This is a genomic window from Pseudomonas sp. KCJK9111 (assembly GCF_046231935.1).
Taxonomy (GTDB): Bacteria; Pseudomonadota; Gammaproteobacteria; order Pseudomonadales; family Pseudomonadaceae; genus Aquipseudomonas; species Aquipseudomonas parafulva_B.
The window spans coordinates 1-49,769 of sequence record NZ_JBJJMO010000029.1; the positions used below are offsets into that span (position 1 = coordinate 1).

Here is a 49,769-nt window from a genome sequence, read left to right on the forward strand (position 1 = left end):
AAGCCACCCTGGGTGTTGCGACGGATGACCGTAGGGTGTGTAAACAAGTTGCTGTTGCGACTGGCAGTGGTCAGCCCGATGGAGAACTGTTCGCTGCTGATCAACTCTTAACAATGAACATTTATACATGCCTTTCTCGCGAAATTGCAGCGCCAACAGCTGAGCTCCATACTGAACAACTACCTGGCTTGACTCACCTCCCAGTTCATTGGCGATACGGCCCTGGCAATAGTGATAAGTCCTGCGATTAACCTTCTGACTTAAATTATTCTGCACTTCGGCGATCCTCCTCGATACTCGTCTTGCTCTACAAATGATCGCACGGAGCTTCAGGGGCTGGCATTGATCCCTTGAGCTCCGAAGGCAAAAAACCCACCGAAGTCATCGGTAGTGCTGTTGGGCCAGATCTTCAGTTGGTCCACCGCGGCCTTGCCGCTCGCGGCGAGCATGCTCGTCGCATCAGCAGACGGTACCGCCCTCCCATGGAAGCGCTCCCTTATCATCCATGGCCTATTTATCCATTAGCAACACATTACCTCTACTGGCAAAAATGATAGGGGTCGCGCTGAGGCGGCCGGCATTGATGGCAGGGTGTGCACTACAGGGTTTTTGAGATGGGGCGGATCTCGAGCGCCGCCCGCGCGGCGCTTCGGGACAAGCCCGCACGCACATTTTTAGCGGTCGACTACTTCGTGCTGCTGGCGATAAACGCATTACGCCGGTCGGTTATCTGCTCAGGGAAAATGCCTTGGCGCCGGCAATACTCATCAATCTCCAGCTCCGAAAGCGCTGCAATTTCCATGATGACCGCCATCTTGGCTTCGGCTGACTAACTCTCAGCGGATTGGTTGGTATCGGACAATTGCGTTCCTCTGGCCGCAGCTTGCTTGCGCCAATAATGAAGCTACATATCACTGCAGCCTTCGCGCCGGGCGACCTCCGCCGCCGATAGGCTCAGAGGCGGGAGCATCATTTTAGCAGTGCGGCTTTACGTTCTTCGGATTAGAAAGGCATGACCACACTCTTGCCGCCCCCGGAATGCTTTTCTAAAAAGCGGGGGACACGATAACTATCCTGACATGGAGGGTCTTGTCAAAAAGTAAGCAAAAACCGCCTGCTCCTATCATCCGGCCCCTACGCTACGCCCCGGGGTTCCCTCGCTCCGGGCTTGCTCCCGGGAGGACCGCGCTGCAGGCCCCATCCTGGTGCCCAGCGCTCGGTCTCCTGAAGTCGCGACCTGTGGCGCCTGGACTACCGCGCTTAGAAGCAACAGCAGCGGCAGCGGCAGCGATAAAAGCCACTTTGGCTACTTGATCAATGCCTCCGATTCTAGCTGCGGCAAACGCCGCCCGTCCGGCAACATGATCTCAACCGTCGTCTCGGTAACCCGCCGCTCAGGCTGCACCGCCTGTTGCTGCGCTTTGCGCGCTTCAACCCTGCGCTCGATCATGCTGGGATACCGAGACGCCAACATCATAAGCGCAGCAACAAACAGGAACACCAAAAGTATCGCACCTGCATCACCCTGAGCGCGACGCGTCTTCATCCTTGAACCACCGTGCAAATCACTGCAAAACGCCCCCATCAACGATCCTTGAATTGCGCCTCACGCTTGGCGATGAACGCGGCCATGCCTTCTTTCTGATCTTCGGTAGAGAACGCCGCATGAAACACCCGCCGCTCGAACCGCACACCTTCGCTGAGGGTGACTTCGAAGGCGCGGTTAACGCTCTCCTTGACCATCATGCTGACCGGAATGGACTTGGCAGCGATGGTGGCGGCCACTTTCAGCGCCTCCTGCAACAGCTCGTCCTGCGGCACGACACGCGCCACCAGCCCTGAGCGCTCCGCTTCCTCAGCACCCATCAGGCGACCGGTCAGGCACAACTCCATGGCTTTGGCCTTGCCCACCGCACGGGTCAAGCGCTGCGTGCCTCCCATGCCCGGCAACACCCCAAGGTTGATTTCAGGCTGACCGAACTTGGCATTATCGCCAGCTAAAATGAAGTCGCACATCATCGCCAGCTCACAACCACCGCCCAGCGCAAACCCCGACACGGCGGCAATGATCGGCTTGCGCCGGTTGGCGATGCGGTCGGCATCGCTGAACAGGTCGTCCACGTAGATTTGCGGGTACTTGAGCTCAGCCATTTCTTTGATGTCAGCGCCAGCGGCAAACGCCTTCGCCGAACCTGTGAGCACCACGCAGCCAATGCCAGGGTCGCGCTCAAGCTGATCCAAGGCCTGGTTCAGTTCGCTGACAATCTGCGCGTTCAAGGCGTTGAGCGCCTGCGGGCGATTGAGCGTGATCAGGCCAACCTTGCCATGAATGTCCAACAGGATGGTTTCAAATGCCATGTGGTCTGCTCCTTCAAAGATTGCGCGCAATGACCATGCGCTGAATATCGCTGGTGCCTTCGTAAATTTGGCAAACCCGCACGTCGCGATAGATGCGCTCCAGCGGGAAGTCGCTCAGATAGCCATAACCGCCCAGGGTCTGCAAGGCGTGTGAGCACACCTTCTCTGCCATTTCCGAGGCAAAGAGCTTGGCCATGGACGCTTCCACCAACGCAGGTTGCCCCGCATCACGCAAGGCGGCAGCGTGCAACACCATCTGCCGAGCGACGGCGACCTGGGTTGCCATGTCCGCCAACCGGAAAGCCACGGCCTGATGCTCGATCAGCGGCTTGCCGAAACTCTGTCGCTCCTTGGCATAGTCACGGGCCACTTCGAAGGCGGCGCGCGCCATGCCTACCGACTGGGCCGCGATGCCGATGCGCCCGCCTTCAAGGTTGGCCAAGGCAATCTTGTAGCCCTCACCCTCCTCACCCAGTCGGTTGGCCACAGGCACGCGCACGTTGTCGAACACGATCTGACAGGTATCGGAAGCATGCTGGCCGAGCTTGTCCTCGACACGGGCCACCTGATAACCCGGTGCGTCGGTCGGCACGATAAACGCGCTGATGCCGCGCTTGCCGGCCTGCGGATCCGTCACGGCGAACACGATCACCACCCCGGCATTCTGGCCGGAGGTGATGAACTGCTTGCTGCCATTGAGCACGTAGTGCTCGCCCTCACGGCGCGCACGGGTTTTCAGGCTGCTGGCATCGGAGCCTGCCTGTGGCTCGGTCAGGGCGAATGCCCCGAGCATGACGCCGGTTGCCAGGGGCGTTAGAAACGCGCGCTTTTGTTGTTCAGAGCCAAACCGCAGAATAGGCACACACCCCACCGAGTTGTGCACGCTCATGATGGTCGAGCAGGCACCATCGCCGGCCGCGATCTCCTCCAGGGCCATGGCGTAGGCCACATAACCGGTGTCGCTTCCGCCCCACTGTTCAGGCACCAGCATGCCGAACAGGCCGAGCGCTGCCATTTCCTCGATGGCTTCGCGGGGAAACCGATGCTCCTTGTCCCACTGTTCGGCAAAAGGGCGCAGCCGCTCCTGGGCAAAGCTGCGCACGGCATCGGCGATCTGTTGTTGTTCTTCGTTGACCAGCATGGTTTACCTCACTCCAGGCATTCGACAGCCACGGCCGTGGCTTCACCACCGCCAATGCAGATGGCCGCCACCCCACGACGCAGGTTGTTCTGGCGCAGGGCGTGCAGCAGCGTGACCAGGATGCGCGCCCCTGAAGCGCCGATTGGGTGGCCCAGTGCGCAGGCGCCGCCATGGATGTTGACCTTGCCGTGGGGCAGGTCCAGATGTTTCATGGCTGCCAGGGTCACCACGGCGAACGCTTCATTGATTTCGAACAGGTCGACATCGGCAAGCGCCCAACCCGTGCGTTTGATCAGCTTGTCGATTGCACCGATAGGCGCGGTCGGGAACAGGGCCGGTGCATCGGCGAAGGCCGCATGGCCGTGGATAACGGCCATCGGTTTCAAACCTCGCTTGTGCGCCTCGGAGCGACGCATCAGCACGAGTGCCGCCGCGCCATCTGAGATGGAGCTGGCGTTGGCAGCCGTTACCGTACCGCCGTCTCGAAACGCCGGGCGCAATTGCGCGATCTTGTCCAGGCGCGCCTTGGGCGGCTGCTCGTCGTCCTTGACCAGACGGCGTTGCTTGCTTTCAGTCACCTCCACCGGGACGATTTCATCCGCAAAGCGACCATTGAGAATGGCCTGCTGGGCACGGGTAAGCGATGCGATGGCAAAATCGTCCTGGTCTTTACGACTGAAACCATTGGCCTGGGCACAGTCTTCGGCAAACGTGCCCATCAAGCGACCCTTGTCATAGGCGTCCTCAAGACCATCCATGAACATGTGGTCGATCACCTTGCCATGGCCCATGCGGTAACCGCCGCGGGCCTTGTCCAGCAGGTAAGGGGCGTTGCTCATGCTCTCCATGCCGCCGGCGACCACCACGTCGGCGCTGCCTGCCACCAGCAGGTCATGGGCAAGAATGGCAGCCTGCATGCCGGACCCACACATCTTGTTAAGCGTCGTACAGGTGGTGTGCTTACCCAGGCCAGCGCCCAGTGCAGCCTGACGCGCCGGCGCCTGGCCAAGGCCTGCTGGCAACACGCAACCGAACAGCACCTGATCGACGCTGTGCACCTGCACACCAGCGCGCTCAATCGCGGCGCCAATGGCCGCACTGCCCAACTGCACGGCAGAGAGGCTGCTAAGCTCGCCTTGCAACCCCCCCATCGGGGTGCGTACTGCGCTGACGATGACGATGGGATCTTCGCGGGTGTTCATGGGGGTTATCCTCACTTGGCTGCCATGCGCAAGGCACCGTCCAGACGGATGACCTCACCATTGAGCATGCTGTTCTCGATGATGTGGCGCGCCAGCGCCGCATACTCCTCTGGACGCCCAAGGCGCGGAGGAAAAGGCACGCCCGCTGCGAGCGAGTCACGAACCTCGGGCGTCATACCGGCCATCATCGGGGTTTCGAAAATGCCCGGCGCAATGGTCATTACGCGAATACCGTAGCGCGCCAGCTCGCGCGCGGCGGGCAACGTCAGGCTGGCAACGGCCCCTTTGGACGCTGCATAGGCACATTGCCCGATCTGGCCGTCGTAGGCCGCGACGGAAGCCGTGTTGATGATCACGCCCCGTTCGCCTCCGTCGTCCACCTCTCCCTCGGCCATGGCCTCGGCACATAACCTCAACAGGTTGAAGCTGCCTAACAGGTTGACATTGATGACACGGGCAAAACTGGCCAGGCCGTGCGGGCCTTGTTTTCCCAATACCTTTTCAGCGCCCACGATGCCTGCGCAGTTCACCAGACCGTGCAGGCTACCGAACGCTGCAAGTGCTGCCGATACGGCCGCCTTTGCAGCTGCTTCGTCACTGATGTCGGCCACGCTGAAACGCGCGCGCTCGCCCAGCTCGCGGGCTTTGGCTTGCACAGCGTCGCCGTTGAGGTCCACAAGCATGACCGACGCGCCTGCCTCGATCAGCATGTGCGCGGTGGCGGCGCCTAGACCGGAGGCAGCGCCGCTGACGATGAAGTGTTTGTTGGCTATTTGCATGGTCGGTTTCCTTTCAAGCGCTGGCCGTGGTGGCGAGCTGCGCGTGTTGTCGAGCTATTTCCTGATTGCGCAGGATGAAGCGCTGCAGCTTGCCGCTGGGGGTCTTCGGCAACTCGCTGACGAACTCGACTTCTCTGGGGTAGGCATGGGCGTATAGCCGCTGGCGAACGTGCTGGCGCAGTTGCTCCTCAAGTTCGGCGCCGGCGCCGTAACCCTTGGCCAGTACCACGAATGCCTTGATCACCTCGGTGCGCTCAGGATCAGGCTTGCCGATCACTGCAGCTTCAATAACGGCTGGGTGCTCGATCAATGCGCTTTCCACATCGAAAGGCCCAACCCGATACCCGGACGTGGTAATCACATCATCGCTGCGCCCGACGAAGCTGATGCTGCCATCGGGGTTCAGTTCGACGGTATCGCCGCTCAGGTAGTACTTGCCGACAAAGGCCTTGGTCGGCAACCCGTGGTAACCGGCGAACCAGCATAAGGGCGATTGTTCGCGATCCACCGCCAGGATACCCGGCTGACCGGCGGGTAGTTCGCGTCCCTGCTCATCGAGCACCACAATCCGATGCCCCGGTATGGCAAAACCTGCAGAACCTACGTGCACCGGGTGGGCCAGGCCGTGATGGTTACACAGCACCATGCCCAGCTCCGTCTGCCCGTAGTGATCATGAATGGTTACCCCGGCATGCTCGGCGAACCAGCGGATCACTTCCGGGTTCAAGGGCTCCCCTGCACTGCTCACCACGCGCAGGCGTCCTTTGACTGGGGTACTGAACTGCTCACCGGCTGCAATGAGCATGCGAAAGGCCGTTGGCGAGCCGGCCAGGTTGTTGATGCCCAGCTGGGTAATGACCTGCGTGCAGCTGTCGACACTGAAGGGGCCATTGTAGAAGGTGGTCGCGTGGCCCAATGAAAGCGGCCCGGTGACTGCGTAATACAAGCCATACGCCCACCCCGGATCAGCCAGGTTCCAGAACCTGTCCTCGGGGCGCAGATCGATGGCATCACGCATGTAGCCTTGGAACGCTACGATGGCCCGTAGCGGTACTTCAAGGGGTTTTGCAGGCCCGGTGGTTCCAGATGTGAACATCAACAGGAAGGGATCGTCACCTGTGAGCATGACCGGCTCGCAATCAGGCGAGGCGCTTTCAAGACACCGCTGGAAGTCCGGCTCGCCGTCGCGGGCATCGACTGTAATCGTGAGCGGGCAAGCTTTGACATCATCGAGCTTTGTCCGATTACTGCGGTCAGTGACCACAACACGGGCCTGCGACTGGTGCAGTCGGTGCTCGATCGCAGCAGGCCCGAAGGCGGTGAACAACGGCTGATAAACGGCACCCAGGCGCCAGGTGGCGAGAATGGTGATCAGCAGTTGCGGGGTGCGAGGCAACAGCCCCGCTACACGGTCGCCCACACTGACACCATGGGCACGCAGGACGCTGGCAAAGCGGGAGGCCAGCGCTTGCAGCCTATCGAAATTCAGCTGCTCGTAGTTGCCTTCACTGTCCAGCCAGTGCAGGGCCACCTTGTCGACGCCCGTGTGGCGATCACAACACTCGACACAGGCGTTAAGGGCCTGCAGCTCGCCCTGCAAGGCCGCCTGCGCGGCACCAAGGTAATGGAACGAGCGAGCGGCCTCGGCGTAGTCACGCATCGTCAGACTCCTGCTTTTTTATTGTTGGAGTGCACGGTTAAGTCCGGACGATGTTCGCGCCGCTAAGGCGTAACCACAATGGCCAAACCATTCATTGTGGATGATCGGTTTGGCCACAACGGCGGTTAGCCCAATCCCCGTTCGCGCCCCAACAGGAATTGCCGGGTCAATTCGAATACCAGCGACTGGTCCTGGGCGGCTTGTTCGGTGTCCAGGCTGTCGAGTTGAAGCTGATAATCCGAGGCATCCAACGTTGACTGCCGCGATGCCAAAGCGGATCGACGTTCGGCAAACTGGGTCTGCAGCGCTTCAAACACCTCCGGGTGCCGCCCATGGATGTACCTAGTCCAGAACACTCGCTGCGACAGGCTGGAAGATAGAGCGTCAGGCGTCATCGCCGCGTTTACCTCAAGGTAGGCATCCTCCAGTTGCCTGGCTGTCAGCTCGGCTGCGTCGCCATAAAGCATGCTCTTAGGCTGACACGGCAGGTTCAAACGCGCCCGCAGTTGTACGCGGTAAGCCAGGCTGAGCGCTGCCTGATCCACGCTTTCCCGCGCCGCAAGGCGTTGCAAGATATCCCGCCTGGCAATCTGCTCGAGCCGATCCAGGCGAAACAACTGTTGCCCTATACCCAACAGCTCATTGCCGCGCCCCGGCGAGACGTTACGCTCGGTGGTATCGATCAGCACCCTCAACTGAATCTCACTGAATCGATCGGCAACCGTGTTCACACAGGTCAGCGGCAGACGGGCCAAGCTATTGATGCTCTGGCGCAGCTGCAGGTTGTGATCGGCTGCTTGGAGTAAACCCCATACTCGCTCCGCCAGCTGATACGACGCAGTGCTGTAGTCGCCAGTATCTGCCAGAAGACCCAATAACCGCACCAGGCCGTGGCTGTCTGCATCTGTGGTCACACGTTGCCAAAGGGCCTGGCGGGTCTCGCGCAACCGTGGATCGCCTGCATCGAGCCAGAGATCGCAGGTTGCCTGGGGGTCAATCACACGCCGAAGTTCAGGAGGGTGGAAATGTTCGGCGATCGTATCCAGAGCAAACAAATGCTGCATTTGGACAATGCTCAGCCGATTTCGCTCCACCATGAAGCCTAGTCGACGGGCATGGGGCAGTCGCAGCATTTGCGCTGGAACAATACGCAAGACATTGTCACGCAGATCGACGCGCTCAATCATGTCGCATCGCTCAAGCCCCGCAGGCCACATGCTCAGCCTACAGTGACGCAAGTTGAGTTCGACAAGGCGCGTTAACGTGTCATGGGGCAGATCAAAAGCGCCCAGCGGGTTGTAACTGAGGTCCAGGTGCGTCAATTCCGGCAGGTGGGTCAGCGCGTTCAAGGCTTGATCGTTCAGCCGAATGTTGTTGCGTGCCAGACGCAGCGTTCTCAACTCAGCCAGATGGGAAATTTCAGCAGGCACGCCCAGCAGGGCGTTGTCGCTCAGATTCAACGCTCTCAGGCGGGTGAAACATGAAAGGAATCCAGTGGGCATGTGCGTGATCGGCACATCACGGATGACCAGCGCCCTTGTGAGCTCAAATTCGATACGGGCAGGCAACTCGGGCAGGCTGCTGACATTCACATTGACGATACTCAGCCGCTGACCTGCTGCCCCATCACCCAGCGATTCGCCGACCTGTCGCCAGGCGCGACGGATCTGATCAGCGACCTGCCGACGAGCCCGCTGGCGGACTGGGTTGCTTTCAAAATCTGTCCATCGTCCCAGGTGCCTTTCCAGGTCAGCATGGTCCTGCTCCAGTACCAGCAAAGCGTCATAGATGCACTCTGGACCTTCAAGCAATCGCGCCAGGCGGTCCTCGATCGCAGCATCGTCCAGCCCAGGGTACAGATTGCGCAGACGATCTCTCAGTATGCTGTGGGGGCTACGACGTCGGACCGGACGCCCACTGAGTGGGTAGCCTACGCGGCCGTCAGGCATACGCCGGCCTGGATTGAACCACCGAGCCTGTTCAGGCCAGCCAAGCAGATGCTCGACTTGGGCGTGAGTCTGGGGTAATTGCGCAATCAGCCGATCATGCAAGGTTGCGGCAGCGGTATCGCTATCTAGACCTAGCGCAGTGCGCTGGGCTGGCTCCAACAATGCGAGCAGGGTCTGGTAGAGGTTGTCCGACTCGGCGATCAAGGCACCATAGCCTGCACTTGTCTCTTCGATCGCCCGGAAACGCCCCTCCTTGTGCACGATCTTGACCAGATTAGCGTCCGGCGACTGGTCACCTACCGCCGCAATCCGGTGAGCGCCGGGGCCGTCTGTCCAGAGCTCGATGTGAAGGGTCGGCCATGTCTCCAATCGCTGTAGGAGGGCCAACACGAGTTCGCCCGCTTCATCGCAGTAGGCGTTAGGGAGGTACACACCACACATGGCTCGTGTCAACCTGGCAACACGCAGCAACGAAGCACCCTGGCGTAGGCAACGCAATGGCAGTTTTCCCATGCTCAGGGCAAGATCGCGCTCGGTTCGCCCTATGTCAGCGGCCAGAGCTTGGACATAACGCTCGGACAGACCCGGCATGTCTGATCTGATTACAGACGACAACGGGTCATCGAACATGGGTACCTGGCAGAGGTGCTTGAACATCAGCCCGCGTAAGCGACCTGCATCCTCAAGAAGGCGCTCATGCAGCTGCACCCACCCACCGCCGCCGATTTGTTCCAGGCACCACTGTATCAACGCTTCTTCGTTTCGCGGGCTTGCACCGGCTTGCAGGGTTGTGAAAAACCTGCTGACGCGCGCATCGGCTTCGAAACGCTCCAGGCTGTCGCGCAGACTGGCTGGAATGTCCCGCACCTCCACCAGTAAACCTCGTAGCGCCGCTACATCCATTCCGGCGGCCTGTATCACTCTGCTGGCCTGCTGCTGAGTGAGCGGTCTAGTCTGAGGCCAAAGATGTTCAAGCATGAGATCAGGCTGATCAGCTTCCAGTGGTCGACTGTCACTTAACCGCCAGCTTCGCTCGCCAAAATGTTCAAGGACAGGCCCGAAGCCTGTCGGACGCCGAGCATGACGCAAGCGCCATGGCTCATCAGGATCAGGCCGATGCGCCTGAAAATAACGTTTGCCACTACGGAAGAAAGCGCCCCCCCAGTCCCTGTACAGACCGTCGCTCCCCAGTTGCGGGTCCTCCGGCAAGCTGGCGTAGACCTTGAGGTCGTTGGCCCATAGCCGCGCCTTCCCATCGACCCCACGCACCGGTTCCAGCCCTTCTACAAAATCAGTGGCCGCATACCCCCTGGCCAGGATGTTGGCGCCGGCGCCGACAGCCGCAGTCACCGCTATCGTCTCGGCCACGCCAAGCATGTGCTCAAGGGCCTCATGCTGATGACCGTGATACCAGTCAGCTGCGCCCTCGAAGACTTCCGCAAGTATTTGCACTACCAATTGCCCAAGCAGCATTGCGCCTACAACAGGTATGAAAAAACCAGCCAGGTTAACCAGACTCCAGCCCAACGAGCGCCACTGCTTGCGTCGCGCTTCAGAGGCGTGTCGGTCCACCTGCGCGGTTGGCACCAACAACAGACGCGCGTCGTCTTTGATTCGCTGAACCTGCTGGTCGACCAGCCTTGAGAAAATATCCTCCGTTCCTGTGACGCCTTCAAGCGACAGGTCAGGCACGGGGTCGCTCAAGCGCTTGTTCAATGTATCGAGAAAGGGAGCGCGCACCTCCACGGAGACCAACTGACTGAAGTAAGCCCGGTAATTCTCCTTCTGCAGAGCGGTCGCGAGCACGGCGTTCATTTCCTGGATGGACGTGAAATGGCGCAATGCCTGGCCAGGATCGCTGGGCCTGTAGAGTATGCTCCCTCGATCCGCACCGTGCTCATCGCGCAACTGGACGAGCACGACATCGCACAGGGTATGCCCCAGCATGCTCAGCAAGCCTGGGTAGGCACGCAGCTCGCCGTGATCGACCTCATCGCTCGCCAAGCCCGCCAACGCAATCTGTTGCCCGGCCGTCAGATCGCCGCGCAGTGCTGCCACTTCGGTAGCTAACTCAAGCGCCGCTCGCTTGTCTGCAATCAGTGCGTTGCAGGTGTCGTCGGTGAACACCTGCGACAAGAGCTTCTGATAGCGCCCGCCAGCATCCAGGTCCCGGCATGCCTGCACCAGGGCATCGATGTCTGCGGTGAGCAAGCTGTCTTCACCTGTATTCACCAGACCAGTGCCCAGGTAGAAGCTAGCCTGCTTGTGAAAATTCTGCATCAGGCGCAAAACGGCAGGCTCTCTCAACTCAATCACCTCATCGACTGGGAGGCCGGTGCCTTGCGGGACTTTGAAATTGCGCCGCATCTCCCGCCACTGCAGCGCATCCAGGGCCGGGCTGCCCGGCAGATCTGCAACCAGCCTCTGCATATGCAACTCAGCAAAGCTTTGCAGTGGAATCAACCGCCGCGTAGAGGCGCGCACGCGTTCCTGGCTGGCCTGGTGCGCTTTGAAGCGGTCACGCAGCCGGTTGAGCTGGGCGGGAGAAGCGCGCTTGAGCCACTCAGGCAGGCGCGCGACTATGAAGTCATGGGTAGCGCTTGCGACCTTGGCAGAGGACGCATTGAAGCCGGAAGCAGTCGTGAGGGAAGCTGACATCATGTAGGTCCTGTCGATGCTGATTCAACCTGGACTGTGTGATGGGCGCTCAGCGAGTGGCAGACGGAAACCCAACCGAATCGACCTTCCCTGCACCCAGGACCAACGTTCGGTAGTGACCCGGATTGCAGCCAAACCACTTGCGGAAGGCCTTGTAGAACGAACTGCTGTCGGCAAAGCCCAAACGCGCTGCGATTTCCAGCATCCCAACCTGCTCCTGCGCCAACCAGCTGATAGCCAATTGGCGCCGCACGCTGTCCTTGAGGGCCTGATAGCTATGCCCCTCCTCTGCCAACCTGCGCCGCAGCGTAGAAGCCGACAGGCATAACCGGCGGGCGAGCCCATTCGCATCGGGCCACGACGCTGGGTCTTGCTCACTCAGCTCGCGTCGAATGCGTCGAGCGAGGCTGTCGGGATCACGATACTTGACCAGGATGTTGGCAGGCGCCTGGGCCAGAAAACGGTGCAGCTCGTCATCGCTGCGCCGGATGGGCTGATCGAAGCAATCGGCGGCCAGGATCATACGGGTGCGCGGCCGAGAGAACTGTAGGTTTTCCGAAAACATGACACGGTAGTCATCGCAGAATGCAGGTTCGGTACAGCGCAATTCGATGGCCAGAATCGGAATGCGACGCCCTGCCAGCCAACATGCCACACCATGGACGATCATCCAGAATGTGAAGTAGGTGAAGGCTCGTCGAGGCTCATCAGCGGGTTCGATGATGATGATCTCGGCCAGGCTTTGCTGGCGAATCAAGTGAGGCTGTAGGTGATCCAGGGTCAACGACAGGAAAGCCAGTGCGGTTTCGATGCCTGTCCCGACCGTTGGTTGTCCCCTGCTGGCACGGCAGAGAAATGCCAGGCTGCCGCCGCGTAGCCCGCGCGGGTCCATGGCAAAGAACTCATCGTTACAGCGCCGCGCCAGCAGGCGCCAGAGGCGGGCATAAGCAGTTGCCGGCACACGTGCACCTGGCAGCGTGAGCAGGTGCGGCTCGATGCCTGCCTTGCGCAGCACCAGAGGCGCGTCGCCTGCTTGGGGACAAGCCTGCAACAACGCCTCGCGTACCAGTTCGATGGAAATAGTGTCCTTGTCGCTCATTGGCGGCCCAGTTTGCTCGAATGCAGCCATCTTAGGACCACAGCGCCAAAACGCTAGCATTCGATCACTGCACGCCGACTCAGCCAGGTAACTGTTCATTCTCCCGGGCCAAGGCTTGGCGTGTGAGTTCAAGCGCCTTGGCCCTTACCGCCTCATCACAAGCCCTGGCAATCGCCCTGGCCTGAGTATCGTACTGGGCATCTGTCAGCCTCTCACGCCCTGCATAGAGCGCCTCCATCTGCTGCACGAACGGCTCGCGTACAAAATCAAAGGATGTGCGGTACTGGCGTTGCAGGTGATCGAACCAGAAGCCACGCTCACTGATGTCCATGGCCAGATCATCGCTGGCCTCGGCTGCGCGAACCGCTGCTTCGGCCGTTTTCAGGTGTTCCTCCGTGACCCCTGCAATCGTTCTGAACTGCATGGTGGTTGCCTGACCTGGCAATTCCAGTGTCCGCGCCAGCCCCACCCGGTAGGCAAGGCTGACTTCGATCTGATCCACCTCCTCGCCGCGGGTTTCGCGGCCGCTCATGTCTTGGCGGGCGTACGCCTCCACCCGGTCCAGGCGGAAGAAACGTCGCGCCAGACTCAATAGTTCACCCTCTGCGTGTTCTCCAGCGGCGGCCTCGACCGACGCGCTCAGCAGCCTGATCTCAAGCAAGCCGAAACTGGAGATGACACTGTCCACGCACGTACGAGGTTCACTGGCCAAGGCGAAGGTTTGTTCGCGCAGTGCGGTGTTACTCTCGATTGTGTCCAGCATTGCCCAGACCCGGGCCTCCAGATCGTCCCTGGCCAGACGAAAATCACTGGTGTCAGTGAGTTCGCCGATGAGTGTGAAGAAATCGCCGCTGCCGGACTCATCCACCAGACGGTTCCACTGGGCGGTACGCGACGCTCGTTGTGCTGGGTCCAGGCGCTCGACCCAACGGCTGAGGTGAAATGCGTCACCGTCGGCACTGAGCTCGCTGTCGGAGGTGCGACTGGCATCGACCCACAAGTCGCGGTACAGGGCAGGCAGCGGGTTACCCGCCAATGCCAACCTGTTTCGCCAATGGGTTCGCTGAGCCCGCACAGCCAAGGGCAGCTCGGCGATATGGTTGTCACGCAGGTCGACATACTCCAGCGAAACCGCCCGCTCGAGGTGAACCGGTACTTGCGTCAACCCTACCCCGCGCAGTCCCAATTGACGCAGACGGGGTAATCGGTCCATGGCAATCGTGAAGTTGCCGATGCTGTTGTCGCTCAGATCGAGCACACTCAGCCTCGGCATGCCCGCAAGCACTTCGAAACCAGCATTGTCCAGAGGCAGGCTGTTACGCGATACCGTCAGTTCCTGTAACTCATGCAACTGCGAGAGCGCAGCGGGGAGCCGCAGCAGGGCGTTGTTGTCCAAGTTCAGCGCCGTAATGCCATGAAAGGGCCTGAGAAAGCGCTCAGGCACATCGCCCAGTCGCATGTTGGCCAGAGCGACCTCGCTGACATGGCTGAAACCCTCCACCGCGCTCAAGTCGGGCAGCTCGCCGGTACCGATACCCGATAACGAAAGCAGCATGCCTGGGTCTCCATTTGCTTGCTGTCTGCCTGAGTGCCCTTGGAAGCGCCAGCAGCGCCTTAGCTGGTCCGATACTCTACGTCGAAGCGCCACATCGGCCGCATCGGCAGGCAGGGCAGTCCATTGCTCGAGCATCACGTCCAGACGCGAGTATTGGCCCTCAAGCTCCAGCAGATGAGTGAAGGGCGAACCAGGCTGGTCCTCGAGCACTTGAAGATACAGCTCGAGTTGTTGTGCGCTGAACCCTGGATACAGGCTGCGGATACGATCCTGAAGCGTACGCTCGGCCAGGTGGTTGGCGCTGCCGCGACCACTTAGCAAGTAGCCATAGCGATGGTCAGGCAGGCGGGCGGGTGCGCGGAAGGTCGGCCGGCTCACCTGCATGCCCATCAGTTCCTGCACAGCCTTTCTTTGAGCCGGGATGCGCGCCTGCAAGCCTGCCCGCAGCGCTTGCACGTCATCGGTTGCTGACCATCCCAAGCGGCTACGATCGGCTTCAGGTAGAAACTGCCAAAGCCGCTCGAGCAAGCCGCAGGCGCCGTCCGCGTCTTGTGCAACGGGTTTGCCACCCTCATAGACCGACATCTGCCCATGCTCCCACACCAGCACCTTCACACTGGCGGGATTGGTCACCGGGTATAGCTCTGCCAATACCCGCCCTGTGGGCGACGCTTCGCGAACCTGAACATTGTGGGCCATGGGCCATGCAGGTTCTTTTCGCAAAAGCCCGAAGACCAGCGACGGCAGATCAGGGTGATAGGCATTTTTAAGGTACAGGCCCTGTAATGCGCGACAGATACGGGCCTCCTGTAATGCCAGACGCGCGCTCTCGGCAAGCGCCAGATCAAGACGACCCTGCCCGAGCAAACGCTGACGCTGCTCGGCCGTGCCGTTGGCAATCACCTCTTCAGAATAGGCAGCGGGTAACCCTGGAAAATCACGCTGGATTACCGATACTTCGGGGCTTATGGCAAGTGTGTACGTCAAATGGTTCATCAGGCCCTCGCGCAAGCGAGGCGCTTGCGCGAGGATCGATGCAGATACTGAGGCCGGTGCGCGCTGTTGCTCGCTCAACTGATCGACGCACCATTGCAGCAGAGGGGGGTCGTTCTTGCCTTGGTGGCTCGCGAACGTGGCGAAGAAGTCTTCGATGCGCTTGTCGGCTTCAAACCGCTCCAATGTGTCGCGCAGACTTACGGGCAACGCCCTTAGCTCCGCGACTGCCCGGCGTAACTGGGCCTGGTCCACGTCGGCCACCTTGAGTACCTGAGTGACGCGCTGCGGATCCAGGTCGGAAGTAACGGGCCATAGATGGCCCAGCAAGGCTCGCTCGCCATGCCACAATTGCGGTCGCTGCCAGTTCAATCGCCAGCCATACTCACCGTTCCAATTCAACGCCGGCGCGAAGCCGGCTTTGCCATCCTGACGCACCAGGCGCCAGGGATTTGATTGATTTTTGCGGCTGACGGGGTAATAAACGCCCTCATGAAGCCACCAGTGACTATCACCGTGCTGGAAAAGACCCTTCTGACCTCGTACAGCATTGTGAGGCACGCCAAGTGCTCGGTAGTGTCTCAAGTCCTCTACCCAAAGCCGAGGGGCTTCATTATCCAGTTCGACTGGCACCATCTCGTCGACGAAGGCGCTGCGCCTGAAGCCCCGTGCAACTGCCGCACCGCCCGCCGCCGTCAGCGCGGTAACCGCTACCGTTTCGGCCACACCCAGTACATGCTCCAGCGCTTCATGCTGGTGGCCGCGTGACCAGTCATACACCGCTACGCCAATTTCACCCAGCACCTGGACCACGGTGGCAGCCAACATCATCGCGCCGAGTTGTGGAACAAACAACGCTGCCATCTGTGCCAGGTCCAGCCCCACCTGCTCAAGCGTCTGTAGCCGCTGAAGCCTTTGCAGCCGATCTACCTCTTCGACAGGCACCAGAAGAAAGCGGGCGTCCGCTTTGATGCGGGCCACTTGCAGCCCGGCCATCTCGGTAAACAGCGATACACCGGCGGTTTTGCCGGTTACTTCAAGATCGGGGGCTGCATCACTCAGACGCTTTTGCAGCACGGCCTTAAACGCTGCCCGGGCATCGGCCGCCACCAGCTTCAGTAGGTCGCTGGCATCCTCAGGCTTTTCGAACAGGTTCACCATGTGGGCCTTCAGGCTGTCCAGATCGCCAAACTTCTTCAACGGCCCATGGGGCAGGTAGAGCAGTACCCCTGCAGCCGGGTAAGCCAGGCCGCTCGCCCCACCGTCGGAAAGTTCGATCACCAGTGCGCCGATCAACGCATGCCCGAGCACATGAAGGTGCTTGACCATGACTGCCGGTTGCTTCGGATCAGGCGCCACCACCTCGCCGAAGGTGTGCTCTAGAGCAGCGACATCCACTTCGGTGATGTCGCCTCGCAGCCCTGCAACTTCAACGGCCAACGCGAGGCGTTTCCTAAAGCCATGGGCGAGGAGCGTGCAGGCGGCATCGTCAAAGTAGGTACCTAGGTAGGCTTGATAACGCTTGCCCGTGTCCACCAAGCGGCAGGCAGTGGCCAGGCTCGCACTGTTCACCAGCAGTGGGGCGGTGAAGGACATGCCATGAGCCCTTGAGATGATGCCGCTGCGGGCGTCGAAGCTCGATCCGGAGGGGAAATTCTGCATCAGGTGGGTCATTGCAGGGTGAAACGTGTAGTGATGATGCAGCGTCTCGCCCCCAAGCACGCTGTAGCTGTCCCAGCGCTCCCGCCAGAGCGCATGCGTCAGATCCACCTGCACACCCAGCTTCTGCGCTATCGTGGCACCCAACATCTGCTGTGCGTACAACTGCGGCGAGACCATGCTTTTGAACAGTGACGCCAGGCGCTGCTCAATATGGCGGTTTTCTTCCGCGCGCGTGCGCAGGGCTCGTATCTGCTCCAAGGAAGCCGCATGCAGCCATTCAGGCAAGTGCTGTGCAATGAAGCTGTCGGTATGGTTGGAAGGCGTAGTGAGGGCGGCCATCATCGGCTCCAGGTCAAAGGTTGCCGCGCACCTTTACCGAAACCTGCGAACCAAGACAGAGGGAACTCGACCACCTCATTGAGCCGGCCTGCTTTTTGTGCGAGGCCGGATGATGAAGGGCAGACCTGGCGGCCTGCCTCCGTTCAGCGAAAGCCAGCACTTGGCTTGCGGTTATCGCGGCAGCTGCACTTGAGGCTTGCTCGACGCAAAGATCGCCCAGCTGGAGATGAACAACGCGGCGATCAGCGGGCCAATGACGAAACCGTTGAGCCCGAACACCGACAGGCCGCCCAAGGTGGAGACCAGGATCAGGTAATCGGGCATGCGGGTATCCTTGCCGACCAGGATGGGCCTGAGCACGTTGTCGACAAGGCCGATCACCAGCACGCCGAACGCGGTCAGGATCACGCCCTGCAGGATTGCGCCGGTCATCAGGAAATAGATCGCCACAGGCCCCCAGACGATGCCTGCGCCAACGGCGGGCAGCAGCGAAAGGAAAGCCATCATCACCGCCCAGACCAGCGCGCTAGGGATCCCCAGGATCCAGAAAATCAAGCCGCCCAGCGCTCCTTGAGTGATGGCCACTAGCACGTTGCCCTTGACCGTGGCGCGCACTACACGCTTGAACTTCAACTGCAGGCGGCGCTTCTGGTGTTCAGGCAGCGGCACGGCCATGCGCACCTTGCGCACCACCTCGGCACCTTCACGCAGGAAGAAGAACAGCAGGTACATCATGATGCCGAAGCCCACCACGAAATCGAATGTGCCCTGGCCAAAGCTGAACGCCTGGGTAGCCAGGACCTGGCTGCCCTGGGAGGCCCAGGTGGTGATCTTGTCACGCAGGGCCTCCAGGTTGCCCATGCCCAGGTTATCCAGCGCGTTCTGGGCAAACGTTGGCAGCATGTCCTTGCCCCGCTCAACATACCCTGCGATGTCCAGCTGGCCACTCTGGATGCGTTGATAAAGCGTTGCCCCTTCCTGCACCAGCAGGCCGCTGATGATGATCACCGGCAATACCGCCACCAGTAAGCAGATCAGCGTGGTCACGGCAGCGGCCACGTTGCGGCGGCGCCCGAAGCGCATGAGCAGGTTGCGTTGCAACGGCGCGAACAGGATGCCCAGGATTACTGCCCAGAAGATGGCGCCGTAGTAAGGCAGCAAAATCCAGACGAAGGCAATGGTCACCAGTGCCAGGAGCACCGCCAGCGCCTTGTTCTGCAAAGCAGTTTCGTTCATTTCCGGTCCTCGGATGGGTTCTGGGGTATTAGTGCGTGGCGCTGGGGTAAAAGTGCCACCTGCCCCTTGATTCAGATCAATAAGGCCGAACTGCAAGCGGCTTAGCATCCGCGCCCTTTACCCGGTGTATTCATGACTTCTGTTGCCAAGCCCGAATTGCTGGCGCCTGCCGGCACGCTCCACACCATGCGCTATGCCTTCGCCTACGGTGCTGACGCGGTCTATGCCGGTCAGCCCCGCTACAGCCTGCGGGTGCGCAACAATGCTTTCGACCATGCCAATCTGGCGTTGGGCATCCAGGAGGCTCATGCGCTGGGCAAGCGCTTCTATGTGGTGGTCAACATCGCGCCTCACAATGCCAAGCTCAAGACCTTCCTCAAGGACCTGGCCCCTGTGATCGCCATGGCACCGGACGCGTTGATCATGTCCGACCCAGGCCTGATCATGCTGGTACGCCAGCACTATCCGCAGATGCCCGTGCATCTTTCTGTACAGGCCAACACGGTCAACTGGGCCAGCGTGCAGTTCTGGCAGCAGCAAGGCATCAGCCGCGTGATCCTGTCGCGGGAGCTGTCACTTGAAGAGATCGAGGAAATTGGTCAGCAAGTACCTGGCATGGAGCTGGAAGTCTTCGTGCATGGGGCGCTGTGCATGGCCTATTCAGGCCGCTGCCTGCTGTCGGGCTACCTGAACAAGCGTGATGCCAATCAGGGCACCTGTACCAACGCCTGCCGCTGGAAGTATGACGTCACGCCGGCGACCGAGAGCATCACCGGTGATATCGTGCACCACGTGCAGCCGACGCTGGGCCAGGGTGCGCCCACCGAACAGGTGTTCCTGTTGCAGGAAAGCGAGCGTCCCGGTACCGAAATGCCCGCGTTCGAAGACGAGCACGGCACCTACATCATGAACGCCAAGGACCTGCGGGCCATCCAGCATGTCGAGCGACTGGCGCGCATGGGTGTGCACTCGCTCAAGATCGAGGGCCGCACCAAGTCGCATTTCTATTGCGCACGGGCCGTGCAGTCCTACCGCAAGGCCATCGACGATGCGGCCAATGGGCAGCCTTTCGACCGCACTTTGATGGACAACCTCGAGTCCCTGGCCCAACGGGGCTACACCGAAGGCTTTTTGCGCCGTCATGTGCACGATGAGTACCAGAATTATCAGCGCGGCAGCTCGGTGTCCGAGCGCCAGCAGTTCGTGGGTGAACTGACCGGGCGGCGGGTAAATGGTTGGGCCGAGGTCAAGGTCAAGAACCGCTTCGCCCTGGGCGACCATCTGGAGCTGATGACACCCCGCGGCAACTACCACTTCGACCTGAATCAGTTGCACGACCGGCAGCAGCAGGCCATCGAAGTCGCACCCGGGGATGGCCATGTGGTGTACCTGCCAGTCCCTGAACAGGTGTCGTTGGCGTTCGGGCTGCTGATGCGCGACCTGCACAATGACCAGGCCACTGGCTGACGAAACTGTAATGCGCCGGTCAGCAAGTTGAAAGCCAGAGGGGGCGACCCTGCCGCCTTGCACGTTTGGACCAGGCCGTGCGCTATGCTGGCCGCAGGTCACACGTTTATAAGGAACTTGTCCATGCTGCGTTCAAATTGCCTGGCCCTTGGCCTGTTGACCTTCACCGCCCTTGCACAGGCCACCGACACCATCGACGTCTACCGCGACCCCAACTGTGGTTGCTGCAAAGCCTGGATCAGTCACCTCCAAGAGAACGGCTTTACCGTGAACGACCATGTCGAACCAGACATGAGCGCCGTCAAGCAACGCCTGCAAGTCCCGCCGCAGCATGCGTCGTGTCATACCGGGGTCATCGCGGGCAAGTTCGTCGAAGGCCATGTCCCCGCTACCCACGTGCGTGAACTGGTTAGCCGCAGTGACCTCAAGGGCATGGCCGTTCCAGGCATGCCAGCCGGTTCGCCGGGCATGGAAATGGGTGAGCGCAGGGATGCCTATCAGGTCATCGGTATCGACGCTCAGGGCAAGGACGCGGTGGTCGCCGATTACTGACCTGGCGCCGGTTTCACGGTTGGTAACACCTTGGGCCTCTATGGCCACTGCCCTGCTGCTACAGTCGAGTCTTCCTACTTGATCTGACATGGAGTGCCTCATGCTGCGTGCATCCGCCCTGGCCATGGTGTGCCTGGCCAGTAGCCCGGCCATTGCCGGCCAATCGCCTACCTACGGCGCCCAGCTCGAAGGGTTCGACTACCCGCATACGCTCAAGCACTTCGACTTCGAATCACAGCGCCAATCGCTGCAAATGGGTTACATGGACGTCCCGGCGTCGGGCAATGCCAACGGCCGCACGGTCGTGCTCATGCACGGCAAGAATTTTTGCGCAGCCACCTGGGAAACCAGCATCGATGCCTTGAGCAAGGCAGGCTACCGCGTTATTGCCCCAGACCAGATCGGTTTCTGCACATCCAGCAAACCTGCGCACTACCAGTACAGCTTCCAGCAACTGGCCAGCAATACCCATGCACTGCTCGAGCACTTGGGCGTGAAGCAGAGCATCGTGCTGGGGCATTCGACCGGGGGGATGCTAGCCACCCGCTACGCCTTGATGTACCCGCAGCAGGTCACGCGCCTGGCCATGGTCAACCCCATCGGCCTGGAGGACTGGAAGGCCCTGGGGGTGCCGTACCGCACCGTTGACCAGTGGTATGCCCGCGAACTCAAGCTCGATGCGGCCGGGGTACGTGATTATGAGCGCAAAACCTACTATGCCGGCCGCTGGAAACCGGAATATGAGCGCTGGGTGCAGATGCTGGTGGGCCTGAACCAGGGCCCAGGGCACGAGCGGGTGGCGTGGAACTCGGCCTTGATCTACGACATGATCTTCACCCAACCGGTTTATCACGAGTTCAAGGACCTGCAGATGCCAACCCTTTTGTTGATCGGTGACAAGGACACCACGGCAATCGGCAGTGACATCGCACCGCCGCAAGTCAAGGCCAGGCTGGGCAACTACGCCTTGCTCGGCCCGCAGGTGGCCAGGCTCATTCCCAAAGGCGAACTGATCACTTTCGAAGGCATGGGCCACGCGCCGCAGATCGAGGAACCCAAGCGTTTCAATCGCACACTGATCCAGTGGCTGGATCGCTAATCGTGCGTGGCTGCATCAGGCGAAGCGCTGCAGCTGCATTTCACGCAGCCGGCTGAGGGTGCGCTGGTAGGGGAAGGCGAGATACCCCTGCGTGTACAGCGCCTCGAGCGGCACCTGTGCCTCCAGGTACAGCGCCACACGGCGGTCGTAGCATTCATCGACCAAGGCGATGAAGCGGCGCACGGCATCATCCTTGGGCGAGAGTGCCGGCAAGTCGCGGTCGCCCGCTAGCACACGGGAGGCGCCGTCCTCCGTGCCGCGGGCGATACGCCCGGCCTGTTGCTGACCACTCAGCGCCGGTATGTCCGCGACCAGGATCGCCGCGAAACGGTCGCACAGCGCCATGAATTCCTGGGTAGCCATCGGTTGTTCGCACAACGCGTCGAAACGGCACCAGATGGCCTTCGCACTTCGGCGCATCACCTGCACCTGCCGACTGCCCAGCATGAGGGGCTGGTCGGTGCCTGGGTCGTCCGGGCTCAGTCGCTCGAAGACCGCGGCCAGGTGACTGCCCCGGTCGTCGGTGACCCAGTAGCGCTGGCACGGCAGGCCCGGGTGTTGCCGATGGTCTTGCTCACCCGCTACCGGCAGCACACGCATGTGCCGCTCGATGGCAGCGATGGCGGGCAGAAAACGTTCGCGGTTGAAGCCATCACGGTACAGTTGCCCTGGCGGCTGATTGGACGTGGCAACCACCGCCACACCCAGGTCGAACAGTACCTGGAACAAACGGCCGAGAATGATTGCGTCGGCAATGTCACTGACGAACAACTCATCGAAGCACAGCACGCGGATTTCGCTTCCTAGCTCCTCCGCCAGCGCCATAAGGGGATCCGGCGTGCCATTGAGCTGAAACAACCGGCGGTGCACCCAAGCCATGAAGTGGTGAAAATGCTGGCGGCGACTCGGCACGGTCAGGCAACGGTGAAACTGATCCATCAACCAGGTCTTGCCCCGCCCCACTGGCCCCCACAGGTAGAGGCCCTGGCTGGATCGTCCACGCTCGACAGCCTCGAAGCAGGCCTGCAGCGCCTCGATAGAGAGGCGCTGTGCGGGGTCAACGACAAAGCCCTGGGTTTCCAGGGCTTGCTGGTAGCGTTGCAAGGGATCGATGGTCATGGCGCATTGTACCTGTCGCCTCCTTGCCGACGACAGCGCGGCTTCAGTCGGGCCGCGCCAGGCCCACCTTCAGCAGCTCGCCATCCTTGGCATCGGTCAACACGTACAGGTAACCGTCCGGCCCTACCCGAACATCACGAATGCGCGCCTTCAAGTCGCCCAGCAGGCGCTCCTCGTGCACCACCTTGTCGCCCTTGAGCTGCAAGCGGATCAGCTCCTGTGTGGCCAACGCGCCGATGAACACGTTGTGATCCCATGCGGTGAACACGGGGCTGTCATAGAACGCCATGCCGCTGACACCGGGCGACTTCTCCCACACGTGGTGCGGATCGACCATGCCATCTACATGTTTACCCTTGGCCTCTGGTATGGGCAGCATCGAATAGTTGATGCCGTGGGTTGCGATGGGCCAACCGTAGTTCTTGCCCGGCTTCGGAATGTTGATTTCGTCACCGCCACGGGGGCCGTGTTCGTTGGTCCACAACGCGCCCGTCCAAGGATTCAACGCAGCGCCCTGCTGGTTACGGTGGCCAAACGACCAGATTTCGGGGCGCACGTTCTTCTGGCCATAGAATGGGTTGTCCTTGGGAACCTCGCCATCTGGCAGGATGCGCACGACCTTGCCCTGCAGCTTATCCAGGTCCTGAGCCGTCGAGCGCTGATTGTTCTCACCCAGGGCGATGAACAGATACCCGTTGCGGTCGAACACCAGGCGCGACCCAAAATGGTTGCCCTCCGACAGCTTGGGTTGCTGGCGGAAGATAACGGTGAAGTTTTCCAGGCGGGCGCGATCGGTCGACAGCTGGCCACGGCCCACAGCGGTCCCGGCCTTGCCGTCGCTGCCCTCCTCGGCATAGGACAGGTACACCGTACGGTCCTTGTCGAACTCGGGCGACAAGGCCACATCCAGCAAGCCGCCCTGGCCTTCGGCCCAGACTTTGGGCACGCCACTGATGGGCGGGCCTACCTTGCCCTCGGCATTGATCACGCGCAGGTTGCCGATGCGTTCGGTGACCAGCATGTCCTGGCCGCCAGGCAGGAACGCCAGCGCCCACGGCGTACGCAGACCGTTGGCCACGGTATCGACGGTAAGGGTGCCCTCTTCACTTTTGAACGTCTGCTGGGCAGCGGCATGGGCCAACAGCGGCGCTAATGCGGCAGCGGCCAGGGTAACCAGCCAGGTTGCTCGGGACATGCGAAGTTCCTTTGACAGATTCGGGGGGCTGGAGTCAGGGCACGCGCGGGTTGTCCCGCGGGGGCCGCGTAGGTTCCAGATTGGGCGTTTGCTGCTGACGGCGCAGGTTTTCACCATTGCCGATGCCGCGGTTCTCGACCGTCGGCGTGCGTGGCATGGGCTGGGTAGACGGGCCGCGCACAGGCGGCGTCGCCGGGACGCTGCCCTGACGGCTGTTGGGGTTGGCGCGTTGCACGGGGCTGTTGTAGGGGTTGTTGCCATTGGCGGCAACGTGCAGCCACGGCTGCGCGGTCGCATGGGTAGGTAACCAAACCGCCATACCTATTACCAACAACGGTAGTGTCAGTTTCATGCTTCACCTCCGTACGAAAACGCCTGGCCTGGTGGCTTTGATAGCCTACGGCCCAAAGGGTTCGGGTCAAAAGGCTTGGCGACGCTGCAGGTGATTCACGATGTTTCAACCAGCGCCCCTTGATCGGGGCGCCGGTGTTGCCTGAGCCGAGCGCAAAAGCCTTAGTACGCAAGGCTCCAGGTCAGCGTGTAGGTCCTGCCTCGCCCTTGGTAATCGTAGAGGTAGGCAGGCCCGTAGGTGGGCGAGTAGAACAGCGTCGCCCGCTGGCCCCACACCGTGCTGTACTGCTTGTCCAGCAAGTTCTGGATACCTGCGCTGAAGGTGCCGTAGCCGGTGTCCTGGCTGCCCAGTAGATCGAGCGTGGTATAGCCATCGATCTTGTGTTGGGCATCGTCCTTCAAGCTGAAGGCCCGATTGGCCTGCAACCGCGCACTGCGCCCGTCATCCTTCCAGCCAACGAACGCGGTGGCTTTGGACAAGGAAGCATAACGCGCATCACGCTTGCGCCACCCGCCGCCGTCTGCCTCTTCCTCGGAACGGGTAAGGTGCAGCGTGCCGCCGGCTTCCCAACCTCGGTCGAAGTGGCGGGTGAGTGCCCCTTCGAAGCCAAAGTCGCGACTTTTCTGGTCTTCGACGTCAATGGTGAGGGTTTGCGAATCCACATTGATGATCTTGTCCGACCAGATGTAGTACAGCGCGGCTTGAGCGTCCCACTGCACGTCGGCATAGCGCCAGCCTAACTCCACCTGGCGGCTCTTGATCCCGGCCAGCGGGTTGTCCCCGACACTAAGGCCGGGCTTGCCGTAGTACTTGGCCGGATCGGGCAGGTCAAAGCCTTCGCCGTAGTTGGCCCACAGCTGGTGGCCGTTCTTGAAGTCGTAGATCGCCCCCAGGTTGTAGAGATTGACCTGATAGTCGTTACTCCCACCTGGAACGCCCTTGTAGTCACCCACCTCCACATCCATCTGCTGGCGCCGGGCGCCGCCGGAGAACGTCAGGTTGTCGGTGGCGCGCCATTCAAGCTGGCCATACAACGAGACCCCATCGACCACATAACTGGGGTAGCGCGCAGCCTTGCTGGCCTTGTCCAGATCCAGCCCGCCGCTTTCGGAGGACACCCGCGCATCGAACACGGTCTGGTCAGCGTTGAAACGTTCGCGGTCAATGTCCACGCCATAGGTGAATTTCAGCGTGTCCCACTGCTTGGCGAACAGCCCTTTGAGGCTGGTGACCTCGAAGTTCTGCTGCGAGGCTGCAAAATACACACCGCGCGAGCCGGTCGGTGTACCACGGTTGTAGTACGGGAACGGGTAGAAGTTGTTGTTTTCCTTGCGGTAGGAAGCCTGCAGGTAGAAATCCTGGCCCAGCACATCATTGTGGTGGTAATTGGCATTGAGCAGCACGCGCCGGGTGCGCGGGTTCAGATCGGACGAGTACCCGCTGCGCAACTGGGCCTCTTCGAGGTCGGAGGGGCCATTGTAATTGAGGTTGGGAAACCAGATGCCGGTGCTGCCATGGTTGCCGGAATCATAGTACTGGGCCAGCAGGTCAAGGCTCTGTTGATCATCGAACTGCATGCCCAGGCTGCCAAGCAGGTCCAGGGTGCGGTTGTATTGCAGGTCGGTCTGGGTATTGTCGATGAAGATCTGATCGCCTGCTCCATCGTAGAACGCCTCGTTCTGCTCGCCGGACACACCAAGACGCGCATTGAACCGCTCGTTGCCGCCGCTGATCGACTGGGCGAAGCGGGTCGCCAGATCATCGCTGTTGTTGAAACCGCTGCTGGCACCCAGCTGAGTTTCGAAACGCGCAGGGCCCGCCTCGCCCTTTTTTGTCACGATGTTGATGATGCCCCCGGTCGCACCGCCCCCGTAGATGGCGCTGGCGCCGGACAGCACTTCGACGCGCTGCACGTTGAAAGGCGAGATACTGTCGAACTGGCGCGACAGGCCTCGCGAGCTGTTCTGGCTGACGCCATCGATCATCACCAGCACGCTGCGCCCACGCATGTTCTGCCCGTAGTTGGTGCGCCCCTCCGGCGCCAGGTCAAGGCCAGGCACCAGTTTGCCGATGGCTTCCTTGAGGCTTACGCCACTGTCGATCTGCTCGCGCAGTTGCTGCTGATCGACCACCCACACGGTGCCCGGAATCTCGCTGATGGCAGTACTGGTGCGCGAGGCCACGCTTACTTCAATCGGCTTGAGGTTGATGGCCTGCTGGGGGGTATCGTGCTTGCGCAGCGTCACCGTACGCGCATCGGTGAACTGCCAGCTCAAGCCGGTGCCTTCGAGCAACCGCTGCAAGGCTTGCTCGACACTGTAGGCGCCCTGCAGGCTCGGGCTGTGCAGGCCAGCCACGTCAGCGGTGGTGTACAGCAAATGCAGGCCGGCCTGATCGGCAAAGCGCGTCAAAGCCTGGTCCAGCGGCTGCACCGGGACATCCAGCTGTACCTGCGCGGTCTGCACATATCCCTGCTGTGTTGCAGCAGCGACGTGAGCGGGCAGCGCGCCGGCCAATACGGCCAACGCGCCGCACGACATCAACACAGGTGGCAGAAAACGGCAGCGGCTATTCGAGAGCGTGGGCATGAGAGGCACGAGAAAGCTTCCAGGCGAGTCGTGAATGGGAATGGTTTGCGGCTTAGCCCCACTACGACGATCCAGCCCACGAGAACTTGCAGTGCCGATGAAAAGTTTTTTCGGTAGGTTTCGACAGGGCCGCTTTGAAGATCAATACACCACGGCGAGCCACGGCAGGTAGGTGACTTTCAGGCCATACCGCTGTTCCAGGGTGCGCAGCATGGCATGCGGATCATCCAGGTCGAACACGCCACTGACCTCAAGACCCGCTAGCTGTTGATCCGACAACACGATACGCCCAAGGCGATAGCGCTCAAGCTCAGCCAGCACTTGGCCTAAAGGCTTGCCATTGAAGATCAACTTGCCCCGTTGCCAGGCCAGCTGCGCATCGGCATCGGCCGCTACGCTCAAGGCTTGAGCGCCCTGCCGCGCAGCACCCTGGCCAAGGACCACATGCCCGTCGCGCCGCACGCTGAACCTCGCCCCGGTGCCGTTTACCGGCAGCCCTGCCGTTTCGACCACGAAAGGACGGGCCTCGGCGGACGTCTCGAACAGCGCCTCGCCAGCCACTATCACCACCCGACGTGCGTGCGCGTCGAATTCCACCTTTATGGCACTGGCGCTGTTGAGGGTGACGCGGGTGCCATCGGGCAAGGTGAGCATGCGCCGCTCGCCGGTACCGGTGTGATAGTCGGACAACCATACAGGTGCCTGCTGCCACGCCAACCAACTGCCCAGCATCAACGCCATGCACGCCGCGACACCGGCTTTCTGCAGCCATCCCCGGCAGTGCCGCAGCGCCTGCCCGATGTACTTGGCCACCATGCTTTCGGACACGCCGAGCCTTTGCGCCACCTGCCTTTGCGTCAACCCTTCCACGCGATTGAGCAACAGCGCCTGGCGCGCTTTGGGGGGCAGTTGCAGCAGAGCCTGATCGAGAATCTGCAGGCGCTCGCTGGCCAGTAACGCCGCCTCCGGTGCCGGCGCGCCACAGGCCACGTGTACCATGCCCTCACTGTCGTCGTGGCAGGCGGCAAGGCGCTGGTCACGACGCAGGGCATCGATCGCAATGTTTCCCGCCACGCGAAAGATGAAGCTGCGCGGGTGCACCACCGGCACAGCGTGCGCATCGATCTGCGCAAGCCTCAAGTAGGTTTCGTGGGCAACGTCCGCAGCGCGCTGGCGGTCACGCATGCGCCGGGTCAGAAACTGCAACAAGTCGTCATAGTGTTCCTGGAAACTTGCCAGCAGGCCCGGCACGTGAGACGTCAGCATGGTTAGGCAACTACACAGTAAGAGAAATTATCGGGCGTTAATGAGAAACAGTATCTTTCATCTATACCGACACTTTCAACGCTGCCGAGCATTTGCCACACTGCCGGACGATTCTTTCCAAGGCCTTGCCCCATGACCCTTCGCCCTTTGCTCATCACCCGTCTGCTTACTGTCCTGCTGATGTCGGCGACCTTGGGCGCGTGCGCGCTGTTGCAACCCCGGGATCCGGTTTCGATCAGCGTGATCGGCTTGGAGCCCTTGCCTGGACAAGACCTGGAGTTGCGCATGGCGGTAAAGCTACGGGTGCAGAACCCCAATGAGGCGCCGATCGAGTACAACGGTATTGCAGTGAACCTGGAGGTCAACGGCCAGCCATTGGCAGCGGGCGTCAGCGACCAGGCCGGACAGATTGGCCGGTATGGCGAGGCGGTGGTCCAAGTGCCGGTGAGCATCACCGCATTTGCGTTTCTGCGCCAGGCCTATGGGCTAGGCAAGCTGAACGCGCTGCAAGGCCTGCCCTACACGCTGCGCGGCAAACTGGCCAGTGGCCCTTTCGGCACGGTGCGGTTCAGTGACAAAGGCACGCTGGACCTGCCCAAGGGCAGCGAGTGGTAAGACGGCGCGTGCACCCGCTCAACGAGCGGCGCTGGCAGCGGCCATGAGCTTGTTGACTTCGCTGCGCACCATGCTGGCGTATTCGGGCGGGGTCATGTTGTCCAGCTCATTGCGCACCCATTCGGCCCACTTGCCCTTGCGCCGAGGTTTTTCGGCGATAAGCCGGGCCGCCTCGCCCTTGGCCTTACCCAGGTTGGCCTGCCACATCTCGAACAGCCGGGCTTTCTCGGCCTCGATCTGTGCCCGTTCCTCATAGCTCATGTTGGCCAGATTGAAACTCATGAATCACCTGCCTGATGGAAATGATCGGTATCTTACACCAAGGCGCCAGCGCCCACTGCGAGGCAACTTTTCTGGCGCACGAGTATCCATTGTTCTAACGACCCGTCCAGGAGGAGCATGGCATGGCCCGTAAAAATGCCGCAGTACCCGACAGCGACCAGATCAAGGACCAGGTATTCAGCGAGCTGCAGGCGCTGATCGAGGAATCCGAGCGGTTGCTCAACGACAGCGCTGCGCTGGTTGGCGAAGAGGCCGAAACCCTGCGCACCCAGATCAGCCTCAAGCTGCGTCAGGCCCGGGAAGCGGCCGGTAACCTGCGTGACAAGGCAAAGCCCATGGTCGCGGCCACCCAAGACTACATTGGCGGCCACCCGTGGCAGACCGTGGCACTTTCAGCGGGCGTTGGCCTGGTGGTGGGCCTGCTGCTGGGCCGGCGCGACTGACACCCACCCTGCCGCCTGCTGTGCTCAGGCGGCCAGTGCCAGCGGTATACCGCTGTGAAAACGCAGCTCTTGATCCGGTGAGGCGATGAGTTCCGCTTCAGCGGCGCGTACCAGTTCAACCCGGCGCGCAATGTCCGCCTCATCGCCATAGTGGTGCGCCAACTTGAGGTAGCCCTGATAGTGGCGCGCTTCACTCTTGAGCAGGCCGTGATAGAAACGGCCCAGTTCTTCATCCAGGTGCGGCGCCAGGGCCGCGAAGCGTTCGCAGCTGCGTGCCTCGATGAATGCCCCCACCACCAGCGTATCTACCAGCTTGACCGGCTCGTGGGCACGCACCAGGCGACGCAGGCCCGAGGCGTAGCGACCCGCGGACACAGGGCGCAGGGGTACGCCTCGGCGCTTCATCAGCCGCAAGACCTGCTCGTGATGAACCAGCTCCTCGCGCGCCAGGCGCGACATCATGTTGATCAGGTCAACATGGGTGTTGTACTTGGCGATCAGGCTCAATGCCGTGCTGGCCGCCTTGAACTCGCAATTCTTATGGTCGATCAGCAGTGTTTCCTGATCGGCCAGCGCCGCCTCGATCCAGGCATCGGGTGTAGGGCAGCCCAGGAAGGCGTCGATTTCAGGGATCAGGGACATAAACGATACGACCATACAGAGACAGGCAGGGGCGGCGATTATAGCGGCGGCAGGCAACGGCGTCAGTGGCTATGCTTGATGTGCATCAAGCGTCAGCGCCACGCGCGCGGCCTATAGTCTGGCACCGCCCGCCCATCTCCAGGGAGTACACGCCCATGCAAGCCGTCCGCAGCATTCTCGTCGTCCTTGACCCTGAGCACGCCCACAGCCGGGCGCTGACGCGCGCCAAGCTGATCGCCAGCGTCACTGGCGCACGCCTGCACTTGTTGATGTGTGACAAGCGGCGCGATCACAGTGCGCTGTTGAGCCTGCTGGGCAAGCAGTTGCAGGAAGACGGCTTTGACCACGTCACCCATGAAGCGGCGTGGCGAGACAACCTGCATGACACCATCATCCACGTGCAGCAGCGCGAAGGCTGCGAGTTGGTGATCAAGGAGCATCGCCCCGACAATCCGCTGAAGAGGGCCCTGCTCACCCCTGCCGACTGGAAGCTGCTGCGCGCCTGCCCGTGCGCGGTGCTGATGGTCAAGAGCGAGCGGCCATGGACCGGCGGCAACGTGCTGGCGGCGGTGGATGTGGGCAACCAGGACGAAGACCACCAGCGCCTGCATGCCAGTATCGTCGACCACGGCTACGAGATTGCCAGGCTGGCCAAGGGGGCGCTGCATGTGATCAGCGCCCACCCATCGCCGATGCTGTCGGCGGCCGACCCTGTCTATCAACTGAGCGACACCATCGAACAGCGTTATCGCCAGGCGTGCGCGGCTTTCCAGGCACAGTACGGTATCGCCGACGATTGCCTGCACGTGGCCGAAGGCCCGGCCGATGTGCTGATTCCTCATACCGAAAAACAGCTGGATGCGGTGGTGACGGTGATCGGTACCGTGTGCCGCACAGGGCTTACCGGCGCGTTGATTGGCAATACCTGCGAGGTGGTACTCGATGCACTGGAGGGGGATGTACTGGTGTTGAAGAGTGAGGAGGCGATGACGCATCTGGTGAATTCGGCGCGGGGGTGAACCGCATGCAGTCCCCTGTATGAGCGGCCTGGTGCCGCGATGGGCCGCATAGCGGCCCCAGCAATGTGAGCTGCGAAGCTGGAAGCCTGGGGCCGCTGCGCAGCCCCATCGCGGCCGTTCCGGCGCCCGGCAAGGCCCTTCCAACAACGGCACCTCGCCAGCCGTGGACTGGATCCCAGCTAAGCCCTGTTAACCCAACGCCTCTTTCACCTTGGGATCCAACCCCTCCCCCGCATTAGCCTCGATCCATTCGCCCAACTGCCGGCGCATGACCGGCGTCCAGAAGTTGTGTAGATGCTGGCGAACGCCCTGCACAGCCAGGTCCCGATTCGGCTCGCTGTCGAAGTAGTGGGCAATCTGGTTGGCCATCTTCACCAAGCTGTCCTGGCTCATTGGCGCACCTCGGCTTTCTCGGCGGATCGGCGCTCCTGCAACAGCCGACGCTGTTCGTCGCTGAAATCCTGGTAACGCTTTTGCCACTCAGACGGCTGGAACACTTTGACCACCTCCACTGCCGTTACCTTGTATTCGGGGCAGTTGGTCGCCCAGTCGGAGTTGTCGGTGGTGATCACGTTCGCGCCCGACTCCGGGAAGTGGAAAGTGGTGTAAACGACGCCTGGCGCCACGCGGCTGCTGACCTTGGCGCGCAGCACGGTCTGCCCGGCACGGCTGCCGATACCGACCCAGTCACCGTCCTGGATGCCACGGCTTTCGGCATCGGTCGGATGGATCTCGAGGCGATCGGCATCGTGCCAGGCGACGTTGCCCGTGCGCCGGGTCTGGGCACCGACGTTGTACTGGCTGAGAATGCGCCCGGTGGTCAGCAGCAGCGGATAGCGGCTGTTGACCTTCTCGTCGGTCGGTACGTACCCGGTCAGCATGAACCGCCCCTTGCCCCTGACGAACTGATCGATGTGCATGGTGGGCGTGCCATCGGGCGCTGCATCGTTGCACGGCCACTGCAGGCTGCCGTGGCGCTCGATTTCGGCGTAGCTCACCCGGCGGAAGGTCGGCGTCAAGCGGGCGATCTCATCCATGATCTCGGAGGGGTGACGGTAATTCATCGGGTAGCCCAGCGCATTGGCCAATGCCACGGTCGCTTCCCAGTCGGCCTTGCCCGCCAGTGGCTCCATGACCTTGCGAACCCGCGAGATACGGCGCTCGGCGTTGGTGAACGTGCCGTCCTTTTCCAGGAACGAGCTACCCGGCAGGAACACATGGGCGAACTTGGCGGTTTCGTTGAGGAAAATGTCCTGCACCACCACGCACTCCATGGCCAGCAGGGCGGCGGTAACGTGCTGGGTGTTCGGATCGCTCTGGGCGATATCCTCGCCCTGGCAGTACAACGCCTTGAAGCTGCCATCGAGGGCCGCTTCGAACATGTTGGGGATGCGCAGGCCCGGATCAGGGTGCAGGGTCACACCCCAGGCCTGCTCGAACTCGGCCCGTACACCTTCGTTGGAAATGTGCCGGTAACCCGGCAGCTCGTGAGGGAACGAGCCCATGTCACAGGAACCCTGGACGTTGTTCTGCCCACGCAGCGGGTTGACCCCTACCCCTTCACGGCCAATGTTGCCAGTGGCCATGGCCAGGTTGGCAATGCCCATTACAGCGGTGCTGCCTTGGCTGTGCTCGGTCACGCCCAAGCCATAGTAGATGGCCGCGTTGCCGCCGGTGGCATACAACCGGGCCGCGGCGCGAATTTGCTGCGCTGCAACGCCACACACCTGGCCCAGCACTTCGGGGGCATTTTCCGGCAGGCTGACGAAGTCGCGCCAGCGGGCGAATTCTGCGGTTTCGCAGCGCTCGTCGATAAAGTCCTGGGCCAGTAGCCCCTCGGTCACGATCACATGGGCCAGGGCATTGAGCATGGCCACGTTGGTGCCGGGACGAAGTTGCAGGTGCAGCTCGGCCCGGGCATGGGGCGAATCCACCAGGTCGATGCGGCGAGGGTCGATCACGATCAGGCGAGCGCCTTCGCGCAGACGGCGCTTGAGCTGTGAACCGAACACCGGGTGCGCATCGGTCGGGTTGGCGCCGATAACCAGCACCACATCGGCCTTCATCACCGAATCGAAGCTCTGCGTACCGGCCGACTCGCCCAGCGTCTGTTTCAGGCCGTAGCCGGTGGGGGAATGGCAGACACGCGCGCAGGTGTCGACGTTGTTGTTGCCGAAGGCCGTGCGCACCAGCTTCTGAACCAGATAGGCCTCCTCGTTGGTGCAGCGGCTGGAGGTGATACCGCCAATGGAGTCCCGGCCATACTTGAGCTGGATGCGGCGCAACTCGCTGGCGGCGTAGGCCACCGCCTCGTCCCAGCTCACTTCCTGCCACGGATCTTCCAGGCGCTTGCGAATCATGGGTTTGGTGATGCGGTCCGGGTGCGTGGCGTAGCCCCAGGCGAAACGGCCCTTGACACAGGCATGGCCGTGGTTGGCCCCACCGTTCTTGTCCGGGACCATGCGCACCAGTTGGTCGCCCTTCATTTCGGCACGGAACGAGCAGCCAACCCCGCAATAGGCGCAAGTGGTGATCACCGCACGTTCCGGCTGGCCCAGTTGCACCAGGCTTTTCTCGGTCAGCGTCGCGGTCGGACAGGCCTGCACGCAGGCGCCGCACGACACGCACTCGGAGGTCAGGAAATTATCGCCGCCTGCCGCCGCCACCCGGGATTCGAAGCCACGTCCGGTGATGGTCAGGGCAAAGGTGCCCTGGATGTCCTCGCAGGCACGCACGCATCGGCTGCAGACGATGCACTTGCTGGGTTCGTAGTCGAAGTACGGGTTGGAAATGTCCTTCTTTTCGGCCAGATGGTTGGCACCGTCATAGCCGTAGCGCACCTCGCGCAGCCCCACCTGCCCGGCCACGGTCTGCAGTTCACAGTTGCCGTTGGCCGAACAGGTCAGGCAATCGAGGGGGTGATCGGAGATGTACAGTTCCATCACGTTACGGCGCAAGCCCGCCAGGCGCGGCGTTTCGGTGCGCACGACCATGCCTTCGGTGACCGGCGTGGTGCAGGAGGCCGGGTAACCGCGCATGCCCTCGATTTCCACCATGCACATGCGGCAGGAGCCGAAGGCTTCGAGGCTATCGGTGGCGCACAGCTTTGGAATGGTCGTGCCAAGCATGGCGGCTGCACGCATCACCGAGGTACCAGCAGGAACGCTGATCGCGCGGCCGTCGATGTTCAGGCTGACCTGCACTTCGCTGTCACGGGCTGGCGTGCCCAGGTCGGTTTGCGGATCGAAGATATGGATCATTGCGCGGCCTCCGCTTGGGTCAGCCCGAAATCGGCAGGGAAATACTTGAGGGCGCTGGCGACCGGGTAAGCGGTCATGCCGCCCATGGCGCACAGCGAGCCGTATTGCATGGTGTCGCACAAATCGCGAAGCAGCAGTGCCTGGTCATGGCGCTCGGTGATGTCATCGCTGGCAATCAGCCGGTCCACCACCTCCATGCCACGGGTCGAGCCGATACGGCACGGGGTGCACTTGCCGCAGGACTCCTCGGCACAGAACTGCAAGGCGAAGCGGGCCATGCTGGCCATGTTCAAGGTGTCGTCGGCCACCACCACACCGCCGTGGCCGAGCATGGCGCCCACGGCCGCGAAGGCCTCGTAGTCCAGCGGCGTGTCGAAATGGCTGGGGGGCACCCAGGCGCCCAACGGCCCACCCACTTGGGCGGCCTTCAGCGGCCGGCCACTGGCCGTGCCGCCGCCGTAGCCCTCCACCAGTTCACGCAGCGTCAAGCCGAAGGCGCGCTCCACCAGGCCGCCGTGGCGAACATTGCCGGCCAGCTGGAACGGCATGGTGCCCAGCGAGCGGCCCATGCCGAAATCGCGGTAGAACGGTGCTCCCTTGGCCAGGATGACAGGCACCGAGGCCAGGGTCAGCACGTTGTGCACCAAGGTCGGCAGGCCGAACAGGCCTTCCAGCGCCGGGAGCGGCGGCTTGGCGCGAACAATGCCGCGCTTGCCTTCGATGGATTCGAGCAGCGCGGTTTCTTCACCGCAAATGTAGGCACCTGCGCCCACGCGCACTTCGAGGTCGAACGCCTTGCCGCTACCGGCCACATTGGTACCCAGGTAGCCTGCCTGACGTGCGATGACGAATGCCTGGTCGAGTGTGGCGATGGCGTCCGGGTACTCCGAGCGCACATAGATGTAGCCCTTGTCGGCACCCACCGCCAGGCCAGCGATGATCATGCCCTCGATCAGCAGGTACGGGTCGCCTTCCATCAACATGCGGTCGGCGAAGGTGCCGGAGTCGCCTTCGTCGGCGTTGCATACCACGTACTTCTGGGCAGGCTTGGCGTCGCGCACGGTGCGCCACTTGATGCCGGCAGGAAACGCAGCCCCGCCACGACCACGCAGGCCGGATTCGAGCACGGCAGCCACCACCTCGGCGCCGTCCATGGCAACGGCCGCTTCCAAGCCGGCAAAGCCGCCATGGGCGCGGTAATCATCCAAGGACAAGGGGCGGGTAATGCCAGCACGCGCGAACAGCAGGCGCTGCTGGGTCTTGAGGTAAGGCATGTCTTCCACAGGCCCCACCGCCAGCGGATGGTTTGCCTGCCCACCGATCATGGCGTCCAGCAGGCCGGGTACATCCTGCGGCGTCACCGGCCCGAAACCCTGCCGGCCCTGCCCGCTGTCGCACTCGAGCAGCGGCTCGAGCCAATAGAGGCCACGGGAACTGGTGCGCCGAATGTCCAGCTGCACATTGCGCCGCTCGGCCTCGCGCTGCAACGCCTCGACCACCTGGTCTGCGCCGACGGCTCGGGCCACCGAATCGCGGGGGACATGGACCTTCAACATGTGGCGCCCTCCCGGCAACCCTTGACCAACTCGCGTAGCCGCTCGGGCGTGAGCCGGGCGTGCACCTGACCGTCCAGTTCAAGGGCTGGCGAACAGGCACAGGCACCCAGGCAATAGACCGGGCGCAGGCTGATGGCACCGTCGGCGCTGGTGCCGTGGTCATCGAGCGCCAATTGCTCGCGCAGCTGCGCGGCCAGGGCCTCGGCGCCACGGCTCTGGCACGACTCGGCCCGGCACAGGCGCAGGGTGTGCCGGGCTGGCGCGGCAGTGCGGAAATCATGATAGAAGCTGATGACGCCCTGGACCTCGGCCCGGCTCAGGTTGAGTGCGTGGGCGACCTCGCCGACGGCGGCATCGGGAATGTAGCCGACAGCATGCTGGATGGCGTGCAGTATCGGTAGCAGCGCACCAGGCGTTTCTTGGTGATCGGCCACGATACGTTGGACAGCGGGCAGGTGGAGCATTTGATCAGGCATACAGCGGACCTCGGCATCACGGCCCGCCCCTGTTGTTGTATTGGCGGGTTCCGGCGTGTTCTGCTGCGGCGCGCCAGCCACGTCACGGTTGCGTGGAGCAGGCGGCCTCCTTGCCATCGTCCATGCGTCTGCGCGCGGGTCCAATGGCATCCTGCAAGCATGGCACTTGCTGCACCGGAAGGTTGCGCGCGAACGACCAGGCGCATTCTGAAACCGACGTCCCACGGCTTTACGGGCTGATCGATCTTCGGGCTCGCCAGCACGCGCTTGTGCCCCCTGACGGTCAAGGACGTGCGAAAACCGCTTCCCAGGCACCTGCCACCGACACGTGTGGCCAGAACCGGCTCGACTCCCCTTGGCGCTAGGTTTAAGCTGGCGCCTTTTCGTACGCATGGAATCGCGTTTGTCTAGCACATACCAGGGAAGCTGCCTTTGCGCGGCAATCGGTTATGAACTGCTCGGCCCGCCCAAGGCCGTGAGCCACTGTCATTGCAGCCAGTGCCGCAAAGGCCACGGCGCTGCCTATGCCTCATACGGCAGTGTGCCGCGTGAGGCGCTGCGTATGCTGCGCGGCGCTGACCAGCTTGCGGCCTATGCCTCGTCCCCCACGGTGCTACGGCAATTCTGTGCAGCCTGCGGCTCGAGCCTGTTCTGGTCACGCAATGCAGGCCGATACGCCGATTGGATCTCAATCGCCCTTGGCACGCTCGATACCCCCTTCGTACCCACACGTGATACCCACCTGCATCTCGACGCCGCGGCGCCCTGGCACCTGCCATCAACCCTGCCGAACGAGATCGACCCACTGAAAAGGAAGCCCAATGCGTAAACTCAAACTCGCCCTCGCCGCCCTGCCGTTCTTCGTCATCGCCGGTTGTGGCAACGACGCCCTGGAAGGCACCTACGAGCAAACCACGACCGTGATGGGTATCCAGAGCCCGAAACAGACGTGGGAGTTTTCCAAGGACTACATCATCACCAACGGCAACAAGCTGAAGGTGGATGAATGGGAGCGCAAGGATGACATGGTCACCGCGCGCAACAAGGATGGCATGGCGTTGATCAACGTACGCGTGCTCGACGGCGGCAAGCGTCTGGAGGCCGTCGGCGGTAGCGACATGGCCAAGAACGTCTTCGTGCGCGTCGACTAAAAGCCCTCGCGCCGCCCACCGCAGGTAAGTGCACCACTGCGGTGGGCGGGGCATGACACGCTACAGACCGTCTCCGCCCGGTTCAGAGCTTGAAGGTGCTGACCATGTCGTTGAACGAGATGGCCAGGCGGGACAGTTCCTGGCTGGATGCGCTGGTTTGATGCGCACCGGCCGAGGTCTGGGTCGACAAGTCCTGGATGTTGATCAGGTTGCGGTCTACCTCGCGGGCCACATTGGCCTGTTCTTCGGACGCCGTGGCGATCAGCAGGTTGCGGTCGTTGATCTGGGCGATGTTCCGGGCGATCCGCTCCAGCGATTCCCCAGTCGCCTGGGCCAAGGCCTGGGTGCTGTCGGCCAGGTTTCGGCTGTTGCCCATGGCCTTGACCGCATCGTCGGCACGGGCCTGAACGCCTGTGATCATGGCTTCGATCTCGCCCGTTGAGGCCTGGGTACGCGCCGCCAATGCCCGCACTTCGTCTGCCACCACCGCAAAGCCTCGGCCCTGCTCGCCAGCCCGCGCCGCCTCGATGGCCGCGTTGAGCGCCAGCAGATTGGTCTGTTCGGCAATGCCGCGGATCACATCGACCACCTTGGCGATGTCGCGCACGCTACCGGCCAACTCCCCAACGATGACCGTGGACTGTCCGATTTCGCTGTTCACGCTGGTTATGGCCTGCACGGCTTCGCGCGCCTGGTCACGGCCACTGGCCGCTTCCTCGGACGTCTGCCGGGAGGCTTCGGAGGTGGAGGTGGCGTTGCGTGCTACCTCCTCGACCGCCGCACTCATTTGCGTGACGGCCGTGGCGGCGAGCTGGATTTCATCATTCTGGCGCGTGAGCCCGCGGGTGCTCTCATCGGTGACGGCGTTGAGCTCTTCTGCCGCGGAGGCGAGCTGATCCGCTGCGTTGGCGATTTGCTCCAGGGTGCGCTTGAGGCCTTGCTGCATGACCCCCAGGGCGTTTAGCAGTTGGCCGGTCTCGTCGGCGTGACCTGTCGCCACGGGTTTGCTCAGGTCGCCGCCTGCAATGCGCTCGGCCGTATTGACCGCCAGCGCGATCGGTTTGCTGATGACACGGCTGATGAACATACCCAGCAAAATGGCGGCCACGAACGCCGCACCGATACCCAGGTACAGGTTGAGTTTGGCCATCGCCTCGTTGTGTTTTGCAGCTCGCGCACCTTCATCGATCTGCCGGTTATTGGACTCGACCATTGTGGTCAATTCGTCGAGCACGGTACGAAATGCCTGGTGCAATTCGCCGGCCATCAATTGCCTGGCTTCGGCCAAGTCGCCTCGTGCGATGGTGGCTACCGTCCGATCCATGATGGCCTGGTAGGCTGGCCAGTCCTTTTCCATGCGATCGCCAGCAAGGCGTTCATCATCGGCCAGAGGCGTGGCTCGATAGATTGCGAAAGCCTGCTCGCTGCTCTGCCGGTTTTCTTTCATGGACGCAAGAATGGCAGCGCGTTCAGCTTCGGGCGCATTGATTGCGGTAGCCGCTACAAGCCGGTAAAGGTCGCGGCTCTGGGCAATGGCACTGAAACGCGCCTCTGCAACTTGTGCCACTGACACGAGGTTGTTGGAAAACACCAGCTGCAAGCTGGACGAGAGCGAGCCGATTCCTTGGCTACCGACAACTCCTACACTCAAGGTGATCAGTGCGCACAGCGCGAAAGCGAGGTACAGCTTGACCGACAACCTGGCATCGTAGAACCAATTCATGAGTTAAACCCTGGAACGAAGTGAGAGAAAAACCAACTGTCAGCCGCGCATCATGTCGGCCGCCTGCTCGGTGGCCTCCGTCGTGCGCGTGGCCAACTTGCGTACTTCATCGGCCACCACCGCAAACCCCCTGCCTGCCTCCCCGGCACGTGCTGCCTCGATAGCGGCATTGAGCGCCAGCAGGTTGGTCTGGCTGGCAATGCTCTGGATGGTGCCGACGATCTGGGTAAGCTTGGTGATGTTGGATTCCAGGGTGCGCTGGTGCGCAGCTTCGGTCTCACGCATGGCAGACTGTTGATGCTCCCGGTCCACGTCCACCAACGCCCCGACCACACGTAACGGCGCGCCGTAGGAATCGCGCTTGGTCTGGCCACGGGCGCGGAACCAGCGGTACTCCCCGCTTTTCATTTTCAATCGGTACTTGATGTCGAACGGCGTCTTGCCCGTACGGTCGTTCAGGTGCGCCTGGAAGGCTTCCAGGCTGTAGGCCTTGTCCTCCGGGTGCAGGCGTGAGGCCCAGCTGTCCAACACGTCCGGGAATTCCTCGACGGTTTCGAAGCCCAGCAAACGGCGGAACTGCGGCGACCACCAGAAGCGGTTGCGCGGGTTGACCGGGTCACCTGCCACCACTTCCATATCCCACAGGCCTTCGCTGGACGCACGATTGACCAGGTCGAATCGGGTTTCCGAGGCGCGCGCATTGGCGTCGGCCTCGGCCAGCATCAACCGGGCGTTTTCCAGCTCGCGCTCAAGCTCGGCAATACGGCCTTCACGCTCAGCGGCATGCAACTCACGCGAGGTCCATTCACGTTGCACGTCTGTCCAACTGGCGGCAGTGCGGCCACCGTCAGTGTGTGTTTGCGGGAGGGAGGCAGCCAGCTGCGTGAGCGCCTGGCGCTCGCCGCGGTTACGAAAAAGATGAAGCATGGGTCGGTACTCGGAGGAAGACGAAAAAGACCAATCCCTGGCTTCGTTACCGGCTCACGCATGGCCATCGCAGGATGCGAGCGCTGCTGCCTGACCGGTAGTGCGAACTACGACAGCGGCGCAACGACAAAGGTTGCGCGGCAATGACATCATTACGATATCAATTATGGGAGGGAGTCGGGCAAGCCCGCGCCGGCCCCGCCAATCTGAGCTGAGAAGCTCAAATCCCGTCGCCGCCCGCGATGCACGCCTGCGCCGCATCCCCCAACATCTCTGCTGCCAACACCCGGAACCGTCGAGTCAGCACGTTCTCAGGCCGGTCGGATGAAAGGAGCAGATACGTGTAGAACCGCAACTGCGGGGTAAACGGCCGTATGTCGATGCCGGTGTGCAAGTACTCTGCCGCCACCAGCGGACTGACCACGCTCACCCCCAACCCTAGCCCGACCAGTGAGCACACAGTAGCGGCATGGGTGGCGTCCAGGTTGAGCACCCGCGGGTCATCCTCGGCGAACAGCCGGTCGAGCCGCGTGCGGGAGCCGTCGGTATGCGACAGCGAAATGAATTCTTCGCCCTTGAGGTCAGCAGGCGTCACGGCCTGCAAGGCACCGAGCCGGTGGCCCTTGGGGAAGATGCACACGCCAGGCACATCGCAGATGATCTGGGACTGCACGCCCGGCATGTCCTCGGCCACATAGGACACCAGGCACACATCGCAGAACCGGGTCGCGGCCCAGTGCGCCACGTTTGGCGAGTCGTTGGTGTGGATGGAAATATGAACGTGCGGGTTCTGCTGGCGAAAGCGCTGGATGATCTTTGGCAGCAGACCATGGGTCAGGGAGGGCACCGCGCCGATACGCAATTGCCCGGTACCTCCGCGCTTGAGGTGCTCGGCGGAGGTTTCCAGGCTGTGCAGCCCGATGAAGGCGCGCTCTACGTCGGCGAAAAACTGCGCGCCCTCATCGGTTGGCAGCAGACGCCCCCCTACCCGTTCAAACAACTTGAACCCATTGGCCCGTTCCAGTTGCGCGATCAGCCGGCTGACATTGGGCTGGGAGGTATGCAGCGCCTGCGCCGCTGCTGTCATGGAGCCGCTGAGCATGACCGCGCGGAAGGTTTCGATCTGCTTGAAATTGATGGCCATATCATTTCTGCATGACGGGTTGATGTATTGTCATTTGATTGCATGACGCGCAGATTTTATAACTACAACCACATCGACGTCTGCTCCGATGCAGCGCGATACCCCCGAGCGCATACCGGCAACAACACACATAACACCGGTGCTCCAGCGTCACTTCAGCTCTGCCCTTGTACTCACGCATCGCCCCCGCACAGTGGCGCGGTGCAGCCCGGTAATCAGGAGGCATCATGTCGTTCTCGTATAAGAAACTAAGCGCTGCACTGGCCCTGACGTGCGTGTCGTTGGCGGCGGTACCCACCGTTCAGGCCGCCGACCTGCCCGCCGTCCCCGCAGCCATCAGGGAGGCGGACCACCTGCGCGCTGGCGTGCGCTGCGACCAGCCACCGTATGGCTACCAGGACAACAAGGGTGAATTCGCCGGCGTCGAGGTCGAGATGGCCAAGCAGATTTCGCTATGGGCCCTAGGCTCGAAGGACAAGGTCAGCTTCACCTGCGTGACCGCCGAAAACCGTGTGCCGCAGCTGCTGGGGCGCAAGGTGGACTTGCTGATCGCCACCCTGGGCGTCACCCCGGAACGCCAACGGGTGATCGATTTCACCACGCCCTACCGGTGGGGCGCCAGTGACGTGGTGGTAAAGAAGGACAGCCCGGCCCGCACGATTGCCGACCTCAAGGGCAAGACCCTCGCCACGCTCAAAGGGTCGGTGCAGGCCAAATGGTTCGAAGACCACATGCCCGACGTCAAGACCCTGCGCATGAACAGCGCCGCCGATGCCTTGCAAGCCTTTCGCCAGGGCCGCGCCGACGCCTACACCCACGATGCCGCCACCCTCGTGGTAGTCGCCGACAACGACCAGGATGCCCGCCTGATAGGCCAACCGTTCCAGATCTCCGATGCCGCCATCGGCGTGCGCAAGAACGAAGCGCAGTGGCGCGACTTCCTGAGCGCGGCGGTATTGCGCATGCGCGAGGAACACCTGTTCCGAGACTGGGTGCAGCAGTTCGTACCCGAAAACATCCAAAGCTACTACATCAGCGTCTTCGAGCAGGCCAAGCCTGCCGAAGCGCTTTGATCGGCCGCCATCATGGAGTTCGACGTCCATTATCTGGTCGAGCAATGGCCTGCCCTGCTCGACGGTGTGCTGATGACACTGCGCATCACAGCCCTGGCCATCCTCTGCTCGCTGCTGATCGGGGTGCTGGGCGGGGCGGTGCGCGTCATGAAGATCCCGGTGCTGTCCCAGGCAGTGGCGCTGTACGTGGAGCTGATCCGCAACACGCCAATCCTGGTGCAGTTGTTCTTCATCTTCTATGGCCTGCCGGCCATTGGGCTTGGGTTGTCGCTGTTCTGGTCGGGGGTGGTGTGCCTGTCGCTGTGGGCCGGTGCGTACCAGATCGAGAACATCCGCGGCGGGCTGGCCACGGTGGAACGTGGTATGCGCGAGGCGAGCCTGGCACTGAGCCTCAAGCCCGTGCAGTACTTTGCCCTGATCGCCATGCCCATCGCCTTTCGCACCAGCCTGCCGGCGATGCTCAACACCGCGATCTCACTGCTGAAGAACTCTTCCTACCTACAGGCCATCGGCCTTGCGGAATTGACCTTCGTCGCAGTGGACCGCATCGCCACGGACTTTCGCGCCATCGAGATGTTCACGGCCATCTGCGTCATGTACCTGGTGCTGGTGGGGGTGCTCGCGTTGATGACTGCGCGGCTGTCCGCCCACCTGCAACGCCCTTTCCGGCAGTGAGGCGACCATGAATTTCCTACTCGAAAACTGGAGCTTCGTGTGCAAAGGGTTGTTGATGACCCTGTACCTGGCATTGGTGGTGCTGCTGTTCACCACGCTGATCTCGGCCGTGCTCGGCGTGCTGGCCACGGTCAAGAACCGCCTGTTGGGGTGGACGATCCATGGCTACGTGGAGCTGTTTCGCTCCATTCCGCTGATCGTCAACGTGTTCTTCATCTTCTTCGGTGCGCCGATGTTCGGTGTGGACCTGAGCCCTTTCGCCGCCGTTACCGTGGGCCTGACCTTGTGGGGAAGCGCCAACGGCATCGAGATCGTGCGTGGCGGGCTGGAGTCGGTGTCCAGGCATCAGTGGAAAAGTGCCTGGGCCCTGGGCCTGCGCCCCTGGCAGATCTACCTGCATGTGGTTGTGCCGCAGTCGATGAAAGCCATCCTGCCGGCCTATACCGGGTTGCTGACGATCCTGGTGCAAGCCACGTCCCTGGGCGCCCTTGTGGGTGTGGGGGAGTTTCTCAAGGTCGGTCAGATCATCATCGAGCGGGAAACCGTCATGACCGGCGTGAGCCCCGCCTTCGCGGTCTACGGCGTGGTGCTGTTGGTGTACTTCGTCATCTGTTCGGCGCTGACCTGGCTCAGCCGTTATCTCGAACGTCGTCTGGGTCGTCCGGCGGCACGTACTTCCACTGAAGAGGTTCCAGCATGCAAGCATCCAAAGTCAGTCGGCGCCTGAAGGAAAGCACCGCGCCGCAAGTGAACGAGTACATCTACCGCCCGCGCCTGGAAGGCTTTGCCAGCGGCTTCGCGAACCTGGGTAACGTCAACAAGGCGCACATCCTGATGCTGGCCGAACAAGGCCTGATCCGCGGCGAACATGCCAGCGTGCTGGCCAAGGGTGTGCTGGACATGGAGCAGGCAGGCCCGGATGCGGTCGAGCTGGATCCTTCGCGCGAGGACGCCTACTTCAACTACGAGGCCCACCTGATCGAGCAGATCGGCGCCGACATTGGCGGGCGCCTGCACACCGGTCGCAGCCGCAACGACATCCTGGCCACCCTCGACCGCCTGCGCTGCCGCGACCTGCTGATGGCCCTGATCGATGAGTTGGCAACGGTACGCGCCACGGCCCTTGACTGCGCCGAGCGGTACGCCGAAGTGGTGATGCCTGGCTACACGCACCTTCAGCCGGCGCAGCCGATCACCTACGGCTATTACCTGAGTGCGGTGGAACAGGCCCTGGAGCGCGACAGCAAACGCCTGACCCAGACCTTGGAATCGATGAACCAGTGCCCGCTTGGAGCAGCCGCCTTCGCCGGCACGCCGTTCGACATCGACCGCGCCCGCACCGCCGAGCTGCTGGGCTTCGACGGCTACCTGGACAATGCCCTGGATGCCATAGGCTCGCGGGATTTTCTGCTCGAAAGCCTGTCGCACCTGAGCAACCTGGCGGTGTTCTGGAGCCGCGTGGCGCAGGACTACTTCGTGTGGAGTACTCATGAGTTCAACCTCATCGACTTCCCCGACAGCGTCGCTGCCACTTCCAGCATCATGCCGCAAAAGAAGAACCCCACCGTGCTGGAGTACCTCAAGGGCCGCAGTGGCCATATCGTCGGCCTGCTGATGGGTGCGAGCGTGACCATCAAGGGCACCAATTTTTCCCATACCGGCGACGGCAATCGCGAAGGGACACGGGGCTTCTGGGAGGCTGCCGAAGAAAGCCTGCGCTGCCTGAAACTGCTGGACCTGGTGCTGCGCACCGCCACCCCCAACAGTGACGTGGCGGCACGCCGCGCCGGTGAGGATTTTTCCACCGCCACCGGCTTGGCCGACCTGATGGTGCGCGAGGTCGACCTGTCGTTCCGCGAAGCCCACCATGTGGTCGGGGGCGTGGTGCGCATGGCCATGGACCAGGGCCTGCCGGCCAATCGGATAACCACCCAGATGATCGACGCCTGCGCCCTGGAGCAGCTGAACCATGCCCTGCACCTACCCGAGCAGAAGGTGCGTGATTGCCTGGACCCGGCCAGCAACGTGCAGGGCCGCAGCTCTGCCGGCGGCCCCTCGCTTGGGTCCTTGATGCCAAGCCTGGCCCGCGCCAGCAAGCGCCTGAGCGCAGAGCGTACGGCCAACCAGCAGCGCCGCGAGCGCATGAGCGCGGCCGATCTCAACCTGCAAGCCCTGACCCGGGCACAGGCGGGCCTATGAGCACAATCCTGACGGTTCGCGACCTGCATAAAAGTTTCGGCCCCCATGAAGTGGTCAAGGGCGTCGACATGGACGTGCGCCAAGGCGAGGTGGTGGTCATCATCGGCCCCAGCGGCTCGGGCAAGTCCACCTTCATCCGCTGCCTGAACAGCCTGGAACCGCCCTCCAAGGGCACCGTGGTGGTTGGCGATGGCGATCAGGCGCGTGCGGCAGACCGCAAGGCCTTGGCCCGGCTACGCGAGGACGTGGGCATGGTGTTCCAGGACTACACGCTGTTCCCGCACATGACGGTGCTGGCCAACATGATGCTCGCCCCGGTCAAGCTCAGGCGCGCAACCAAGGCGCAAGCCCAGGCCCACGCCCTGGCCTTGCTCGAGCGCGTCGGCCTGCGGCACAAGGCCGGGCATTACCCGGCCGAGCTGTCCGGCGGCCAGCAGCAGCGGGTGGCGATCGTTCGCGCTTTGGCGATGAAACCCAAGTTGATGCTGTTCGACGAGCCCACCTCTGCGCTGGACCCGGAAACCGTCGGCGACGTGCTCAATGTCATGAAGGGCCTGGCGGCCGAGGGCATGACCATGATCGTCGTCACCCACGAAATGGGCTTCGCCCGCGAAGTGGCCGACCGCGTGGTGTTCTTCGACGCCGGCAAGGTCATCGAGACCGGGCCGCCATCCCAGCTCTTCAGCGCGCCGAAAGAGGCTCGCACCCGGCAGTTTCTGCAAAGCGTCCTGCACTGAACGAACAGCGTGTTCAACCCTTCTTCCCGCAGCCAGCGCCCGCTTGCACCGGCCAAGCGTGTCTGCGCGCCAGCCAGGAGTATTTCAGATGAACGAAGCGACCCCATCCCTGGATACACCGGGCATCCAACCCATGATCCAGATGGAGAACGTCAACAAGTGGTACGGCAACTTCCATGTGCTCAAGAACATCAACCTCAGCGTGCAGCCAGGTGAGCGCATCGTGCTGTGCGGCCCGTCCGGCTCAGGCAAGTCGACCACCATTCGCTGCCTGAACCGCCTCGAAGAACACCAGCAGGGCCGCATCGTGGTCGAGGGCGTCGAGCTGACCCACGACGCGAGGCAAGTCGAGACCATCCGCCGCGAAATCGGCATGGTGTTCCAGCACTTCAATCTGTTTCCGCATTTGACCATCCTGCAGAACTGCACCCTGGCGCCCATGTGGGCGCGCAAGATGCCGCGCCACGAAGCGCAAGCCTTGGCGATGCATTACCTGGAGCGGGTGCGTATTCCTGAACAGGCACACAAGTACCCCGGCCAACTGTCCGGCGGCCAGCAGCAGCGCGTGGCGATTGCCCGGGCGCTGTGCATGAAACCCAAGATCATGCTGTTTGACGAACCCACCTCGGCACTGGACCCGGAAATGGTCAAGGAGGTGCTCGACACCATGGTCAGCCTGGCCGAGGACGGGATGACCATGGTGTGCGTGACCCATGAAATGGGCTTCGCCAGGACCGTGGCGCACCGGGTGGTGTTCATGGACCAGGGCGAGGTGGTCGAGCAGGCCGCACCGGCGGTGTTTTTCGAGCGCCCTCAGAGTGAGCGAGGGCGGTTGTTCTTGAGTCAGGTGTTGCATTGAACAGGGGCGCCCCTTGGGCGCCGACTGTGCAGCAAACGGGAATATCAGCGACGACCCGCTCTGGCTTTCAGCGATTGGACCGAGCCGCGCATTTCCCGCAGGCATGCCCCGCACGTATTGGATGTTGGAGCAGCTTAACCTGCTGCTTCCACGTTTTTGAATACTGCCTCTACTTCACTTTCCAGTTGATTGATCGCGCCGAGGTACTCGATCAATTCCGCCGCCCGGCTGCCGCGCAGCCCGGCCGTGGTCATTTCCCCATCGACCACGTAGCTGTACACGCCACTGACCGCGAACGCCTTCAAACTTCCAATGTGCCGGGCCTGATCCGCCAGCGTCCCCTTGAACACCTGCCCCTCGAAAAACCGGCGCCGGGCTACAGGGTTTCCGAAGGCGACTTCCATGATTACCAGTTCGGCACGCGCTGGCGTGGCCGTGTGCGCCACATCTGGCGCCGGTGGGTGATTTCCATCGTTCTGGAACGGGGCGCACAGGTGTAGTTGCACTTTCAATACCGAGGCATCCTGCGCCAGGGTCGGCGCGAGTTTGTCGCGCACATACGTTTGCAGATCTTCAAGGCTTTGTCGCGGGCTCATGTGCACATGAATCCGGTCGGAATGATCGAGCCCATTGAGGCGCTCGTCCGCCAGCCGATTCACCACCATCATCGATCCCTGGGGCAAATCGTACGCGAGCGTTTCGTCGAACATGTTCTGCTCGTCCGAAAACAGTAGCGGGCTGGCTTGCTTGAAGCGTTCCTGCTGATCGGCGGACTTGAAGCCGATCTCTACACCGCCATCGAGTTCGTAGTCTGCGATCTCTCCCACGCCCTCGGCCAATGGCCAGAGGTGCGCGTCCTGAGTGCGCGAGAAGTGGTGCTGGATGTACAAGCCCAGCCCTGGCAGCCGTGAGCACAACGGGCCGTGCACGTCGCGCCAGTAGTGGGCGAAGATCGCGTGAGGGACACGTTCGCGTCTTTTGACGGTGGTGTAGCTGTTGAGGGTGATCGTCATGGCTTGACCTTGTTGAGCTTGCGGGATGTTTAGAGTCAGAGCCGCCTGTGGGGATGGCGTTCAGTCAAGCTCGTCGTGACTTGGCAAGAGGTAATTTGGCTTAACAGATCGAGAGGTTTCCCGGCCGAGAGGTGCAGTCAACAGGGACTTACGGAGTAGCAGACCTGATAGAATTCACGTTTTTGCGCTTGATCGTGGTCTGAGCACTAGACTTGGCTAACTGGGGCCCCTCTGTGAGGGGACGGCAGTGACCTGTCAGCCAAAAGCGCTAGACACTAGTAACCGAGAGATTTTCGAGTGCGCCCCCGAAACGCCAGAAAACGCGGCCAGCCCAATGGATACGGTAAGTGAGACGTTTTCTATTGCCCCCCATGATGGATTGGGCAAGTTTTCCCTACAGGGCCATGTATACGCCGCGTTCAGCAGCAAGCTTCATGGCTGGTACCATTTTTGTACCATCCATGTAGCGCCTTCTTCTCGAAAAGTTGAAAGAACCGATCACCTCACATTGCGAGGTAACGGGCACTACATCAAAGGCCCGCTCCTGAGAGCCTCACGCGTTGTAGGTCGCAGTCGAAAGATCGTGAAGCCGCCCTCAACACCACGAACCTCGTCTCATAGCGTGTCGTAGAATCGATCCTCACGAGGCGTGACGACCAGCACGATGGATCATCTGGCCGGCATTCCACCTGAAATTCCGTACGACTTATCTCAGCGGCAGGAAAACCAATACAGATGGGCCAAGAGGCACCACTACTCTCAAGACTTTTTGACACAAAGTGAGTTAGGCAAACCGCCAACAAAATTCTGATGTGCGGCTGCGACAACGTCATTCAGTTTCTGAGTACTCATGTCAATCTCAACTGTCCCTGCGCAAAAGAGGCTATCTTCACTGCCTGCTGAATAGCTACTGGGACGATAATCATCCCTCGCCATTTGTCTTTCACAGCATATCTTGGATAGTTGAGTACAGAGGATGTTAACAGTTGGAATCAGACGCAATGCCGAACTAACAATTTCTGGATTGGGGTTATTAAATTTAACCCGCCCATTCGAAAAAATAATGGACTCCGGCTTCACGACCCCCAACAAATCAGTCGTAAAAGAATCCGCCGCCCCTTCACCTGGCAATCCGCCATGGTGAGGAAAAACCAAATACTTAGCGTTCACATCAACTGAATGCCTGAGTATCTGATCTAAAGCAATTCGATCCATATCCCCTGTGAGCAGAGCTAGCGGCTCACCTTTAAACATAACTCGAAGCACGATACTTACAGAGTTACTAGTTAACTTACGACTATCTTTCGGGAGCGTTTGCCCCGGCCCTGACAATACCATCGCAGGCGACGGGGAAACAACCTGCAGATGGAGATCATCTGTAACTTCACACCACTGATATGGGCTACAGGAACTTATCCCATACTCAACCAACAACTGATCATTACGCATCTGGTCATCTATTAAATACCGCACATCTTCCCAGAGCATTGAAGTTTTGATCGAATCAGGATTAATGATTAGCTTTTTTACTGAATATTTAGGGTTAGATAGAAGAGTTATCAAGCCAGCCAAATGATCAGCATCGGTATGCGAGATAACAACCAAGTCAAGCTGAGTCAGATCCGCTTGATCCAGAAAGCGTTGAAGGTGGGTTTTTCCGGCAGTATCGATAACCACAACCCTACCGGCGTCTGCCAACACCGCCG

39 protein-coding genes and 2 pseudogenes are annotated in these 49,769 nt (G+C 61.6%); 14 read left to right on the forward strand and 27 right to left on the reverse strand.

Features of this window, described 5'->3' with window-relative positions:
- Positions 1-1,306: 1,306 nt before the first annotated feature.
- The 10 genes from ACK59L_RS11810 to ACK59L_RS11855 form a co-directional block, all read right to left on the reverse strand.
- The gene (locus ACK59L_RS11810) at positions 1,307-1,546 is read right to left on the reverse strand and encodes a hypothetical protein (RefSeq protein WP_409273753.1); all 240 of its coding nucleotides are present in this window, start codon (positions 1,544-1,546) and stop codon (positions 1,307-1,309) included.
- A gap of 38 nt (positions 1,547-1,584) precedes the next feature.
- Positions 1,585-2,358 carry an enoyl-CoA hydratase gene (locus ACK59L_RS11815; protein WP_058605646.1) on the reverse strand — a complete coding sequence of 258 codons (774 nt, stop codon included), beginning with the start codon at positions 2,356-2,358 and terminating at the stop codon, positions 1,585-1,587.
- A gap of 13 nt (positions 2,359-2,371) precedes the next feature.
- On the reverse strand, positions 2,372-3,499 hold the full coding sequence (locus tag ACK59L_RS11820) for an acyl-CoA dehydrogenase (protein ID WP_100851210.1): 1,128 nt from the start codon (positions 3,497-3,499) through the stop codon (positions 2,372-2,374).
- Positions 3,500-3,507: 8 nt separating this feature from the next.
- Positions 3,508-4,701 carry an acetyl-CoA C-acyltransferase gene (locus tag ACK59L_RS11825; protein WP_409273756.1) on the reverse strand — a complete coding sequence of 398 codons (1,194 nt, stop codon included), beginning with the start codon at positions 4,699-4,701 and terminating at the stop codon, positions 3,508-3,510.
- 11 nt (positions 4,702-4,712) lie between these two features.
- Entirely contained in the window at positions 4,713-5,480 is a 768-nt protein-coding gene (locus tag ACK59L_RS11830) for an SDR family NAD(P)-dependent oxidoreductase (RefSeq protein ID WP_409273758.1), read from the reverse strand.
- Positions 5,481-5,493: 13 nt separating this feature from the next.
- Positions 5,494-7,140, reverse strand: a complete 1,647-nt coding sequence (locus ACK59L_RS11835; RefSeq protein ID WP_196136483.1) for an AMP-binding protein — start codon at positions 7,138-7,140, stop codon at positions 5,494-5,496.
- A gap of 125 nt (positions 7,141-7,265) precedes the next feature.
- Positions 7,266-11,747 carry an NEL-type E3 ubiquitin ligase domain-containing protein gene (locus ACK59L_RS11840; RefSeq protein WP_409273760.1) on the reverse strand — a complete coding sequence of 1,494 codons (4,482 nt, stop codon included), beginning with the start codon at positions 11,745-11,747 and terminating at the stop codon, positions 7,266-7,268.
- Positions 11,748-11,796: 49 nt separating this feature from the next.
- Positions 11,797-12,846: an AraC family transcriptional regulator gene (locus ACK59L_RS11845; RefSeq protein WP_409273762.1), complete on the reverse strand. Its 1,050-nt coding sequence runs from the start codon at positions 12,844-12,846 to the stop codon at positions 11,797-11,799.
- Between the two features lie 79 nt (positions 12,847-12,925).
- Positions 12,926-17,395 (reverse strand): NEL-type E3 ubiquitin ligase domain-containing protein, encoded by a 4,470-nt coding sequence (locus tag ACK59L_RS11850; RefSeq protein WP_409273764.1) that lies wholly within the window; start codon positions 17,393-17,395, stop codon positions 12,926-12,928.
- Positions 17,396-17,566: 171 nt separating this feature from the next.
- The gene (locus ACK59L_RS11855) at positions 17,567-18,631 is read right to left on the reverse strand and encodes an AI-2E family transporter (RefSeq protein WP_027914987.1); all 1,065 of its coding nucleotides are present in this window, start codon (positions 18,629-18,631) and stop codon (positions 17,567-17,569) included.
- 132 nt (positions 18,632-18,763) lie between these two features.
- On the opposite strand from ACK59L_RS11855, the gene yegQ reads away from it, so the two are divergent.
- From yegQ to ACK59L_RS11870, 3 genes are all read left to right on the forward strand, one after another.
- Positions 18,764-20,098: a tRNA 5-hydroxyuridine modification protein YegQ gene (gene yegQ / locus ACK59L_RS11860; protein ID WP_409273767.1), complete on the forward strand. Its 1,335-nt coding sequence runs from the start codon at positions 18,764-18,766 to the stop codon at positions 20,096-20,098.
- Positions 20,099-20,221: 123 nt separating this feature from the next.
- Positions 20,222-20,650 (forward strand): DUF411 domain-containing protein, encoded by a 429-nt coding sequence (locus ACK59L_RS11865; RefSeq protein ID WP_409273769.1) that lies wholly within the window; start codon positions 20,222-20,224, stop codon positions 20,648-20,650.
- A 100-nt stretch (positions 20,651-20,750) separates the two neighbouring features.
- Positions 20,751-21,749: an alpha/beta fold hydrolase gene (locus ACK59L_RS11870; RefSeq protein ID WP_409273771.1), complete on the forward strand. Its 999-nt coding sequence runs from the start codon at positions 20,751-20,753 to the stop codon at positions 21,747-21,749.
- Positions 21,750-21,764: 15 nt separating this feature from the next.
- Here the strand turns inward: ACK59L_RS11870 and zapE are convergent, their stop codons facing one another.
- From zapE to ACK59L_RS11895, 5 genes are all read right to left on the reverse strand, one after another.
- Entirely contained in the window at positions 21,765-22,868 is a 1,104-nt protein-coding gene (gene zapE, locus ACK59L_RS11875) for a cell division protein ZapE (protein ID WP_409273773.1), read from the reverse strand.
- A gap of 43 nt (positions 22,869-22,911) precedes the next feature.
- Complete coding sequence (locus ACK59L_RS11880) at positions 22,912-24,063, reverse strand: PQQ-dependent sugar dehydrogenase (protein WP_409273776.1); 1,152 nt, start codon at positions 24,061-24,063, stop codon at positions 22,912-22,914.
- 34 nt (positions 24,064-24,097) lie between these two features.
- Positions 24,098-24,415, reverse strand: a complete 318-nt coding sequence (locus tag ACK59L_RS11885; protein ID WP_409273778.1) for a hypothetical protein — start codon at positions 24,413-24,415, stop codon at positions 24,098-24,100.
- 161 nt (positions 24,416-24,576) lie between these two features.
- A complete protein-coding gene (locus ACK59L_RS11890) occupies positions 24,577-27,003 on the reverse strand; it encodes a TonB-dependent receptor (RefSeq protein ID WP_409273780.1) in 2,427 nt (808 codons plus the stop codon).
- Between the two features lie 141 nt (positions 27,004-27,144).
- A complete protein-coding gene (locus ACK59L_RS11895) occupies positions 27,145-28,269 on the reverse strand; it encodes a sigma-70 family RNA polymerase sigma factor (protein WP_409273781.1) in 1,125 nt (374 codons plus the stop codon).
- A 132-nt stretch (positions 28,270-28,401) separates the two neighbouring features.
- Here ACK59L_RS11895 and ACK59L_RS11900 point away from each other — a divergent pair, with 132 nt between their 5' ends.
- Complete coding sequence (locus tag ACK59L_RS11900; RefSeq protein WP_409273783.1) at positions 28,402-28,884, forward strand: LEA type 2 family protein; 483 nt, start codon at positions 28,402-28,404, stop codon at positions 28,882-28,884.
- A gap of 18 nt (positions 28,885-28,902) precedes the next feature.
- Here the strand turns inward: ACK59L_RS11900 and ACK59L_RS11905 are convergent, their stop codons facing one another.
- Positions 28,903-29,166: a hypothetical protein gene (locus tag ACK59L_RS11905; protein ID WP_058605664.1), complete on the reverse strand. Its 264-nt coding sequence runs from the start codon at positions 29,164-29,166 to the stop codon at positions 28,903-28,905.
- A gap of 122 nt (positions 29,167-29,288) precedes the next feature.
- Here ACK59L_RS11905 and ACK59L_RS11910 point away from each other — a divergent pair, with 122 nt between their 5' ends.
- Positions 29,289-29,609, forward strand: a complete 321-nt coding sequence (locus ACK59L_RS11910; RefSeq protein ID WP_027914998.1) for a YqjD family protein — start codon at positions 29,289-29,291, stop codon at positions 29,607-29,609.
- 24 nt (positions 29,610-29,633) lie between these two features.
- On the opposite strand, the gene ACK59L_RS11915 is transcribed toward ACK59L_RS11910, so the two are convergent.
- Positions 29,634-30,251: a tRNA-(ms[2]io[6]A)-hydroxylase gene (locus tag ACK59L_RS11915; protein ID WP_058605665.1), complete on the reverse strand. Its 618-nt coding sequence runs from the start codon at positions 30,249-30,251 to the stop codon at positions 29,634-29,636.
- 155 nt (positions 30,252-30,406) lie between these two features.
- On the opposite strand from ACK59L_RS11915, the gene ACK59L_RS11920 reads away from it, so the two are divergent.
- Complete coding sequence (locus ACK59L_RS11920; protein ID WP_409273786.1) at positions 30,407-31,270, forward strand: universal stress protein; 864 nt, start codon at positions 30,407-30,409, stop codon at positions 31,268-31,270.
- A 189-nt stretch (positions 31,271-31,459) separates the two neighbouring features.
- On the opposite strand, the gene ACK59L_RS11925 is transcribed toward ACK59L_RS11920, so the two are convergent.
- The 4 genes from ACK59L_RS11925 to ACK59L_RS11940 are packed head-to-tail and all read right to left on the reverse strand — an operon-like array spanning position 31,460 to position 36,562.
- On the reverse strand, positions 31,460-31,663 hold the full coding sequence (locus tag ACK59L_RS11925) for a formate dehydrogenase subunit delta (RefSeq protein ID WP_196136468.1): 204 nt from the start codon (positions 31,661-31,663) through the stop codon (positions 31,460-31,462).
- The gene (gene fdhF, locus ACK59L_RS11930; protein WP_409273788.1) at positions 31,660-34,530 is read right to left on the reverse strand and encodes a formate dehydrogenase subunit alpha; all 2,871 of its coding nucleotides are present in this window, start codon (positions 34,528-34,530) and stop codon (positions 31,660-31,662) included. The genes ACK59L_RS11925 and fdhF overlap by 4 nt, the downstream gene beginning before the upstream one ends.
- On the reverse strand, positions 34,527-36,086 hold the full coding sequence (locus ACK59L_RS11935; protein WP_409273790.1) for a formate dehydrogenase beta subunit: 1,560 nt from the start codon (positions 36,084-36,086) through the stop codon (positions 34,527-34,529). The genes fdhF and ACK59L_RS11935 overlap by 4 nt, the downstream gene beginning before the upstream one ends.
- Positions 36,080-36,562, reverse strand: coding sequence for a formate dehydrogenase subunit gamma (locus ACK59L_RS11940; RefSeq protein WP_409273792.1), 483 nt, complete (start codon positions 36,560-36,562; stop codon positions 36,080-36,082). The genes ACK59L_RS11935 and ACK59L_RS11940 overlap by 7 nt, the downstream gene beginning before the upstream one ends.
- A gap of 403 nt (positions 36,563-36,965) precedes the next feature.
- Here ACK59L_RS11940 and ACK59L_RS11945 point away from each other — a divergent pair, with 403 nt between their 5' ends.
- Positions 36,966-37,391, forward strand: coding sequence for a GFA family protein (locus ACK59L_RS11945; RefSeq protein WP_409273807.1), 426 nt, complete (start codon positions 36,966-36,968; stop codon positions 37,389-37,391).
- On the forward strand, positions 37,384-37,713 hold the full coding sequence (locus ACK59L_RS11950; RefSeq protein WP_023534182.1) for a hypothetical protein: 330 nt from the start codon (positions 37,384-37,386) through the stop codon (positions 37,711-37,713). Before ACK59L_RS11945 ends, ACK59L_RS11950 begins: the two co-directional genes overlap by 8 nt.
- Before the next feature lie 82 nt (positions 37,714-37,795).
- On the opposite strand, the gene ACK59L_RS11955 is transcribed toward ACK59L_RS11950, so the two are convergent.
- The 4 genes and pseudogenes from ACK59L_RS11955 to ACK59L_RS11970 all read right to left on the reverse strand — a co-directional run bounded on the left by ACK59L_RS11955 (position 37,796) and on the right by ACK59L_RS11970 (position 41,507).
- The gene (locus ACK59L_RS11955) at positions 37,796-38,659 is read right to left on the reverse strand and encodes a methyl-accepting chemotaxis protein (RefSeq protein WP_409273809.1); all 864 of its coding nucleotides are present in this window, start codon (positions 38,657-38,659) and stop codon (positions 37,796-37,798) included.
- A pseudogene (locus ACK59L_RS11960) lies at positions 38,654-39,436 on the reverse strand (MCP four helix bundle domain-containing protein); the annotation flags it as partial. The pseudogene ACK59L_RS11960 and the gene ACK59L_RS11955, both read right to left, overlap by 6 nt.
- Before the next feature lie 39 nt (positions 39,437-39,475).
- Positions 39,476-40,090, reverse strand: a pseudogene (locus ACK59L_RS11965) (PAS domain-containing methyl-accepting chemotaxis protein); the annotation flags it as partial.
- Between the two features lie 493 nt (positions 40,091-40,583).
- Positions 40,584-41,507, reverse strand: coding sequence for a LysR substrate-binding domain-containing protein (locus tag ACK59L_RS11970; protein WP_409273794.1), 924 nt, complete (start codon positions 41,505-41,507; stop codon positions 40,584-40,586).
- Positions 41,508-41,734: 227 nt separating this feature from the next.
- On the opposite strand from ACK59L_RS11970, the gene ACK59L_RS11975 reads away from it, so the two are divergent.
- The 6 genes from ACK59L_RS11975 to ACK59L_RS12000 all read left to right on the forward strand — a co-directional run bounded on the left by ACK59L_RS11975 (position 41,735) and on the right by ACK59L_RS12000 (position 47,050).
- Positions 41,735-42,580 carry a transporter substrate-binding domain-containing protein gene (locus tag ACK59L_RS11975; protein ID WP_409273796.1) on the forward strand — a complete coding sequence of 282 codons (846 nt, stop codon included), beginning with the start codon at positions 41,735-41,737 and terminating at the stop codon, positions 42,578-42,580.
- A gap of 12 nt (positions 42,581-42,592) precedes the next feature.
- Positions 42,593-43,255: an amino acid ABC transporter permease gene (locus ACK59L_RS11980; RefSeq protein WP_023534227.1), complete on the forward strand. Its 663-nt coding sequence runs from the start codon at positions 42,593-42,595 to the stop codon at positions 43,253-43,255.
- A 7-nt stretch (positions 43,256-43,262) separates the two neighbouring features.
- Positions 43,263-43,982, forward strand: coding sequence for an amino acid ABC transporter permease (locus tag ACK59L_RS11985; RefSeq protein WP_058605676.1), 720 nt, complete (start codon positions 43,263-43,265; stop codon positions 43,980-43,982).
- Complete coding sequence (gene argH, locus ACK59L_RS11990; RefSeq protein ID WP_409273799.1) at positions 43,952-45,454, forward strand: argininosuccinate lyase; 1,503 nt, start codon at positions 43,952-43,954, stop codon at positions 45,452-45,454. The genes ACK59L_RS11985 and argH overlap by 31 nt, the downstream gene beginning before the upstream one ends.
- The gene (locus ACK59L_RS11995; RefSeq protein ID WP_230382576.1) at positions 45,451-46,191 is read left to right on the forward strand and encodes an amino acid ABC transporter ATP-binding protein; all 741 of its coding nucleotides are present in this window, start codon (positions 45,451-45,453) and stop codon (positions 46,189-46,191) included. Before argH ends, ACK59L_RS11995 begins: the two co-directional genes overlap by 4 nt.
- Positions 46,192-46,279: 88 nt before the next feature.
- Positions 46,280-47,050: an amino acid ABC transporter ATP-binding protein gene (locus ACK59L_RS12000; protein WP_409273801.1), complete on the forward strand. Its 771-nt coding sequence runs from the start codon at positions 46,280-46,282 to the stop codon at positions 47,048-47,050.
- A gap of 134 nt (positions 47,051-47,184) precedes the next feature.
- Here ACK59L_RS12000 and ACK59L_RS12005 read toward each other — a convergent pair whose 3' ends face one another.
- Both ACK59L_RS12005 and ACK59L_RS12010 read right to left on the reverse strand, forming a co-directional pair.
- Positions 47,185-48,063: an EthD domain-containing protein gene (locus ACK59L_RS12005; protein WP_409273803.1), complete on the reverse strand. Its 879-nt coding sequence runs from the start codon at positions 48,061-48,063 to the stop codon at positions 47,185-47,187.
- Between the two features lie 759 nt (positions 48,064-48,822).
- The coding region (locus ACK59L_RS12010; RefSeq protein WP_409273805.1) for a ComEC/Rec2 family competence protein at positions 48,823-49,769 on the reverse strand (947 nt) is incomplete at its 5' end.

What these genes read in the sequence shown, in the direction of transcription:
- argH (WP_409273799.1), top strand. Translation starts at nt 43,952, where the DNA reads ATGCAAGCATCCAAAGTCAGTCGGCGCCTGAAGGAAAGCACCGCGCCG.
- ACK59L_RS11985 (WP_058605676.1), top strand. Translation starts at nt 43,263, where the DNA reads ATGAATTTCCTACTCGAAAACTGGAGCTTCGTGTGCAAAGGGTTGTTG.
- ACK59L_RS11900 (WP_409273783.1), top strand. Translation starts at nt 28,402, where the DNA reads ATGACCCTTCGCCCTTTGCTCATCACCCGTCTGCTTACTGTCCTGCTG.
- ACK59L_RS11820 (WP_100851210.1), bottom strand. Translation starts at nt 3,499, where the DNA reads ATGCTGGTCAACGAAGAACAACAACAGATCGCCGATGCCGTGCGCAGC.
- ACK59L_RS11935 (WP_409273790.1), bottom strand. Translation starts at nt 36,086, where the DNA reads ATGTTGAAGGTCCATGTCCCCCGCGATTCGGTGGCCCGAGCCGTCGGC.
- ACK59L_RS11920 (WP_409273786.1), top strand. Translation starts at nt 30,407, where the DNA reads ATGCAAGCCGTCCGCAGCATTCTCGTCGTCCTTGACCCTGAGCACGCC.
- ACK59L_RS11880 (WP_409273776.1), bottom strand. Translation starts at nt 24,063, where the DNA reads ATGTCCCGAGCAACCTGGCTGGTTACCCTGGCCGCTGCCGCATTAGCG.
- ACK59L_RS11915 (WP_058605665.1), bottom strand. Translation starts at nt 30,251, where the DNA reads ATGTCCCTGATCCCTGAAATCGACGCCTTCCTGGGCTGCCCTACACCC.
- ACK59L_RS11940 (WP_409273792.1), bottom strand. Translation starts at nt 36,562, where the DNA reads ATGCCTGATCAAATGCTCCACCTGCCCGCTGTCCAACGTATCGTGGCC.
- ACK59L_RS11995 (WP_230382576.1), top strand. Translation starts at nt 45,451, where the DNA reads ATGAGCACAATCCTGACGGTTCGCGACCTGCATAAAAGTTTCGGCCCC.
- ACK59L_RS11910 (WP_027914998.1), top strand. Translation starts at nt 29,289, where the DNA reads ATGGCCCGTAAAAATGCCGCAGTACCCGACAGCGACCAGATCAAGGAC.
- ACK59L_RS11975 (WP_409273796.1), top strand. Translation starts at nt 41,735, where the DNA reads ATGTCGTTCTCGTATAAGAAACTAAGCGCTGCACTGGCCCTGACGTGC.
- zapE (WP_409273773.1), bottom strand. Translation starts at nt 22,868, where the DNA reads ATGACCATCGATCCCTTGCAACGCTACCAGCAAGCCCTGGAAACCCAG.
- ACK59L_RS11840 (WP_409273760.1), bottom strand. Translation starts at nt 11,747, where the DNA reads ATGTCAGCTTCCCTCACGACTGCTTCCGGCTTCAATGCGTCCTCTGCC.
- ACK59L_RS11835 (WP_196136483.1), bottom strand. Translation starts at nt 7,140, where the DNA reads ATGCGTGACTACGCCGAGGCCGCTCGCTCGTTCCATTACCTTGGTGCC.
- ACK59L_RS11970 (WP_409273794.1), bottom strand. Translation starts at nt 41,507, where the DNA reads ATGGCCATCAATTTCAAGCAGATCGAAACCTTCCGCGCGGTCATGCTC.
- ACK59L_RS11890 (WP_409273780.1), bottom strand. Translation starts at nt 27,003, where the DNA reads ATGCCCACGCTCTCGAATAGCCGCTGCCGTTTTCTGCCACCTGTGTTG.
- ACK59L_RS11865 (WP_409273769.1), top strand. Translation starts at nt 20,222, where the DNA reads ATGCTGCGTTCAAATTGCCTGGCCCTTGGCCTGTTGACCTTCACCGCC.
- ACK59L_RS11810 (WP_409273753.1), bottom strand. Translation starts at nt 1,546, where the DNA reads ATGAAGACGCGTCGCGCTCAGGGTGATGCAGGTGCGATACTTTTGGTG.
- ACK59L_RS12000 (WP_409273801.1), top strand. Translation starts at nt 46,280, where the DNA reads ATGAACGAAGCGACCCCATCCCTGGATACACCGGGCATCCAACCCATG.
- ACK59L_RS11845 (WP_409273762.1), bottom strand. Translation starts at nt 12,846, where the DNA reads ATGAGCGACAAGGACACTATTTCCATCGAACTGGTACGCGAGGCGTTG.
- ACK59L_RS11855 (WP_027914987.1), bottom strand. Translation starts at nt 18,631, where the DNA reads ATGAACGAAACTGCTTTGCAGAACAAGGCGCTGGCGGTGCTCCTGGCA.
- ACK59L_RS12005 (WP_409273803.1), bottom strand. Translation starts at nt 48,063, where the DNA reads ATGACGATCACCCTCAACAGCTACACCACCGTCAAAAGACGCGAACGT.
- ACK59L_RS11870 (WP_409273771.1), top strand. Translation starts at nt 20,751, where the DNA reads ATGCTGCGTGCATCCGCCCTGGCCATGGTGTGCCTGGCCAGTAGCCCG.
- ACK59L_RS11950 (WP_023534182.1), top strand. Translation starts at nt 37,384, where the DNA reads ATGCGTAAACTCAAACTCGCCCTCGCCGCCCTGCCGTTCTTCGTCATC.
- ACK59L_RS11815 (WP_058605646.1), bottom strand. Translation starts at nt 2,358, where the DNA reads ATGGCATTTGAAACCATCCTGTTGGACATTCATGGCAAGGTTGGCCTG.
- ACK59L_RS11830 (WP_409273758.1), bottom strand. Translation starts at nt 5,480, where the DNA reads ATGCAAATAGCCAACAAACACTTCATCGTCAGCGGCGCTGCCTCCGGT.
- ACK59L_RS11955 (WP_409273809.1), bottom strand. Translation starts at nt 38,659, where the DNA reads ATGCAGCAAGGCCTCAAGCGCACCCTGGAGCAAATCGCCAACGCAGCG.
- ACK59L_RS11885 (WP_409273778.1), bottom strand. Translation starts at nt 24,415, where the DNA reads ATGAAACTGACACTACCGTTGTTGGTAATAGGTATGGCGGTTTGGTTA.
- ACK59L_RS11980 (WP_023534227.1), top strand. Translation starts at nt 42,593, where the DNA reads ATGGAGTTCGACGTCCATTATCTGGTCGAGCAATGGCCTGCCCTGCTC.
- ACK59L_RS11825 (WP_409273756.1), bottom strand. Translation starts at nt 4,701, where the DNA reads ATGAACACCCGCGAAGATCCCATCGTCATCGTCAGCGCAGTACGCACC.
- ACK59L_RS11905 (WP_058605664.1), bottom strand. Translation starts at nt 29,166, where the DNA reads ATGAGTTTCAATCTGGCCAACATGAGCTATGAGGAACGGGCACAGATC.
- ACK59L_RS11850 (WP_409273764.1), bottom strand. Translation starts at nt 17,395, where the DNA reads ATGGCCGCCCTCACTACGCCTTCCAACCATACCGACAGCTTCATTGCA.
- ACK59L_RS11925 (WP_196136468.1), bottom strand. Translation starts at nt 31,663, where the DNA reads ATGAGCCAGGACAGCTTGGTGAAGATGGCCAACCAGATTGCCCACTAC.
- ACK59L_RS11895 (WP_409273781.1), bottom strand. Translation starts at nt 28,269, where the DNA reads ATGCTGACGTCTCACGTGCCGGGCCTGCTGGCAAGTTTCCAGGAACAC.
- fdhF (WP_409273788.1), bottom strand. Translation starts at nt 34,530, where the DNA reads ATGATCCATATCTTCGATCCGCAAACCGACCTGGGCACGCCAGCCCGT.
- yegQ (WP_409273767.1), top strand. Translation starts at nt 18,764, where the DNA reads ATGACTTCTGTTGCCAAGCCCGAATTGCTGGCGCCTGCCGGCACGCTC.